Genomic DNA, 57,671 nt, shown 5'->3' with positions numbered 1-57,671 from the left:
GACGTCAGGTTCGACAAACCTGCAGTCGACTAGGCTTGCCGAATTGAGCCCATCCCAGAGTGGGTCTGCCCTTGAAATTACAGGAGCGCCCAGTGTCAGTTGTCCCGCCCACACCCGCCCAGTTGCGAGATGTCGCCTCACAATGCGGCCTTTCACTTACCGACAAGGACATTGTTTCCTTCCGCGGACTTATCAACGAATCTCTCGAGGCGTACAGATACATAGACGCCCTCCCGGACGAGTTGCCCCCGGTGAAATATGCACGCACTCCAGGGTATCAACCGCCAGCGGAAGAAAATCTGCACAACGCATGGTACCGCAAAGCGAGAGTCGAAGGAGCGCCGAGCGGAAAACTCAAGGGCAAGACCGTCGCGCTAAAAGATAACGTCATGTTGGCTGGGGTGCCAATGATGAACGGCTCGGCGACGCTCGAAGGCTTCGTACCAGATATCGACGCAACCATTGTCACTCGAATGCTTGATGCCGGTGCCGAAATCGCAGGTAAAGTGCATTGCGAATGCTTTTGCACATCCGGTGGTAGCCATACCGGTGCGCTCGGACCGGTGCATAATCCTTATAAAATGGGCTACTCCGCGGGCGGCTCGTCGTCGGGCTCGGCCGTTGTCGTAGCGCTTGGCGAAGTCGATATGGCGATCGGCGGCGACCAGGGCGGCTCAATACGCATGCCATCATCGTTTTGCGGTATCTACGGCATGAAGCCCACCTGGGGTCTTGTCCCCTATACCGGCATCATGCCCAATGAGCTGACGCTCGACCACACAGGCCCTATGACCGCAACGGTCGCCGACAACGCGTTGCTCTTGGAGGTAATCGCTGGAGACGATGGATACGATCCACGCATCAAAGCGCCGAAAGTTGAGCAATACACGAAAGCACTCGGTCAAAGCGTCAGCGGATTGAAGATCGGCGTTCTGAAGGAGGGCTTCGAACAGCCGGGGGCGGAAGCTGGCGTCAATGGAGCAGTTCGTGAAGCGGCCAAGCGCTTCAAGGATCTGGGGGCCTCGGTTGAAACGGTCTCTGTACCAATGCACCTCCAAGGTGCCGCAATCTGGACGCCAATCGGCACGGAGGGCGCAACACAGACCATGATGTTCGGTGACGGCTTTGGTACCAGCCGATCAGACCTCTTTTCACTGTCACTCATGGACTTCCATCGAGGGTGGCGCCAGAAGGCGAACTCCCTGTCCGAGCAGGCCAAGTTGTTTCTGTTGCTCGGCACTTACGTAAACAACACCTACGGGCCGCGATTCTACGGCAAGGCCGTCAACGTCTCTCGCCGCCTAGGCGCAGCTTACGACAGGGTCCTTAAGGAGTACGATCTCCTTCTTCTACCGACGACGCCGATGAAGGCGACGAAACTACCTCCACATGACGTCAGCCGAGAGGATTATATCACGCGCGCGACGGAGATGTTCACCAACACCGCTCCGTTCAACATCACGCACCATCCGGCGATGTCGCTGCCGTGCGGAATGGTGGATGGCCTTCCGGTGGGCCTGATGCTCGTTGCTCGCCACTTCGACGAAACAACCATCTACAGGGCGGCGCACGCGTTCGAGCGGATCGGAGACTGGAAGAAGATGTGACGAGAGCAATGTTGTCGACCACAACAGATCACCGTGGCGCCTGCGGCACGTTGTAAACTCTGCGCATCGCCGGGATGACTGTTCTGACGCTAGGCAAACACGCTGTGTGCTTCTAATTCGTCCATCGCCAATACGTGACGGCCTGCCGCCAGACGTGAAAGAAAGGCAAATCATCTACACAACCAAGTGCGAGGAGGGTCCATCAATGCGTAGACTATCGACTTACGTTTTTGCTACCGCTGCATTCCTGGGAGCTGCCGGTTGTGCGAGCGCTGAGGATGTCCTGTCTGAAGTTTCCACATTAGAAAACGAGTATTTCAATAACTGGTCGCAAGGTGCCGAACAGGCCGCAAAAGCTCTTGGTCTAAACTACCGCATCCTTTCAGGCAAAGGTGATGCCGCAAAGCAAATCGAAATCTATGAGGCCCAATTTGGTGCTGGTGTCAGGATCACGTTCGGCGAGAATCTGGTTGCGGCGAACATAAAGCCCATCGTCGAGATGGCGAAGAAGGTCGGTGCGGTGCATGTTGCTGTTTGGGAGTCATTGCCTGGCTTCCATCCTTTGGATGCGGGGGCCGAAAACTATGCTTTTGCAACGTTTTTCTCGCCTGATGATGTCGAAAACAGCTACAGAATTGCCAAATTGCTTTTTGACAAGATCGGCGGAAAAGGCAACGTCGCGCACATTACTGGTTTTCCCGGGGTAGATGCGGACATCTCCAGAACCGCGGGTTTCGATAAAGCTCTAGCCGAATACCCCAACATCAAGCTGGTCGCGCGCCAACCAGGAAAATGGAATCAGGTTGACTCTCGCAAAGTCATGGAAGACCTGTTAGTGGCGCACTCCAAGATTGATGCTGTCTTCGGGCAAAACGACTCGATTGCACTGGGTGCAATGCAAGCGGTCGAAGACGCTGGTATGCACATTCCGATCGTCGGCCTCGACGGCAATCGAGAAACCCTCAAGCTGGTGAAGGAAGGCCGCATTCTTGCGACAATGGGCTTTACCCCACAGTGGCAAGCCGGCTTTGCGCTCGTGCGGGCATACGATGTCGCTAAGGGATTTAAGCCGAGCCCATGCGAACGCATGATGTACACGGGAGCCACGCTGATAACCACGCAGAATGTCGACAAGTATCAAGCGTTTCTCGCCGGCGAGAAGCTTCCGTTTGATTGGAGGAAAATGTCGCGGGTTCTTCATCCCAGCGATTGGGATGCTCAAAACTATGTGTGGCCGATCGACGTGAAGACGTACTGGGGTGCTCGCACGCCGGCCGGATATAAATTTCCGAAGGCTTATCAAGATGCCGTTGACTCCGGTTGTGTGGATCAGCTCAAGGCGGAGTATAACGATCACTATAGACAGCGAATTCCCGAGTGATCGCTCCGGATGCCCCTCTCCCTGGAGAGGGGCATCGTGTTTACCTCACGTTGACGGGTCGCAAAAATGCTAGACGTGTCGCTGGTTGGGCGCAGAGATAGCGGGCTATGGCGGCGTGCCATAACTATCTTGGTCTTTACAATCGCGATTATATCTTTTGGTGTCGCGGCTCCATCGTTCTTTACCATCGCAAATATCAGGGCAATCGAACTATCGAGTTCGGTGCTCTTGATCGCATCCATCGGGGCGAGCTTCGTGATCCTGATGGGCTCTATCGACCTGTCGATCGGAGCGGTTGCTAGCTTTTGCGGCATGCTGGTCGCCCGGCTGGCACCAGACCTGGGTTTATGGTCAGTTCCTATCGCGTGTCTGGTCGGCTTGGTGTTTGGTGCGATCAATGGGCTCGTCTATGTCTACCTCAGAATTCCCTCGATCCTGGTGACGCTTGGAGCAGCAACGACCATTTCAGGAGCGGTACTCTTCATTTCAGACGGACGGTCTTTATCAGTAACGAACGCGGCCGTAATCGACATGGCCCAGGGCGCACTGGCCAATATGGTCCCCAATGCGGTACTCGTTTCGGCCGCGATCTACGGTGTTGCGATTCTCGTAGGTGATCGCACGCGTTTTGGACGAATGACGCTCGCAATTGGAAGCGACGAGCAAGTAGCCGCGCTCATCGGGGTTAAGGTCCATACGATCAAAATCCAGACGTTTGCATTGTCCGGCCTTCTTGCAGGAGTTGCCGGAGTGCTGTTGGCCGCTCGTCTGGGATCCGCCACAGTCACAATGGGCAGTTATATGACTCTCGACACGATCACAGCAGTGGTCGTTGGCGGAACTGCGATTACGGGTGGGTTTGGCAACGTGCGCTTGACGATAATCGGAGTTCTTTTCATAACGATCCTTTCAGACGGCATGAACATTCTCGCCCTGCCGCCCTATCTACAAACAATCATTCAAGGGACCGTCATTCTGCTCGCTGTTCTTCTGAACACCAATCGTGCGAGCGCGGAGGACGTGAAATGAGTGGCGTGCCGACGCCCATCTACACGATGCGCAACGGGTCGAAGCGCTTCAATGGCATTTACGTGGTCGAAGGGATTGATCTCGATGTATTTCCGAACGAAATAGTTGGGATTGCCGGCGAAAACGGGGCAGGCAAATCGACGACCCTCAAAATGATAGCCGGCATCCATCCGCCGGACACGGGAAGTATGAGACTTTTCGGCAAGAGCTTCAGGCCGACAAGCTATACGAGGGCCGTTGAGGCCGGGATTTCGATGGTCTTTCAGGAGCAGGCCCTTATTCCAAGCCTGACTGTCTACGAAAATATATTTCTCTCTTTAGAAGCCAACTTTGCCAATCCGATAGGCATCGTCGACAGAAGAGCGATGATAGCCGTGAGTGAAAGACACCTCAAAGCCCTCGGTCTTGACTACATCGACCCGTGCCGTCGCACAGGCGATTACGCTTTTCACGATCGGCAGATGATCGAGATCGCCAAGGCGTTCGTGTTGGCCGAGTATTTCCATATTGATCATCCGATCATCCTGCTCGACGAACCGACAGCGGCAATCGGCGAGCGAGAGATTAGAATTCTCTTTCAGTCGATTCGGCGGTATCGTCGTCGCGCGTCATTCGTCCTCATTACCCACCGCCTTGCGGAATACGTAGAGCTTTGCGACCGCATCTACGTGTTCAAGGACGGACGAAATGTTGGCGAGTTCGCAGGAGAACAGATCTCCGAACAGAGCCTTCATCGGGCGATGGTTGGCCGAACGCGAGACGACGAATACTTCATGGAGAAGCGCCAGCCGAAGCTCGTGGGGGCGCCCATCGCGGTCTGTGTCAACGGTCTAAGCGGCCACAACGTCCAGAATGTCAGTTTTGAGGTTCGCAAAGGTGAGATCCTTGGAATTGGTGGCCTCGTCGGATGCGGCAAGGAGGCTGTCGCCAAAGCCATTGTCGGATTTGAGCCCTTTCCCTCAAACGGCACCATCGAAGTGGGCGGCGAAGCATTGCCGCTTCGCGGACGTGGAAAAGCGGCGATCGAGCGCGGGATGGGTTTCGTCCCCAAAGAACGCAAGACCGAAGGCATCGTGCCTTACATGTCGGTTCAAGCAAATATGTCTTTGGCCTCGCTTCCGCTCGTCTCGCGCCTGTCTGGTTTCATTTCGCGCTCCCGAGAACGGCTTCTCGCCGAAAAGTACATCAATCGCTTGCGTGTGAGATGCAAAGGGCCAACACAGCTTTGCCAATTCCTTTCCGGGGGTAATCAGCAGAAGGTGGTGATAGCTAAATGGCTGGCCCGAAAGGTTCAGGTGCTGGTCCTCGACAATCCCACGCGCGGCGTCGATGTCGGCGCTAAACAGGAGATATATGGCGTCCTGAGGGACTTGGCTGAGCAGGGCGTAGCTATTCTTCTGGTCACAGACGATCTGCCTGAGCTTATTGGAATGTCAAACCGCATCCTCGTGATGCGCGAGGGAGAAATTCAGTTCGTGTGCAACGCGCCTGCCGATAACAAGCCAACGGAGCAGGAACTTGTCCAACACATGGTATGAGCCGCAGACTGGGTCGAGATCAGGTGTAGAAGTAAAAGTGCAGATCGCCCAGTTTTATAACCGTCACCGTCCCATCATAAATGCGATAGGACCATTGTTGCTGCTGATGGCAATGGTCGCGGTCTTCGCCCTGATCAATCCGCGCTTTTTAAGTTGGATAAATCTTTTCAATCTGATGCGACAGTCCTCGATCCTGCTGATCGTCTCAACGGGCATCACATTTGTGATTCTCATGGGAGCGCTCGACCTTTCCGTGGGAGCAATCGTGACACTTGTGGCAATTGCGTCTGCGGTCCTGATCCGTGACTTTGATGTAGGTGTGGCCGGAATAGCCGTCGCTGCCGCAGGCATTGGAGCGCTGTGTGGCCTCGTAAATGCTGCACTCGTCCTTCGACTACGGCTGCCTTCTTTCGTTGCCACACTAGGCACGATGACTATTCTTGGCGGCGTTTCCACGTGGATCAGCGGCGGTGGCAACGTGTTCTTTCAGAGCCCAAACCTCACATGGATTGCTTCCGGTTCTGTGATCGGTCGTATTCCGAACTCCGGAGTGTTGGCACTTCTCATTTTTGTGGTCGCTTCCTTTGTCGGTGCGAGAAGCCATTTTGGAAGAGCCCTTTTTGCGATCGGCGGTGGCGGCCTAACTGCTCGACTTTCGGGGATTGACGTTCTTCGCACGAAAGCCGTCGCTTTTGTTGTCTCCGGAATGCTTTGCGGAGTTGCGGGCTTGCTACTTGTCGCGCGGACATCAACGGGTACTTCGCGCATGGGAGACGATCTGCTGCTCCAGGCGATCGCCGCGGTCGTGATGGGCGGAACCGCGCTATCTGGAGGCTCAGGCGGAGTCCATCGGACGTTGACCGGTGTTCTGGTGATCGCCGTGCTGCAAAATGGTCTCAATATCGCAGGCGTGCATACATACCTTCAAATCATGGTGACGGGCCTCATCGTAGTTCTATCTGTCACAATAACTCTCGATCGATCGAGGCTAGCCTTTATTAAGTAGCGGAGCATGTAGTGGCGATATGGACCGATAATTGCTTCTTCCTTCTGACTCGCGCCATCTAAACGCGTGTTGTGCCGAAAACAGGCTCGTCGGCCGGATGACCCGAGCTGTCGGGGAAAACGGTGCGGTCGGTCGACATAGCCCATGTGGCTGCTGATGGCGGCTAGAAGCGAATGGCGCGCCGAGAGCTCCGTTTCTAGATGCATCAGTCGAATGCCTTTCCAACTTGTTGCCGGCCCGATGTTCTCAGAAAATGCCGATCTGTGAGAGGCAGTTCGCGCACATGTTGCATCGGCGAGCGCATGCGAGTCCGGGAGTGGCTTCGGAATCGAATTGAGTTGTCGGACCCGTTGCTACCTCTCTCCGAAACATCGCCCGTTCCTGTGGAAGCACGCATTTGCCGCGAGAAACCTTTTGATTAGGCAATAAGCTCGCCGGCGTATTGAGCTGACTAAGTATCGGTTGCTCTTTGACGACTCGCGAGCCGAGTGCCGGCGACCATCTGTTAAGTGAATCGTGCCTGAGCGGCTCCGCAAGCATCGCGTTTCTATGGAGCCGTGGGAAGGTAACTGTCGCGTCAGACCTGGAAGACAGCTGCGCCTAATGCGCTCGGTTTACCCAACGTTACCCGGATGCGGAGGTTGTGCGCCGTGACCAATCGGACATCATGTGAATAATGGCGCCCGCGGCCAGAATTCCTTCTGATCTCTTGGGTCCGCTGGCAGACCGGTTCGTCTGCTTCTCCCAAGACTTGAGCCGCTGCCGGAGAAATCCGGCAGCGGTGTTTTTTGGTGCTTCATGATGCCCACTTTGTAGTCGAGACATTGAGGTGATTGCAGCCAGTCCGACGGACGGCCAGCGTAACGATAGTCGTGCCTGACACAGCCCGCCCGTTGCGCCGTCGCATGTAACGAAAAAATCGGGCTACGAACCAAGATCAGGCGACGGGGCAGCACCGGATACGATGTGACTAGGGCATTCAGGCTCTTCCGGGGCTCTAGACGGAGTCGGATCCAACTTCTAGCTAATGTCTATTGCAACGCCAGCTGCGACTGATTCCGGCGATAGCGACGAGATCACCTGGCGAGGCAGTCCAGCGTTGCCGGTCGCGAGCAGGAAATGCACAAACTGCGCTGAAATCCCCCTTAAATCGTGAAACTGCTGTCGACGCTCCCAGATACGCCATATCAGGGCGTCCTGAGACCGCCGTTGAGCGCGTCCGCACCAGCTACGCGGAAAAATGCATTCTCTCGGGCAAGAACGATTTATCGAAGGCTTGAAACCAAACAGACTTCATCGCGGAAAGGCGACCAGTCTTCTGGGGGCGTCAAGACAAACCCCTGCTCAGGAAGCTGCGGATCTTAGAGAGCAGTCTCGCTGGTCACTTTGCTCAAGTTGGCCGCTTCGAAGTCGTCCCATCCAAAAGTGCGAACATTGGTAATGACGATCCGTGCTGGCCAAGGTTTACCAGCTCCATCTCCTCGCTCATCGTCCGTGTAAGTGCCTCTGCTGGTAGATGGATGAGTCCGTCCAGATGGGAGCCAAGTCGCTTCTCCGCTGCGGTAATTTCAGAATCGCTCGCGATGGCAAACAACGCCTTGAAGCCAAGGCTTGTGAACCATTCCATCCGCCGAAGTTCGAGCTCCTGTCCCGCATCAACAGGTACGCCCGCCGCCGACCGCTCGATCATAGATGCAGGCGGGAAATTGGTGACGCCGGTGATACCGGCATCCTTCAACGATTCGGCAATATCCTCCCAGCAAGCGAAGGGGTCGATCATGAGTATCGCCGCATAGACATGAGGAGCGGACGTTGCCTTGTCGAGGATTTGCAGGTCTCGCAAAAGACAGTCGTTCCAGTCGAGGATTGGCAGGGTCGCCATGACCAGCTGCGAGCCTTCTGGAAGGCTGCGCAAAGAGGGCGCGTAGACTTGCAATTGTGCGCCTTTAGCTAGGTCCGACATGTGTGTGGCAAGTCTGCCGGGAACTCTCGCTCTCACCGCTTCTACCCAATGTTACCCATTTGGACGCCTCACCGATCTTATACCCGGTCAGAGCCGGGTCTAGACCACCTGTTGTTAGGAATGGTTCTGGGAGGAAGATCGTGTCTCACCATTGTACGGACGACCACAGGTCGGCCCGGGATGGTAACCTGTCCGAACTGGCGACTGGATCCGCAACTACAGACGCGGTCGCGATCGTGGCCACGCTGGATACCAAGGGCCGTGAGGCGTCTTACCTTGCCAACATTATCGAGACGTGCGGCCGCAAGACCATCCTGATCGACGTCGGCACTAAGAGGGACGACGGCGACAAACAAGCCGATGCAAAGACCCCTACCGAACTCTTGGAGCGGATTGCTGAAAGGACGCGTAGTAAGGTTGGTGACCTCCTGCGATCAGGAACAATCAGCGCGATTGTCGGGGTGGCGGGTGGCAGGGGGAGCGCGGTTTTCGGCGAGGTTGTGTCCGAGCTGCCTTATGGCTTTCCGAAACTTTTGGTGAGCAGCGCAAGGCCTGCGCTACTCGCCGAATTGGCCACTCACAGCGACATCATCCTCTATCCGACGCTGGTCGATCTCTTCGGCATCAATGTCTTTACCACAAGGGTGCTCAAGAACGCGGGGCGGGCCATTGCGGCCACGCACTATGCTCCCGTCAAGCTTGGGCGAGACAAGAAGATCGTTGCGATCACTGCCTTCGGCGTGACCACGCCGGCAGCGAACCGGTGCGCAGCGCGGCTTGCCGACGCCGGCGTAGACGCGATCGTCTTTCCGGCTAACGGGGCGGGCGGCCGCAAAATGGAGCAGTTGATCGCGGCTGGTGAATTCGACGCGGTCATTGATTTGACCACCACGGAGCTCGCAGACGAAATCGTTGGAGGCACCGCAAGCGCCGGTCCGGATCGGCTCAAGGCCGCGTCGCGGCAAAAGATTCCGCAAGTGATCGCGCCCGGTGCGGTCGATATGGTCAATTTTGGCCTGCCATCGAGCGTTCCTGATCAGTTTCGCGGTCGCCAGTTCTACGCCCATACGCCTTACACGACGCTCATGCGCACAACTGCGTCTGAGAACGCGAGCATTGGCCGGCTCACCGCAGAACGGCTATCGCGAGCAAAAGGACCCACAATGGTCCTTTGGCCGGCAAAAGGCGTATCCGATTACGACCGCCAAGGCGGCATCTTCTACGATCCCGACGCCGACAAGGCTTGGCTGGATGCGGTCAAGGAACATCTCTCCGCGCACGTCATGGTCCGCGCCCTGAACTGTCACATTAACGATGGCGAGTTCGCCGACGCTGCCGCGGCATGGATCCTGGAACAACTCGCGCAAGAAGGTTCATCCCATGCGGATGTTTGAGCGAACCGAAATTCTTTCCAGGATCGAACGACAGGTGGCGGAGCGAAAGGCAATTCTCGCGGCAGGAAGTAGCTGCGGCCTGGTCGCTAAATGTGCCGTTCTTGGAGGTGCCGACATGCTGGTGGTCTACTCGACCGGCCTGTCGCGTCTGATGGGGCTTCCCACGAGCCGGATTGGCGATTCCAACGCACGCACGCTGGAGCTTGCGGCGGAAATTCGTAATGTGGTGTCTTCCGTGCCGGTGGTTGGCGGTATCGAGGCTTGGGATCCTCTCCGGCTCGACCTCGATGCTCTCTTGGACAAGTTCTGGGCTGCTGGGTTCTCCGGCGTCATCAACTATCCGACGATCTCCACCATGGGGGACAACTGGCGTGACCGCCGCGGCCGCGTCGGCCTCGGCTTTGAACGTGAGGTCGAGCTGATCACTCTCGCGCGCAAGAAGAATATCTTTTCGCTCGCCTATGTCGCAAGCCCTCAAGACGCCAAAGCGATGGCAAGTGCAGGGGCCGACTGCATCGTCCCACATGTCGGCGCCACGCGCGGCGGCCTGGTCGGTCATGAGGACGGGCAATCCATAAAGGAAGCGGTCCGGCGCATCAATGAGATCAACGCGGCGGCGCGAACCGTCCGGTCGGACGTCCTCTCGCTTTGCCACGGCGGGGCAATTGCCGAGCCTGAAGATACGATCGAGGTCTATCGGAGGACCGAGTGTGTCGGCTTTGTTGGCGCATCCTCAATCGAAAGAATTCCAATTGAGCGGGCAGTGAAAACAGCGGCGGCGGAATTCAAAGCTGTCCCGCTTCCGCAAACTCATTGATGTTCACTGCAACATGCAGCGAGGCCGCATGAACATACCAAATGACCGAGCTAGACCGGACACGATCGCTTTCGCCTCCCAAGGAGGGACGAGGCCGGATCAGGACTGGGAGACAGATGTCCTCGTGATCGGCAGCGGCGCGGCTGGACTGTCGGCGGCGCTCTATGCGGCAAGGGCCGGACTGCGCGTCATTGTATGCGAGAAATCTCCGCGACTTGGCGGAACGACGGCCCTGTCGAATGGCATGATCTGGGTTCCTTGTTCTGCTCAGGCGCGCGCGGCTAACATCGATGACAGCATCGCCAATGCGCGGACATACCTGCAGCAAGAACTCGGCGTTCATTATCGTGCGCAATTCATTGATGCTTATCTTGAAGACGGCCCGGCGGCGCTAACCGCGCTCGAGAACGGCACGAGTGTCAAGTTTGCCTTGGCCACTACGCCCGATTATCACTCGAGCCAACTCGGCGGCATTGATAGGGGACGGGCACTGAGCCCCGCCCCCTATGATGGGCGGCTTCTAGGCAAGGACTTTGATTTGATTGGTGATCCCATTCGGGTTGTGCTCGGGGGCATGATGATCTCATCGAGTGAGGTGAGAAGCTTTCTCAACCCGCTCCAATCTGTTGCATCGTTCAAGCACGTCTTATCTCGCTTGAGCCGCTATGCGCGGGATCGGCTCAGCTTCAGGCGTGGTACCGAGCTCAGCGGCGGGAATGCCTTGATCGCGCGGCTGCTGGTGAGCCTGCGCGAGTACGGCGTAGAAATCTGGCCATCTTCTCCAGCGCTCGAACTCACGAAGGAAGGCGGGCGCGTCACGGGTGCCGTTGTCAAGCTGATCAACGCTGACATCCGCGTGCGCGCATCACGTGGTGTTGTTCTCGCAACTGGCGGCTTTGCCCGGAACGCGCAGTTGAGAACGGACCTCAGCGGTGCATACCAGCATGATCTTACGTTGGCCCACGCCGATGTTAACGGTGACGGCATTGCGCTTGCAACCACGCTCGGGGCCGCCATCGACAAAGATGTCGCATCGGCCGGCTTCTGGACCCCGGTTTCGATCCTGAAACGCGGCAGCGGCTCGCAGGTTGTGCCATACGGCTGGCTCGACCGCGGCCGTCCTGGGGTCATTGCTGTCGGTCCAAATGCCAGACGCTTCGTCAACGAATCGAATTCGTACCACGATATTTGCCTGGCAATGTTTGAAAACGGCTATCCAGCAGATAAGCGTTTCTACTTCATCTGCGATCACCAGTTTGTGCGATCGAGGGGCATGGGACACCTGCTGCCATGGCCCTGGACGTTGAGCATCGGTAAATATGTCCGCCTTGGCTACATCAAGGCAGGTGAAACGATTTCGGAGCTCGCAAAGCAGCTGGGGCTAGATCCAGCTGTGCTTCAAAAGACGATCGAGGAACACAACGCGCACGCTGCCCAAGGACGGGACCCCCTCTTTAAGCGTGGGGAATCGGCTTTCAATCGAACGCTCGGCGATCCGAGTGTGGGAAAAAACCCAAATCTTGGACCAATCAAGGACGGGCCATTCGTCGCGTTGCCGATCGTTCCGGCCACGCTTGGCACGGCGACCGGATTGGCGACCGACAGTTACGGAAGCGTCCTGGATGCACAAGGCAACGCAATCCAGGGTCTTTACGCTTGCGGCAACGACATGACTTCGCCGATGCGCGGAATTTATCCCGGGGCAGGCATAACAATCGGTCCCGCCATCGTATTCGCATATCGCACCGTCAACGCAATAGTGCTTTCCGCTGATCAGGAGCAAAAAGCTATCGCTTCCGGAGCTTGACTGTCTACCACACTCGTGTGTGGCGACCGATATGTGTTCGGGTCCGGGCGCGCATCGATAGAACTGGGGTCATCGGCAGCTTTCAGTGGACGTGGGTCCCGGCCCGCGACATTCTCGAGATGGCGGCCGGGTTTGAGCGTGGTGAGCCCGGCGGAGGGGGAGATCGCCGCACCAACTGTCTTCGATGTATCGCAACGAGCTGAGCTCCCATAGGTGTTCCAAGGCACATGACAACGGGAGAAGTCGATCGTTCAACAGCTAGGCCGCTTACTGACGAATCGAAAATGTCAGGACAAGCCGCACAGGCGTCTGCTTCCCCGACGCGATCGCAATCCGCCGGTCGCGAGGCAGTGACGCAACTCGACAAGATCGATTTTCGTCTTCTTGATCTCGTCCAACGAGACAATCGCCTCTGTAGTGAACAACTTGGAGGGAAGGTAGGCCTATCCGCATCCGGAGTTCAACGTCGGCTGAAGCGCCTTCGATCCAAGGGGGTCATAGAGGCCGACGTTTCCATCATTTCTCCAAAAGCAATTGGGCGGAATGTGACGGCAGTGGTTCTCATTTCCTTAGAGCGCGCGCGTGCCGATACCATCGATCGCCTAAAGCGGCAAATTCGCAAGATGCCTGAAGTGATGAGCGCATTCTACGTTACAGGTCTGGCCGACGTCGTCTTGCTAGTTACCGTAAACGATATGGAAGATTACGAGCGGTTTGCCAGGCGTCTTACAGGCGAAAGTTCAGACATAAAGCGCATTGAAACAATGATTGTCATGGATCGGTTCAAAGCAGGATTCACTTTGCCAATAGCGTCCATCGCATGGTGTTAAGCGACTGCCGAGGAGGACATCGGCTTGCTCAACTGCCGTCGAACGCTGTCCGTAAGGGGCGGCTTTGGACTTTGCGCTAGATCGATCACATTCTTTCAGATGGGGGATACGTTGCGTCGCTCGCGTCACGCCAAGATCGTGGCAACCGTCGGTCCGGCAAGCGCCGAGTCTGAGAAGATACGTGCTCTCTACCTTTCCGGGGCAGATTCACTTCAGCCTCGCATCAGTTCTTCGGCGTGCCCCGCCGTTGGCGAAAGGACCTCTACCGTAGCGCTCTCGCTCTTGCGAAGACTTAGACTCTTGTCCTCGGCATAGCGTCCCCTGGACATTTCCTCCGTGCCCTTGCAAATCGTGCCTGAGCCGTCTGCGCACAGACAATACGCGCGCACAGTCATGGTGTTGACCTTGTCCATTCTTTCGATGAGCTGATTGCCAATGCCCGGCATGCCTCCGGGCTGCGCGTTTCTATTTGACTCGTGCTTTGGAGCGTCCAGTTTATTTTGGTTTCCAACTCCGCTTTGGGGATGCCTTTAGGGTCCACCGGGGGGGCCCAACGAAGTACAAGATCAAGAGGGTAGTCTGAAGCGAAGCCGCGAGGCCCCTTATTGGCCAACCGCCCTGATATTCTGCAATTGCTGGCGAATTTTCTGGAGAGAGACCTGTTGGTCTTCGAGAATCGAAATCGCGGTCGTTACGTGACGCGCCTGATTTCGTTTGAAGCCGTCCCCGCCTGCCGGCAATGTCACGAGATCGTACTTTGCCACGACGGCCGGCTTTTTCGTGAAGACGATGCTCAATGTCTCATCGAGCTGGTAATATCCTCCAAGGGTGACAAGGTCGGTCCCCGGCGGAAACGTGTAGGTGTAGCTGGTGGCGCCATTGAACTTAACCACGACTTGGGCTGTGAACTTTGGATTGTCTATGGTAGACCCCGCCACCGCAGTGGCCTGGACCGAACGATAAAGCCAATCTTTGATCGCAAGATTCTTCGTGAGTGCATGATACGAGATCGTTTCTCGCTCACAGGCCAGGGCGCTATCGAGAATGAGCTTTTCAGAATCGAAATTGAAATCGACGGTCCCTGTACGATTTCCCCTCATATCGAGGGTAACGCCGTTACCGCCCCCCCACGACCCAGTTCGAATAGCGCGTGGTCGCCGTTGCGGGTACCTTCCGCGTTAGACCGGCTCCGGGAACGATATCCGATTCCGATTTTGGATTCAGCGTGACCGCGATCTTCCAGTTTCGCGCGTTGAACAACTCATGAGGCACCTCGCGGTCTAGCGCGCTCAGCGCATCCTGGAGCTCGCAGGCCGAATGAAGCATGATCTCCCGCATCGGGAGTGCCCAATCCGGTCGCGTTGGCACCGCATTCCAAGGACTATCAATCACGCTTCCAGGCGGAGCCCGGCGCACCTTTCCAAAGTCTGCTTTCTGCCCCTGCGAGCGAGCGCCGACCAAGGCGCGACGAAAGGGATTATCACGCCGACTTCCGACTTTGCGCCCAAGGTGCTCACTGACAAAGGTCTTGCCCGTTCCGTTCCGTATCGCCTTGAATTGATGAACGGACAACAGCTTCAGAAATGGCTGACGTCGCTCGTCAAGTAACCGCGAAGCTTGGCGGCTTGGCGCGCGGAGAGCCACTTAAGGGCCAGGACACGATCGTGGGTTCTGTTTGCTGACGCCGAACATCGTGGTCTCCGGAACGACTCTCACAGTACGTCTTAGAACACCTCAATCCTTCTGTGCGGAGCCCTTTTCGCCCTGGCGCTTCGTACTGTGCCTTGAGCGCTGGGTCGCTTGTCTCGCCCGCGACCGCATCCGCGTTGCTGCCGTCAAGACCCGGCGCGGCCTTGATGGCGTCCCCGACCTCCTTCATCTCCGAGCCCTTTCGGATGAACGGCTTCAGGTAAGCGTTGAGCTTGCCTTTGCCCGGTCCTTCGAGCTCCTGCGTCAGGGCGACGAGGTATTGATCCTTATCCGTGGCGGCCCAATCGATACCGAAGCCCGCACGGCGCGCAAGCTCCGCATGGATCAGCATGAGCGTACGGCCGTTGCCGTCAAGGAACGGATGACCATAGGCGAGGTAGCCCATGACTTCGCCCAGCTTCTCCGCCATGAACGCCTTGTCCTGTCCCTTCTCAAGCGCGTAATCGATCGCTTTGCGAATATCGTTGGGATGGGCGAAGATAACGGAGCCCTTCTTCACAAAGATTTGGGACGCGTTTGTGTGGCGATCCTCTCCGGCCCACGGGAACACCGCCTCGAAGAGCATTTTGTGCGTTTGAAGAACGTCGGCGTAGCTTAGAGATTTCTGCGCCTTGAGATGCGCCAACGCTGCATCGATACCGGTCAGGAAAGAGTTATGCAGGAGGCGCTGAACGATTTCCGGATCTTTGGCCTTGGCGACGTTGCGCAAATAGCCGCGTGTCGCAAAATCCCCGAACGGTTCGAACGTCACGGGCGATTTTCGCGCAGATAGCGCGCCTGCAGGCGCACGGCCTGGACGCGGCTCAGGATGCCCGCCCGCTGCAACGCCACGATGGTATTTTCGACATCGTCAAACGTGACGTCATCGCCCGAGAGCCGGGTGACATGTTGAGCAAACATATCGTTTGATGACACAACAACTGCCACATTATTGGCGCTCGCCAGCCCCCGGATCACTCGGGCCGTGAAATGCGGGCGGTTGGAACGTGCGACAGACATCAGCTCACTCCTCACGCTCAATATAATATGCCAAGGGCTGAAAATCCATTAACTTGCGCCCTTGCAAGCAAAATAAGCCTTTGAAAAGACTTGGAATCAAGCCTCTTTGAGGAAATCTTGCAGCCGTCCTGGCCTGGTCTTCCCGGCCAGAATATCCAGGGACGTACGCACGCCTGGTTCCCCGATTTGATGCGCGCCGCACGAAGGGGATTCGCGCCGGCGCCAAGTTTCAGCCGCCCATACTTGGCCCCCCAGCTGGCAACAAGCTAGCTCGTGCACGTTTCCCGGGGCTTTGGGACGACAAGCGACTCTTATAGGTTCGCCCGCATGTCCATTCATATCGAACGAACCGGCGGTCCGCCCGATCTGCCCGCCGCTTTCGCGCATTTTGTCGTCCATCATCTTCACGGGCGGTCCTTGGACGATCGTAAGGACGAAGAGGCCAAGCTCGGAAAGTTTCCGGACTTTGCCTGCTATCGTGACCTGGTGCTGATCGAGATGAAGCATCTCGAAACCGACCAGAATGAAAGGATCAATGAGACCTACAAAAGTCGGGTGCCCGCGGATGAGGTGCCCTTCTACTACGGAAAGAGACGGCTCGACCTCAACCAATTCAGCAACGGCAGAGAAATCGCGTCGGCGATTATCAGCAAGCTTGCGCGAACGCTCGAGACACATCTCGGCAAGGCCAATGACCAGTTCGAGGATTATCGCAAGCGCACCCCCCGTAAGAACTCGGTCTCGATCTGCCTGCTTCTCAACTCCCAAATTGATGAATTCAGTCCGGACGTCGTCATCTACGCCGTTCAGCAGAAATTACGGCAGCCATCCCCCGGAGACGTGAGGTTTCCCGATATCGATGCGGTGCTCTACATCTCGGAAAAGCATGCCCAAAAACTCCCCGACGGCCGTATCGCCTTCGCGATCGCGCAGATTGTGTGCGCCCCTGCCATCGAGCAGCGCTGGAAGATGGGCGTGATTGAGTGCGTCATGCAACGCTGGTCGGAATTCAGAACCGGCAGTGCCGCCGTCTCAGGCCGTCCTGACGGATTTGAGAGCGTTGTCGATGTCCCGCCCCAGATGCCCCGCCATGAAGCCTGGAAGCTCGCGTATCGGCGCAATCCCTACCTGCGCCCGCTGACGGACCGACAGCTGATGGTTCACTTCCAACGTTGTGTCGGCTTCAATGCCTTACTCTCCAACGGCAGCTGGACGATGCCTTCGATGGAGGAGCATTTGGGCTATGTGAGAGATTTCGGCGATGCCATCGAGGAAATAAACCATCGTGGCATCGACTTGCGGCAGTTCGCTCCCGAGGGGCTAACGTCACAGGAACGCGCGCAAGCCTATGCCGGGCTGCCCCAAGAACTCATCGACCGGCTCTCGCGCCAAGCGACGTGATGATGCCTTCTCTTGCCATCTACCTATTCAAGAAAATCAGCCCTTTAGCAGCATTAAGCCATCCTTAGCGGCGCCAAGGCGAGAATAGGCGGAAGGGTTCGGCACTATCGCCGGCCTGCTGATTTCCATGACGTCTGACTTTTCCGATCTCGGCGAATATCGCGCACCGCTGCCCGATGCGGCCCGTTCCGCCGATGTCGCTGCGATGGTGCGGTACCTCGCCGGACTCAAGAACGTTTCGCTCAACGCCAAACAGGCGGCTCTTGGTCATAGATGGCACGGGCAGGAAAGAGTGAGAAACTGTCGGCGTACAAGTGCAACACATGCTCGATATCAAATTTCTTGTCTTCCAGCATCTCGTTAGTCTCCAATAGCGGCGATCACCTTATCTTCAACCAAAGATCGAGGCCATCAAAAGTACGCCTAACGACATTGAGGGGCGGCTGCTACAGGAGTCGTCGAGCGACAGTGCTGGAAATCCGCCATTTGTAGGCCTGTCAGGAAGCCCTTGAAAAATTATAGCAATAGTGCTATAAGATAGTGGCAAATGACCACACAGAAGCCCGTAGTTTGGATCGGATCGTCAAAAGACGATTTACGGGCTTTCCCGGACGAGGTTCGCCGCGTCATGGGATTCGCGATCAACGATGCTCAAAACGGTGACGAGCATCCTCGTGCCAAGGCTTTAAAGGGCTTTGGCGGCCGGAGTGTGCTGGAGGTCGTCGACGATGAAGATGGCGATACGTTCCGCGCCGTCTACACCGTACGCTTCGCGGGTGTCATCTATGTCCTTCATGCCTTCCAAAAGAAGTCAAAGAAGGGGATCGAAACTCCGAAGCACGACATCGCGGTAATTCAGACCCGGTTGAAAGCAGCCGAGGCCCATTACCAACAGAACTATGGAAAAGGAGGCAAGAAATGAGCAAGGCTACTAAAGCAACCGTAGGCAGCGATAACATTTTCGCTGACCTTGGCTTTACCAATCCCGAAGAGGAACTCCTCAAGGCCAAACTTATCCGTGAGCTTCGTGCGATCATCAAACGTCGCAAGCTTACTCAAATAAAGGCTGCAGAGCTGCTTGGTCTCAAGCAGCCCGATGTGTCTGCCTTGGTTACCGGTCGTGTAGGTAAGTTCTCAATCGACAGAATCGTTCGATGCCTAGACCGGCTTAACTATCGGGTGGACGTGGTTATCCGCCACAAGCCTGTTCGTCGTGCATCCTCACGAGCTGCTGCCTAAGAGCGGAAATGGATGGATATTGACGAACTTCGGGACGCTCAAATACGGTTAGGGCGTTCGGCGCTGGACATTTTTCGATCCTTTCTGTGCTTTCGGTATGGCGCGCCCGTACAGGTTGATGAATAAGGACTATAGTCCCTAGCTAGAGACTATATGCCCGATGGTGCTCGATCCTGCAATGCAGGACTGGCGCGCAGTGTTGGGGGCAAAATCCGTCAGCAGCGAACGGATGACGCAGGAGAAGTTAGCTTTCGAGGCCGAAATCGACTTGACCTATGTAGGTGGGATAGAGCGAGGCAAGCGAAACCCCAGCCTGTTAGTCATGGCTCGTATCGCCGAAGCGCTCTGCGTGCCGATTACCAAGCTTCTTTCTGACTAGCGTTGGTACGTCAACCCGACGGCTGCCTAGTATTCTTCAGCTAGCATCAGGGTAATCACTCGCTGGGTAACGGCCGGGTCGGATGGGTCGGGCGAGCTGAATTCGAAATTTGCATCGTAGTAGTCGATTTTGAAGAGGATTGATGCGCCTTCGAATTCGAATATCCAAAGTCGTGTTCTCCATGCGGGTCTTGCGATGCAGAAGTCGTCGAAGATCGCGAGTGTCTGCTCCAACCGTTGAACCGCTTCGGAACCGAGGGCTGCGATGCCTGGCGTCATAACCGCTTTGCACCCGTTAGATGCTTTCGAAGCTGGTCGTTGAGCATGCGAATGCGATCCGTGTCCGTAGACATGGTTGTGTCTCCTGTGAATGCTGGGATGTGAGTTTGAGCTTGATTGCCCGGCGAAGATGGCAGGGCGTCCAGAAAGAACGGCTCGGGCCTCGGTCCGAGCCGTTGTTGCGTTTTTAGGCGGGGCCGGGGTTCACAAGTGCAACAGTATTGATCTGCCGAATGAACGTCAGTTGCTTCGGATACCCGTCGAAGACCTCCTGACCTTGCCCCACGGGCTTAATCCAGTTTGAAGTTCGCTCTGGCCCACGACAAGGACCAGAGCCTGAAGCGCAGCCGCTTTTCGGAAGAACAGATCATCGGGATTTTGAAGGAGCATGAGGCCGGCGTGTCGGTCGCCGATCTGTGCCGCAAGCATGGCGTCAGCGACGCCAGCATCTACAAATGGAAAGCCAAGTTCGGTGGGATGGAGGTCTCGGAGGCCAAGCGGCTGAAGACGCTGGAGGACGAGAACACGCGGCTGAAACGGCTGCTGGCCGACGCCATGCTGGACAACGCGGCCTTGAAGGACCTCTTGGGAAAGAAGTGGTGACGTCCGCGGCCAAGCGGAAAGCTGTCGCGCATCTCGTGGATGCCCACGGGATGAGCGAACGGCGGGCGTGTAAAGCCATCGGCTGCTGCCGCATGACCATGAGATACCAGACGACCCGCGCGGATGATGCCGGCCTTCGCCAGCGCATGAGGGCGATCGCCCAGGAGCGCCGTCGCTTCGGCTATCGGCGCCTGCACGTTCTGCTCAAGCGGGAGGGCTACGTGATCAACCACAAGAAGCTGTTCCGGCTCTACCGGGAAGAGAGGCTTGCGGTGCGTCGCCGTGGCGGCCGCAAGCGGGCGATCGGGACCCGGGCGCCGATGACGGTGGCGATGGCGCCGAACGACCGCTGGTCGCTCGACTTCGTGTCGGATCAGCTCACCGATGGCCGCCGTTTCCGCATCCTCACCGTCGTCGATGATTGCACCCGCGAGTGCCTGGCGCTGGTGGCCGACACCTCGCTCTCCGGCACCCGCGTGGCGCGGGAGCTGGACCGGCTGGTGATGAAGCGCGGCAAGCCGAAGATGGTGGTCAGCGACAACGGCAGCGAGTTCACCAGCAACGCCATCCTCAGCTGGGCCGACCAGAGCCGTGTCGACTGGCACTACATCGCGCCGGGCAAGCCCATGCAGAATGCCTTCATCGAGAGCTTCAACGGCCGGCTGCGCGATGAATTGCTGAACGAGACGCTGTTCACGTCGCTGGCCCAGGCCCGCGTCGCGCTCGGATGCTGGCGCGCCGATTACAACGACGCACGACCACACTCGCGGCTCGGATGGAAGACGCCGTCCGAGTTCGCCTTCACCTGCCACCCGCGCCGGGATCTGGCGCTGCGCTATGCCGAAGGCTCCGCGCCAGCTCCCGTCGCTCCCACCGCCCAACCGGGCAAATCCAACGACCGGGGCGAACTCAGAACTGGATAAAACTTGGGGGCAAGGTCACTCCTGTTTGATGCAAGCACCTTAGCCAGCGGACGCGATTCTGGATCCGAGCCGACTAACCGGGTTCTGATATGAAGGCCAATGACGCCAGAAGGCCACGTCATCGGACGGTGTATCGCTTTTCGGATGTCGCAGTACATCCGACGGATGCCATAGTTGACGAAGCGCCCGAGTTTTCTGAGCCGCATATTGAGCAGTTGCGCTGTTGATAAGGTTCCAGTCATCTGTAGACAGATAGGAATAGCCCTTAGGGTGCCTGCTGGGCTCGGGAGCAGCTTGGCTTGCCTCTGCCAAGTGCTGCTCAAAGGCGTCTTGCCCGGTCTGGGGCTCTTCCGAGACGGCCTGCTGCACCTGCGATGAAGCTGGTACATTAAAGTCTTGCGGGTCCACGTTCGCCCCTCGTTCAAGATCACCTGAGCAGGTCTCCTACTGTGGACAAGCTTTCGAGAACCTGACGGGGCCATGACTCGCAGCGGTCGCACCGGCCAACCTCGGAACGGAAGTCGGTCCGGATCGGCTTCTCCTCACGATTTAGCTCTTCGCACCCGTCGCCGCCTTCGGACATCTCGAATAGTGTCCTACCGGGGGGCCCTTCCCACGCGGGTGAGCTAAATACGGCCGTCAGTGGGGAGGATTCGGACAATGCCTGCTAAGAGCGCGGCGACGGACTTGCTGACGACGGCTAGGCGGGCGTCCCCATTCATCAAATGATCTGATGCGAGATAAGTGGCGAACGCGTCTCGAAATTACGCAAATAGTTTTCTCGCGTAAAATTGTCACCCACAGAACTTATCATACGGCGTCTGATACGACTGCAACCGAGAAAATCAAAGGTATTCTAGAGCGCGGGCGTGCTCTCAGAGATAAGGAGTTGCTAGATTGGGTGAGGGGAATACCGTCTCAGGAGACTGAGGTCTTGTTTTTGGGCGGGAATCTGGGTGACTATCAGACGACCAGCGAAGCGAATCCGTACAGGTCAGACCCACCGCAAGATGTTCCGCCGATCAAGAAAGCAAGGGCCAGCTCCGAGCGCGACATGATCGCAGACTCTCGAACCCGCTGAGCGCCGCTACATCTTCCCCAACCTCTTCGCCGACGAAGATGAGGACTTCAGCCTGATCTGGTCCCGCCGCAACCATCGTAGCGCCGACTGACCGATCCACAACGCCTCGCCCGGCTGGTCCGGGCGGGACATTACGTTGCGCAGGAGCCGGCCGCGATCTTGCGGCAGCGTCGCACCACGACAATGCGAGCATCGCAGGACGAACGCACTGATTCCCTTAAGGAGCTTCAGTCGCAAGCAACCGAGGGCGCGTCGTCGTGCTTGAGGTGTCGCTTTCGGACATTGTAACTCACCAGCCAGATCACGCCGACTGCGATCGGCACGAAGGCTGCGGTCAGGAACGAGGGCTCTACTCGCAGTCCGACGTCATGCGCGCCCTTGGCAAGATAGCTAAACAAGCTGACCACATAATATCCTATCGCCCCGACCGATAATCCTTCGACCGTGCACTGCAGCCGAAGTTGCTGTTTCGCGCGCTCGTTGATAGCCTGCAACAGGTCACGATGTTGTCGTTCGATTTCGACGTCGACACGGGTTCGCAACAGATCGGCGGCACGCGCGAGCTTGACCGACAGAGCCGCCTGACGATCCTCTACGGTCGCGCAGGTTCGCATTGCGGGCGCCATGCGGCGCGCCAGAAACGACGACCAGGTTGGATAACCCGAGACATCGTTGCCTTCAATGATGGACAGTCGCGATTGGACCAGCTCGTTGTAGGCCCTGCTGGCGCCGAAGCGAAACAGGCTGCCGGTCGCGCCTTTTTCGAAGGAGGCAGCCAGCGCCGTCAGCTCGGCAAGCAGATGGTTGTTGAACTGCAGCCCCTCACCGCTTTGCATTTTTTCGAGCGCCTCAACAAGACGGCGGTCGATGCGATCAACGGAAGGTGCAAGCTCAAGGGCCGCCGACAGGCCAAGCAGCGCCAGTGGACGGTAGGTCTCGATCTCCAGGAGCCGTTGCACCAGCGCTCCGAGATCGTGCGACGTCAATCCGAGGTCGCAGACGAGGATTTTCGTAAAGCCTTTTTCGTCTACGCGGAAGTCTGAGGCGGCAACGCCTGCGCCGCTCTTTGTGGCAACCATGGCCAGGCTGTCCTTGTCAAAAACCTGTTCGGCGCGCCTGGTCGGCGAGGCGTCCTGCTCCACTTCTAGCCTAATCGCGACCAGCAACTGTCCGGTCTGACGCAACGCGCGGATCAGCGATCGGACGGTACCATCAACTTTGTCAAATCGGTCTGCGGCAGAACCATTTGTGTTACTCCAGATCCAGGTGAATGTTGTGAATTCCGAATGCTGCTCCCAGCGTAGCGTAGCGGGCCCGATGACAATTTGATGAAGTTTCGCCGATTGCTCAGGTGGCGGAAGATTGCGCTCGAGGCAAAAATCGATAAAACGGCAGCGATCGCTTGTGGCCGCCTCACCCTGCGCAAGAAAAGCCAAGTGGATCACGCTGAATGGCGAAACAAGGCGCGTGAAAGGGCGCGCGTGCACTTCGCCGAGCACGGCGTCGCGTTGCGGATGTGGCGTGAAGGTTCGCAGATCCAATTCATCGACCATGTATTGACGCCTCTCTTCAGGATGAGCAAGCAATCGTCAGCCGCGCGAGGCCGTGGCGAGCAGGAGCGTCTTCCGTTCCCCCAGCGGGGTGCAGACAGGCGACCTCCGGTGCGACAACCACATTGTCGATTGACAGATCGAGGCCCAAACACGACTCCCATCTTGCTGCCGCCGCCCTGACGCGGAGAGGCGCTGCAGGATTTGGGCCAGCACTGTAGAAGGGGCACGCTCGCGTCCTTTGGCGCAATGTGGCTTTCGAAGACAGTTGGAGGCGGGTTTCAGACATGAAGCGCGCTTGTATTCTGACAGGATGCATACGTGGCGCAGGCCACAGGAAATTGCCTGGTTCGCACGGTGATCGCTCGCCAGGCGGCTACATTATCTGAGACGCCATGCTGTGGACGGATTTGTCCATGCAGAGGCCGGCGACTGACCGCGCCTGGACCAGCCGGGCAAGGCTTGGCCGATGGCTGATAACGTCACGTCGCGTGAGGTTGACGTGATCACGCAGCCGGAGCGCACGCCGTCATCATCTTTTGAGGTGACATTCAGGGCAGTGCAAGCGCCGCGGCTCGACCTCAGTGAGGCAGAAACGTGGCGAATGTCGTGAGCGATCGACCGAATAGCGGCGGATCACAAGTACGGCCGACTCGACTTGGCGGGCGTATTGCTCGAGTGCGGTCGCGGAAGTTTTGATCCGTCGTAGCCTCGCGGCCGAGATCCGGTTTCCGTTGAATTCGCTCGCCGGTCTTTGCGGGACGCGAGGATCGCCACGTTCTCGTTGATGTCAGCTCTGTTTCGAATCGAGCGCACAAACGACCTCTTCGATGGATGGATCTGGCCGAAGGCCGGCTAAGAAACCTCGATCGCCTATGGCGCAACAGCGGCGTCACAACTTTCATCCCCTGCCGGCTGCGCCGTCATTCCTCGCGAAACAAGAAAGTTACTCCTTTGCTGTCGAGCCCATGCGGGGTGCGCCGTCGATCGCCTCCGGCCTGTCGATCATCATCGAGGCCGCAAGGTGCGGGCTCGGAAAACAGAGATCAAGGAGAACTACCATGGCCACCATCGGCACCTTCAAGACGACCGGCAACAACAAGTCCGGGCACTCTATCTGCCAAAGGAATGGACGGACGATCCCGCTCGCCTGCAAGCCGCATATGTCCCGAGCGATGTGGGCTTTGCGATGAAGCCCAAGATCGCGCGTCGAATGGTCGCTCGCGCGATCCCCGCAAAGGTGCCGTCCTCGTTCGTGGCGGCGGACAGCGTGTATGGCACAGGTGAGATCGAAACCCTGCTGCGCAAGGCGGGAAAAGGCTATGTTCTGGGGGGTGCTTCCAATCAGGTGTTCCGTTCCTGGGGCAAGCGACAGCCTGTCGCCGGCACCGCCTCCGCGATCGCGCAGGGCCTTCCCAAGAAGGCCTGGCACCGCTCGGCGTCCGGCGAAGGGACCAAAGGTCCGCGCTGGCACGACTGGCCTATCTTGAGTTGGCCGATCTCGACGCTGGTGAATACAACGACGACCTTGCCGGAGAATGGACGCGGGGTCTTCTTATCCGTCGCAACGTTACTGACGCCAGCTTGGCCTTCTCCACATGGTGCCCCAAGGGCACGTCCATGCAGAAGCTGGTGTCGGTGGAAGGCCATCGCTGGGCTATCGAGGACAGCTTCGAAACCGCCAAGAACGAGCTCGGCCTTGACCACAACGAAAGCCGCTCCTGGCATGGCTGGCATCGCCATGTCTCACTCGTCATGCTGGCCTTCGCCATGATGGCCGTCATCCGTCATCGAGCCAACACTGGACCATCGCTCAAAAAAACGCGACCGCGGTCTCGACCGAGCATCGTTCTTGATCCGCTTGTCGATCCAGGAAATCCGCCGCATCGCCATGAAGCTTGCCCAGCGGCGCATCTTGCACGCCTACGTCCTCGCATGGTCGTCCTGGCGCAGGGCTTATCAAGCCGACGCGCGCAAAGCCCATCTCAGGCAAAAATTGCAACTGTAATGCTAGTTAGGGCCCCGACGGAACACACCAAGACAGTATCGTCGTTCTTAGAGGCAAATACAGCGGTGCCGGTCGCCCACTACAAAAAAAACATAAGTCAGAACGCACAGACAATTACTCGTTCCGGTCAATCAACCGCCCCTAACGAAGAACATTGGGTTCCAAGCTAGCGCGCAGCTTCCAGACGCGGGAGTCGTTTGGATGATTGATCCGCTCAGCTTCTTGGTCATCCAGGGGCGACTATTCTAAGTTGACCCCACCGGCTCATATCATGCGGCAAAGCCGGGGGCCGACCTCCTCGAAGCCGTTCCGCAGATAGAAGTCGAGGGTGCGCTTCCATTTCGGCTGCCACGGTGCTCCGACCTCCAGCCGCTTCCATCCTCGCGCGCGTCCTTCGGACAGAGCGACCGCGATCAGATGAGGCGCAATGCCCTGCGATCTCATGTCGGGGCGAACATAGAGCTCCGAGATTTCTCCGAACTTGCCGCCCGCGTAGATCGCAGTGCATTCGTTTAGAACCATGACGCCAACCGGCTCGTTGTCTCCGCAGGCGATCACCGCGACGACGCTGACATCCGCAAGAACTGCCGCCGCGCTTTGCGTGACGATTTCGATCTCCGGGGCCATCCGGCCCAAGAGCTCGACTTGGAGAGCATAAACGAAGCGGGCGACGGTTCCGGCATCTGTGACTTCAGCGCGGCGTGTGGATATGACCGGCATCTTTCTTTCCTGTCTGCTCCGCATCGGAATTGAATCACTCTGCGCCATGAGCGTCAGCGTGACATTTGTGATCCGCTAGACAGAGACAAGGCTAGCTGAGATTCCCGAACACCTCGAACCAGAGCCAATTGGAGCACTTTCCAATCAGCTGATCTCTGCTGTGGGTCTTGGTTGTATGAAAACGCCCGATGACCCGCGATTTCGGCTGTCAATCAGCGTCCACAACTGAATTTCGATCCAACCGATGGCTTTCACGTCGCAGGGTTTCATCACGAAGCTAAAGCTCGCCTCTCCAAGATAGGATCATGATCATCGCGAACTTCATTGTTGAAACGGTCCTTCAAGCGGCCGCTGACCTTGAGCCGACAATCCGATGAGACAATCACGTATTCCAGGTCAAAAAGCCGATGGATGTCGGTACGTAGAAGGAAACCGTTCAGAGGTGTATGCACTCCACGCATTTTGACTCCCGAAAACCGAGCTCAATCGCTCTGTGACCGCAGTCTATAGATATTGGCCATCTCCTTGCTCGGTGCTGAATCCTTTACCAGTCACGATGTTTGGAGACCAGCTCTCTGAAATGGTAGCATGGATCCCCCGGCCAGAAGGACCGCTGGGTTAGGGTTAGGACAGCCAATGACAGGATCCTCTCGGTCGTCGAGAGCGATCGGGTCGAGACGATAACTCCCTATTCGCGCATTTCACGACGACTTGAGACGCGTTCTTTAGGCTAAAGGCGTCCTGGCCAGGGAGGCCGGCACAAGAAGTCGCGAGAGTCACTGCCACATGGCGCAACATCGCCAAGGCAGTCGGGGCGCGGTCGGACGAGATCAACCGTATGGTCAGCGCCTCTAAGCACGACGATTTCCGGCGATCGCTGGCGCTGTGACGAAGATTCATTTTGGCTCTTGTCGGCGTGTATGTCTGAATCCCGACAGAAGGCGCAAATGGTTGGCCGCACAGTGCATTGATTTTCTCTTCCTCAAGCAAGTCTCGCACAGATACTTTTGCGGCATGCTGATTGCAGGGAGACGATAAAGGACCGTTTCGGCAATAGTGGTCTCTCGGTCAACGATGCAGGAGAGATGAAAATGCTCGATCGTATGCAAATTGATACCAAACACTGCCTCGGGTAAGGCACCTCACCAATTGAAGCGTTGTCCATCGCGGGTCCCTCCGTCGTTCTTCACGACGACCGCAGATCGTGTCGTTCACGCAAACTGACAGCGAAGCTCCCGGCACAGGATTTCTGATGAGCTCTACGCAAGCAATTCGTGAACGCCTGCGCGACGCCGGCGCGTCGTTTGCGGCAAACGACAATATCGCAGAATATCTGCTGCCTGGTGACATTGATGTGATCCAAGCCGAGGTCGAGCAGCACGTGCAGGCTGTGCTTGAGGCCCTGGTTATCGACACCAGCCGCGACCACAACACCAAAGCGACCGCGAAGCGCGTTGCCAGGATGTACGTGCGCGAGGTTTTTGCCGGGCGCTTTGAGCCCGCGCCCGAGGTTACCGACTTCCCGAACGCGAGCGGCCTGAACGAACTCTACACGTTGGGTCCCATTGCCGTGCGCTCGACGTGCTCGCATCACCTCGTGCCCATGACTGGCCGCATGTGGGTTGGCGTTGTGCCCGGTGAAAAAGTGATCGGTATCAGCAAATTTGTGCGCCTTGCCAACTGGATCATGTCGCGCCCGCACATCCAGGAGGAGGCCGCAGTTATGCTGGCGGACGAACTGGAACGCCGTATCCTGCCGAAGGGATTGGCCGTCATCGTTAGGGCGCAGCACCAATGCATGATCTGGCGTGGTGTTCGTGAGACTGACACCATCATGATAACCAGCATCATGCGCGGTGCTTTCCGCGACGAAAGGACATTGCGCAGCGAATTTATGGCACTGATCAAGGATCAACCGTGACCTACCTATCGACGAAGACATACGGTCATGAAATCGGACTATCCGCTACATTTCGCCAGTGGCGCGCGCTGTCACACTGTCGTCTGCTGCACGGTTACTCGTTGTCATTTCGCTTCGAGTTCGAAGCCGACACCCTAGACGACAAGAATTGGGTCGTTGATTTTGGCGGCCTCAAAGAGCTGAAAGCGATCCTCGAAGACACGTTTGACCATAAGACCGTCGTAGCTGCGGACGATCCGGAGCTTGAATGGTTCCACGAAGCGGCGCGGCGCGGCGTGGCGGATATCGTTGTGCTACCTGCCGTCGGCTGCGAAAAGTTTGCCGAGCACGTCTACGGCATCGCGAGCAAGTGGCTGCTGACAGAGCGACTTGCTCCGCGTTGCCGGCTTGCATCTGTCGAAGTCAAAGAGCACGGTGCGAACAGCGCGATCTATCGCGCAACGAGCCGTGCTGCCGGTCAACGAGATCGTTGAAAGTATCCAGGGCGAAGCCTGCAAGAGCGGCACGCCGTCCGTGTTCCTGCGGCTACAGGCCTGTCCAGTTGGTTGCCCCCGGTGCGACAGCAAGCACACATGGATCGCAGATCCAGCACGCCAAGTGTCGATAGCCGAGATCACGGCCAAAGGTCGAGGACGCCAACACCTGCCCTGATGTAGCCCAGCGTTTGGCCTGTTAGGCCGAAGGACGTAACCCACTCGAGCAGTCCCTGTGACAAAGGCGTTTGGACCTGCGTCGCAAGTGGCGATAACAAAAGCGCCCGAGAAGGCAAGACAGCTGTTGGTGCCATCGGAGACAGCATGGCTCGCATCGGGGTCTTGAGAATGAGGCCCATGGCGCTGGTACCGAGCAGCGCGCCATTGTTCGCCTTGAGCCAGCGCTCCCTCTGGTCATCGCTGCCAAACAGACTGATCATAGTGCGATGGTCTTCGGGGCGGACACGGCGCCGGCCAGGCTGGAGCTTCAGTGTCTTGCATCATTCCAAGCGCGGATGGGCGTAAATCCGTTAACGAGGGAGGCGATGCAATTTGCAGGAAAGCCGGCAAGCAAGTCGGTCACGGCGCCACCATTGAAGGTCGGCAAGGATGCTGTTTTTGGCTTCAAGGAAGGGACGCGCTGATCTCGCCGTCAGATACCAAGATTGAGCGAACCCACTAAAGCTCCTTAGCCAAGCGGGCTACCGCGACGGATTATTGATTGCGGATTGCTTTAATGGAAGGCTGTACGGTCAAGCGATAAAGCACGAGGTAGGCCGCTCCGAGCTCCTCGATCAGTGTGCCGCAAGCAGGGCAGTGGTAGTTTTCTTGGATGCCACGTTCAGACGTAAGCTCAAGACGGCGAAAACCAGCACCGCATTCCGAGCACGTCACATCACTCTTTTTCATGCGTGGCCTCCTCGCGCTGGCAGTCGTCACATTTCTTCAACATGCGCTTAGTTATCGCGCATCTCCCTGGGACGGTGCTTCAAGCACAATTAACATTGAGGATTTGCTGGCGCCTGCGCCGTCGGCAAATGGTAGTCGTAAAAATCGGACATCCGACAAAAAATTTCGCGCCAACTGACGGGCGCTCCTTCGTAGAATACCTGACGGTCAAATCATTCGTTCGAAGATTCTCGCCGTCACAGTGGCGCTGGCAAACGCTTTTCGTCGAATTATGCACTACCGCCGCGGATTTTCTGCGTTATGAGTCTTGAAGACGGTCGCGCCTGATGTTTCGGGCAACGGCATCGATCAGCAGGGGCCGAACGCGACCGTCTCGTCTTTTAAGAGCGAATTAAGCAAAGCTGGATTTGATGCCGCCCGGGCAGGAAGCTTAGGTGAGTGGGGCGTGTGATGAGTGCTGCCAACGAGCAATCCGCGGAATCAGATACGAGGCTGTTCAATGATATGCCGGTCCTGCGGCGCAAGTGGCAGGCTGCGCTCAAGCCCGGCGAAACGCTTCCCCGCTACGAAAATGTGCTGCTGGGGAGCCTCGGGCGGCTTGCCGATCATCTTGTGCTGCTCAGGTGTGACAATGGCGCGTTTGCCGTTTCGCGCACTGGTCGCTATGCTCAGAACTGGTTGGACGACACCCGTTGGGACATTCCGCTGGATGCGTTGCGTCCAGATTGCGCGACAGCCCTCACCGGGGCGGCCTCGAATGCGATTGCAAACAACCATCCCTATCTGGCAACCGCTCATTGCGTGCATGCCGGCATGGTGCGGACCTACGACGTGCTGGCGCTGCCGACCTTATCGCGTTGGGGCGGTACGCTGGTCGGCGTCTATGTCAACGAGCGCGCTACAGAATACAATTTGATCGATGCAATCTTTTGCAAAACCGACGATGGCGTTATCTCGCTCTCAACCGTTCGCGATCCCGCAGGCAGACCATTTGATTTTCAAGTCGTGCACCACAATCAGGCAGCAGCAAGGCTCCTAGGTGTGGAAGAGGGCAGCCTGTTGTGGCAGCGCCTCGGCAATTCAGACCATCTGCTTTGTTCGAAAGAGGTGATGGAGCGGTTGGGCGCCGCGGTCGCGGATGATTTCGGTGACCAGTTCGAGATCGAATACGGTGATCAAAGCCTGCGCTTGCGCCTCAGTGCCTTCGGAGACATCGTGTCCGTGGTCATTTCCGACGTTACGTCGTTCAAGCGCCGGGATGCCTCGTTCAGGTTGCTGTTCGACAGTAATCCGATGCCGATGTGGGCGTTAGATGCCGAGACAATGGACTTCGTGAGGGTCAATGACGCGGCAGTGCAGCACTATGGCTATGCTCGCGAGACCTTCCTGCGAATGAAGGTTCAGGAGATCTGGCCAGACGACGAGCGGGTCAGCTATACGCGGGCGCTGCGAGAAGCGGGCGACATCTCTCAGTCCGAACATCCCTGGCGCCATGTCAGGGCTGATGGCACTGAGATTTCTGTGCTGACCTTTGGGCGGCGCCTCATGATCGAGGGACGCGAGGGCTATCTGGTTGTGGTGGTCGACATCACCGAACGGCGCAAGGCCGAGGCCCGCATCGCCCATATGGCACTTCACGACGGGTTGACCAACCTCGCAAACCGCGCGCTCCACCAGAGGTGGCTCGCAGACGCGCTCGAAAGGGCTAATGCAGCTGGCAACCGCGTCGCGGCGCTGTGTATCGACCTCGACCTCTTCAAGAACGTCAACGATTCGTTCGGCCACCTCATCGGCGATCACCTGCTCGAGCAAGTGGCCGACCGGCTGCGGTCCAAGGTGGCCGGCAACAATCTGGCGGCACGGCTCGGCGGCGACGAATTTTCGATCATTCTCACGGATGATACCTCGCCGACGCATGTGAGCCAATTCGCGGCTGACCTGATCAGGACGTTGAGTGCGCCTTATGAGATTGACGGCAACCAAGTCATTATCGGAGCCTCGGTCGGCATCGCGTTGTCACCAGGCGACGGCACCAGCAGCGCCGAGCTGATGCGTAATGCCGATATGGCGCTCTATCGCGCCAAAGAGGATGGCCGCGGAACGCATCGCTTTTTCGAGCGGGAGATGGATCAGCAGGTGCAGCGGCGGCGCGAGATGGAGCTTGATTTGCGCCGCGCCTTTGCCAGCAGCGAGTTCGAGCTGCACTATCAGCCGTTGATTGACATCGCGAGCGACAAGATCTCAGGTTTTGAGGCGCTTCTGCGCTGGCCGCACCCAGGCAAGGGCATGATCTCGCCGGCCGAGTTTATTCCCCTTGCGGAGGAAATCGGGCTGATCGTGCCCCTCGGAGAATGGGTGCTGCGCTATGCCTGTAACGAGGCAGCAAAGTGGCCTTCGCAGATCAGGGTCGCGGTCAACCTGTCGCCGGTGCAATTCCGTAGCCGCAATCTGGTTCAATTGGTGATTTCAGCGCTGGCGAATTCCGGCTTGGCCCCGAAGCGGCTCGAGCTTGAAATCACCGAATCGGTGTTTCTGGCGGAGACGGAGGCAAATCTTGCGATCCTACACCAGCTCCGCGAGCTCGGCGTCTCCATATCGCTAGATGACTTTGGAACGGGCTATTCGAGCCTCAGCTACTTGCGCAGCTTTCCCTTCGATAAGATCAAGATTGATCGCTCCTTTGTGAAGGATCTGGCGAAACGCTCCGATTGCGGGGCCATCGTGCGGGCGATCTCGGGCCTCGGCCGGAGCCTCAACATCACGACGACAGCGGAAGGGGTGGAGACCACGGAGCAGCTCGATTGGCTTCGTGCCGAGGGTTGTAACGAGGTGCAAGGATTCTTGTTCAGCGGCGCCAGGCCAGCCGCCGAAGTGGGGCAGCTCTTGTTTCGCTTTGGCGCAAGGGCGTCCAGGGCGGCATGATCGCCGTGGCGCATGAACAGCCTCGTCACGTTGAGGCTTCGCAAATCGAACCCGATCAGGCCACGCGGTCGTCCGTAGCCCCAGGAGTTGATCTCCGACACTTCTCGCGCGCCTTCACTGCGGGAAGGCGTGGTGCCAAGACGTCAATGGGGCTTCAGCGCTCTTGGCGGCAGCCGGCACCAGATGCACGATCCGATACCCGTTCTGATGCAGGTAGCGCAGGAACGCGGGCAGCATGGCCGCCGTCCGCGTCTGCGCATCATGCAGCAGAATGATGCCCTTACGAGCGGCCTCGAGCCGCTCGATCAGGATTGTGAGCTCTTGCTCTGGAGTTATGTTCTCCCAATCGCTCGCCCAAAGGTCAGCTCCGAACACGACAATTCCGCGCGCCAGCAAGAGATCGAGCGTCGCAGGTGTCGCGTCGAAGTAGGGGAACCGGAAGAACGGTGTCGAGGGCATTTTGGTGGACACACCGTTGAGCGCCATTTCGACGGCGGCGATACCGCGCTCGATGTCCTCTTTCGCCTGCTCGAACGAGATTTTCGACATCATCGGATGCGACCAGCTGTGGTGCGCTACGGTGTGGCCCTGGGCGGCCATACGCCGCACGAGCTCGGGAAATTCCGCCGAGGATCGGCCGACCAGAAAGAACGTGGCTCGCGCGCATTCCTGTGCGAGCGCAGCCAGCACCTTATCCGTGTTGGGCGTCCGCGGTCCGTCATCGAAGGTGAGGACGACTTCATGGTCCGCCAGAGGAAGCGTCTCGGGAAAGTTCTTCAGCCCCACCCGCGGGAAGAGTGCGGCATCTACAGTGAGCACCCGCGCCGTGCCGAGCGCATCCCGCCGATTGCAGCTAGAGGCGTCTGTCACGGCAGTACCGGCGAGCAACGCCAGCACAGCGCAGCCGATGCCAAAAGCTATTCTGGGCAGGCGCAACTCTGTCATTGCGCTTTAGTGCGACCTTGATTGTTGGTGAGACCCGTGGTGCCCAGCAGACTATCTGATCGGCATCGCGGGATTTCGGCGCATCGAGGCTATGTCGTGCGTAAAAAGGTCGTCGAACGTCCGTTATCCGTTCGAACCGCGCCGCTCGGCAGGAACCGCCGCCAGAAAACCCACTTTCACCGGCTACTCGCAGGCATAAAAGTGTCGCGGTTGATGCGGGTGAGGGTCCCAATTCTCGCTCGGGCAGGTTCCTACGAAACGCAATCGACGCGGCGGCCGCATCCAGCGAGGTTAGCATCCGCTTCGATAACGTGATACCTCGCGCTCTTCGACAAGGAGGGCCGGGAGCGCTACCCAAGTTGCGGCGAGCTTGTAGAGGAACTGGAAGGGCACGCCTTGTGGAAGCTGGACACGTCGGACAAGACTGGCTCCAGTTGCTCGCCAGGCCAAATAAAGAAACGCCGGGAGAGCGCGATTGCACTCAATCCCGACCGTCCCGGATCGTCTGCAAAAGGACGTCCCGTCCTTCTCTTTGGCTAGGCCCAAGGTGCGAGCAGTGCCGCTATGGCAGATGTCTACACTATTACTATCAGGGGAGCCGAGTTGCCGGACCATGAGAGCTTTCATCAGGTCGACAAACTCATGGAAGGCATGGGCAGGCTGGGGCCCAAACGTTTGCAGAAGCTCTTGGTGGACTGCAATAGCGTGGAGGTTAAAAGGCTCTTCTTCTTTGCTGGTCGGCATCAGCATGCTCAAGTACCTGGAGAAAGACAAGATGGATCTTGGCAGAGTAAGCGCATGCTTGCCATAGGCGGCAAGTTCGATTCCGCCTATCAGATAACTGTGCCGGAGGATCTCGATGGCGTTCTCTGAGGCCTTCCTCGCTACCCTTGCTGGTCGTGTTCTTCACCGGAAGCGAAGAGCCGCCGGATTGTGTTTCGATGCTTCGCGTTCCGATGCTGAGTGGAGGCTTTGTCTTTGGCGAGGACTTTGGCAGCCGGGTTCGGCAAGCGATGGCGGATAACGAGAGCGCCCACGATGGAGCGGTTGCGTTCGGCCGATCGAGGAAGTCCAGCTCCTATAAGTGCGCGGGCTGGTCTTACCGCATTGTCGCGACAACAGCATCTAGTGCGGCAGAGGCAAACAGGGGCGCGGCTTACAACAGCGCAATTTCGTTGTCGCTGAGCCGCGGTGTCGATCTCGTCTGCTTGTTTTCCCGGGATCTGGAGATCTTCGTGGGTGGGAGGCGGGCAACCCTCGTTGAAGGTCGGTAGTTCCTATCATATGGGAAGCGATTGCGGTTGCTCCGCCGATAACCAGGCCGTCTGAATACCGATCCGGCCCAGCACGTTGGACGGGGAGGGCAGGAACCGCTTTTTGCCCTCTAAAAAAAGGTCCGAATCGGTCACAATAGGGTAAACGCTTGATTTGACATCGAAACCTTTTTGAAATCTAGCTCTTGCAGGGTGTCAGAAGTTCTCCTATGTTTCTGACACTGGAGTGAGAGCCATGACCGCCCTTAGCACCCGGATTTTGGAAGTCACCAAAGAACTGCCCGAAGGCGCACCGATTGCTGCCAAGGCGCTTTTGCACCTTGGAAAGCGTGCTGCTGTCGATCAGGCCCTTTCGCGTCTTGCCGAGCGAGGAAAGCTCCTGCGCGCGAGGCGAGGGGTGTATCTGCGTCCGGTCGAAAGCCGTTTCGGGGTTAGAGCTCCGTCGGTCGAAAAAGTCGTTGAGGAAACCAAGGCTCGCAGCGGTGAGACCATTGTTTCCAGCGGCGCGGCGGCGGCCAACCATCTTGGTTTGACAACGCAGGTACCTGTCCGTCAGGTTTACCTGACCTCTGGTCCTTCTCGCGAGCTCCACCTTGGCAAGCAAGTTGTCCAGCTCAAGCATGCGCCGCTTTGGCAGCTTACGCTGGCGAACCGTCGTGCTGGTGAGGTGGTGCGTGCGCTTGCCTGGGTTGGTCCCAAGACGGCAGAACGAGCATTGCGGTCGGTCAGTCAGAAACTGACCCCAACCGAAGTGAGGGAACTTAAGTCCGCGGCGTCTTCATTGCCGACTTGGCTTGCCAGGCCGATAAGCGAACTGCATGTCTGACAGGTTCCTAAATCTGTCTGACGCCGAGCGCCGAGAGGCGCTCGGCGTTGCTGCTTCCAATTCAGGACGTCCGGCACATCTCCTTGAGAAAGATGTCTGGGTCGTTTGGTGCTTGAACGCACTCTTTTCCTCTCCACTGGGAGAGCACCTCGTTTTCAAGGGCGGAACGTCCCTTTCCAAGGCGTACGGCGCAATCCGCCGCTTCTCAGAGGACGTCGACCTTACCTACGATATTCGGGCAATAGCCCCTGATCTCGTGAAAACACGCCAGAGCAATCCCGTCCCTCAGACCCGAAGCCAGGGCAAAAAATGGAGCGACCAGGTCCGAGAGCGACTTCCAATTTGGGTGAAAGAAAAGGCGCTTCCCGTTATCAGTCAGTGTCTGGAAAACGACAAGCTGAGTGCAAAGGCGGAAGCCGATGATGACAAAATCTTCGTCCGATACGCTCCCTTGGAGACAGGCAATGGCTATGTGAGCTCCGCCGTCATGCTCGAATTCGGCGCAAGATCCACCGGCGAGCCGAGCGAGCTTCACGACGTGGTTTGCGACGCCGCCCAGTATCTTGAAACTCTCGAGTTTCCCACTGCCCGGCCGAAAACCATGAAAGCGGAGCGCACCTTCTGGGAGAAGGCGACCGCAATCCATGTTTTTTGTGTCCAGGGCAAACTGCGAGGCGAGCGCTTTGCTCGCCACTGGTACGATCTCGTGAGGCTGGATGACGCGGGGATCGCGGACGCCGCATTAAAAGACCGAGAACTGGCTAACACGGTGGCAGAGCATAAAACATGGTTCTTCTCTGAAAAGGACCGTGCCGGTACGATGATTGACTATCACAGGGTAGTCAATGGTGCATTGAAGCTCGTCCCTGAAGGCGAAGCGCGAGCCGTTTTGGAATGGGACTATCAACACATGGTCGACGACGGCCTCTTGCTGGATGAGCCAGAGACCTTTGAGACGCTAATGCAACGGTGTGCGGACATCGAAAGCCGAGCGAACAGACCAGCCTTGAAAATCTAGAGATGGTCGGAGTTCATGCGCTGAGCTCGATCAGTTATCGTGCAGATCACCTAATTGGCTCCGCCGAGTGCGAATGTGATCGATGTCAATCAAATGCGCCTGCCGAATAGTCTCCGATGAGACGACGCCACGATCGGTGCCCTATCGGATCGGCGCCGGTTAGTTGGGAAAGATGTGGAGCATGCTCGGCAGGTTACCGACTCAGCCGTGCCTCGACCAGGCCGAGGATCGCCTCAACGTTCGTTGTCATCGAATGATGGTTCGCGGCTTCTCGTGGACGGCTGACCGTTGCCGCTTTCTTTCCGCGGCGACATCGAAGCGCCATCCCCGAGGTGCCGCCGCCAGCGAGGCTGTTTCTTTCTCGCGGTCCAGGCGCAAGCTTAAGAACTGAGACAATCATAAATTGTAACGATTGTTGCGTTCCGGTCACAGACTCTGCCCGTCTTCGGGCTCTAAGTTGGTGCCAACGGGCTCGCAAAACCCATGGTGACCACCACATTAGAGCGCTGGCGCAGGGGGATGGGAGCGTCGCAGGAAGATTTTAGGCTGGTTTGAGCTTGGCTTGCCGTGATGAACCGGTGCGCCGGCAAAAGGCGATGTTTGCATGAGATTGCTGCACCTCATTTTCGGGGCCGTTTGTCTGTCGCTTACCGGCTGCGGCACCTACATTCCAAGCCAGCGGGATTGGCCAAGATCCAGCTCCCGTGAAGTCGAAGACATGAATTCGACGCTCATTCGCAGCATCGTTTGCGAGTTGAGCTACGCCGTGACTTTGACGGTCAAGGAGGATCTGGCCCAAGCCCGCGAACGAGCCAATCATCGCGCGTACAGCAGCTTCCTCGCCGGTTGGGGTGTCGAGGTTGCGACCGACTTGACGGTCTCGGAAAACTCGACTGTCAATCCGACCGGTCTTTGGGAGCCAGTGTCTCCACTCTCGCCGATATTCAGTCTCGCAGGCGGCATCAGCGGCGGAGCCGTTGCGACGAACGAAAACGACTTCAACGTCTTCTATCCGATCGCAGCTCTCTACAAGCCAAATCTCTTTCAACGCAACAGCACGGAGCGTCCGTGCCGCGATCCTTCCGGAAACAAGGAAGGCTCGCCGCTGGTCGACATCGATCTGAAGATCCTGCCGCTGCTGGAGTCCCGCATTCAGATCGTCAAGCTCGGCCTGGCCAGCGATCCGGACAACGTCGAACTGATCAAGGACGAGAAGAATGTCCTGACGCAAACCGTCTCGATCAAGGAGACGGTTTCAGGAGACATCACACCGACGTGGAAGTTTACGACCGGCACGGTGAATCCGTCTGGAAACCTGTTCAGCGCGGGGCGCGAACGAACGCATCAGGTCGTCTTCACCTTCGGACCCCTGGCCAAGGGCGGCAAGTCGTTGTCACCGCTGGCGCAGGCGTTTCACATCAATCAACAGCTCAGAGCCGGTCTTCGTGGTACCCGCATAATTCCTTAAGAGGAGGAACACAGTGAACGCCTCGCGTAAAAGGACTGGTCGAGCCACAAAGCCGAAGAAGGACAAGACGAAAAAGCCTCAAGCGATGGCAGCGGTGCAACCGCCTGCCGGTAATCCCCCTGCTGCCAATCCGGACGTGGATAGCGGTCATGAACGCGTGCGCACAATTATCACAAACCTGGACGTGCCGTCTCTGCACAGCGACGACATCACCGATATCCTGCTGCACTGCGCATCGGTGCTCAATTTGCGAAACGCTATCGACAATCCAAACGCCTCATTGGCGCAGTCCTCCGCGCGCTACTGCTACACGAAATCGGGAGATGATCCGACGGTCAGTATCTGGAGCGGCGGCTTCAAGGTGGGAGAGACTTCGGAGGCGAATGCCAAGGCCAGCGGTATCCCGCCCTGCGGGTGATCGCACATTGCTCGCAGGCAGCGTTCTGAGCCCTGAAAATCTCCGCATCGGGTATGCTTCATTCCAGCAGGGCGTCGCATACTGCTAACATTATCGCCTCAATCGCTTCACTGTTGGGCCGAAATCGCCGGGCGACCGCCAAGGCTGCCATAGATGACCGGCTTCCTCGATGGAGTACCAGTCCTTGGGCGAAGGAGCTTAATCCAAAGGCGGAGTCATAGATCGAGATGGCTCTTCCATCGACACCAAGCTTGAGGATTGAGAACTCCAGTAATTCATCGCCGCCGTCGCCCCAGCGCTTGGTCGCGACTTCCGGTGCCGCAGCGCCCAGCCGTCTTACGCCAATCGGTCGCTGACGCTTGACTGCGAAGAGGATTTCGTCGGTCGAGGTCGCGACCGCCTGAATGTTGGAGGGAAACGCATCATCATCTTTCCAGACTGTTGAGGATCTAAGCCCCGGGGTCACCCGAAGAAGAATTCCTTTGCCGCTATCTTCGCACGATCCGCGCGTCTGCCCGCCGATCTTGAGTTCTTGATCCCCGCCGTCCGCCGCAATAACCTGCAGATCCGAAATTTTGAGCGTCTTCCTCACTTCGAAAGTCGTCGCGTCGAGCAGATAGACCGTTGCTTCGAGAGGTCCCGGGCAGAGGGTCGGCAAGCCGAACAAGGCCTCGCTGGAGCCGAAATTGCCAAACTGCCGCGAATTAACAATCAGCGCGAGATCGGGGCCGAGCCGGGAAAGAAGTGCCCATTGCCCGATGATGAATTCGGACATCCCGACCTTAACTTCCTTTCGCGCAACCTCGTTCCCATCGCGGTCAAATCGGACGAAACGCGCTATGCGCTCGTCCTTCGATGAGTAAGTCGATCCCGACAGCATAACGACATCGTTGCCGACTTTCAGGGAACCGTACGGCATATCGTCCACAAGGTCCGGCCAAGCCTTCTGCCAGATCTGGCTGCCATCCGGCGCAAATCGCCTCACGATCGGATAGGGTTGCACCGACACTTTATATCCGAACGCATAGAGCTGTGATTGATCAATGAGAAGTTTGCCGGCGCCGATCTCACGCGACTTGGAGAAGGGCGCTGAACTGCTCGATACCGAATCCCTGATGATGCTCGCCATCGTCTTTCCGTCCCAGTCGCCCATGGGGGCGCAGGCATGGCTGGCGATGCGCTCGCCCTTGTGAAAGAGTTCGACCGTCCGATCGTCGATGCGGGCATCGACCAGCTCGCCGATCAGACGGTACGGCGCGGAGTACCAGTGGCCGTTGACCTCGACATGATAGTCGGGAGCGACCCGGCAGCGCTTCCAGCGTGCGAAGGCATAGATGAGGAAATTCGGTCGATTGCAGCGAGGTCGGCCGCCGGGCGAGAAGTGCACCACTGAAGGCAGCAGGCGGAGCGCGGGGTGTCGCTCGCTCCTGGACTACGGCGCGCGCACCTCATCCTGCCTGAGCTCGATCAGGAATTCGCGCCAATATTGGTGCGAGTATGCGAGCATGTCCATTCGGCTCGCATAGGCGGACCGCTGCGCTGAGTAGTGGTTCGGCTGGCTGAAGCCGGCGAATCTCGCGCGATTTCCGAGTGATCGGCATCCCGTGAGAATACGCACCTTGGGCCGATTTGACGAATCGAATTGACGATGCACAATAAGGTAGCCTGTCCGTTTGCTATCCTCGGATATGGCCACGACCGTCCCAGCGTCGGCCTCCATGGCCCCCAGAAGGTGCTGGGACCTGTTCGTTCTTCACCCTCAATCGGGTAAACAGTTCGCTTCTCGCTTGCCGGAGTTTCACGTAGGCCGCGCTCTCGTTTGTTCTTTGTCGCGCTGGCCGGGCTATCCCGTTCATTCTGGTTGGCAACCCGAGCCGAGCGTAGGCTCGAGGTGTAAGGCAGAACGACTGGTCGCGGGCTGAGATCCAGATGCGCATATGCGGTGCAAGACTGTGCCCGGCGTCCGCCCGCATCGCCTAGACCTCCGAACCAGCTCCCACCGGTGGAACGCGATGCGCCACTCAGACCCGCGCACCGATTGCGAAGGTCAGGCGGAATGAGACCTCGGAGATGGTCGCGTCAGACGTGGCAGATGCGGCCGCGGTTTTATCTCCGTTCTTCGAACTTCGTCAGCTTCTCGAAAGCCAGGTTTTCTAGCTTCCGAACTTGGCCTCTCGATGACGAAGCCGCACATGTCTGAATTCGTGCTGAACTCCAGCACACTCGCCGGCAAGATTCTTCAAGAGGCCGTTGTTGTTCCCATAACAGATAGGAGAGCTGAATGGATCCGAATCCGATCGATAATGCCCGCTCACCAGGATCACCGACGTCGCACGTCTGGACACAGGAAGATCATGATTTGTTCAGTCAGATCATGAATGAAGCTGGACCATCATCATCTGCCGCACCTGAGGAAGCGGTAGATGTCTCATTCGCCGCTCCCCAGAGATTTTCACACGGTTCGCAAATCGCCCCTGACTTTATGGTCGAGAGGCTGTTCCACCGGGGTCTATTGCCGGACTCGGACCAGCCGACGATGACCTATGAAATCCGAGGTCACCGCTACACGGCCGGCTTGGATGAGTCCAATCGCGTTCGTCTTGTTCATAACCCTGCGGAGGACCAAGTGGTTGGGGCCGGTCGGGCGGGGGTACCGGACTTCGGAGCTTTCTTCACGGAGAACCGGCGCTTCGGAACGCCGCTACCACAGCAATGGGCCACACCTGCCCTCATGGATAAGTTGCGCGAGGAGGATCTCATGCCGACCGCCAATAACCCCACAACAATCCAGCTTAACGGACGGACCTACGAGGCCGAATTAGCCGAAGGAGGGTTCGTTAAGCTTACGCGGGTCTGAGGCGCAACCCGACTGTGACCGATCGCGCCCGGCCGGAACCCCGCGATCGCTTCGGTTGTTGCTACCGACACAGGCAATTCATCGCTCAGTAGTGAATTGTTCGCGCCGCCAGTGGGTACGCATCGTTGGACCCACTGGCAGGCACCGGGAGTCTCGGTCTTGTGGCGCCGTCATACATCCGTGATGCGGGCTTGGGGCCGATCTACGCCTTCGTTGCTGAGGCCGCCGCTCAACCCGTCGCCACCAAGACGCAGATGGCCGATACAGTCATGTCCTCAATGCGCGGACGACCCGTTGGAATGGTATCGTTGCGGATCCGGCGATCCCATTCAATTAGCTCTGTCAGATAAGACGAGGACAAGCGGCCGAGCCGGCGCGTGGCTATCGCGCTCGTGAGGGCAGGCAGCACATTTTCCGCTACATTGGAGATGGATCATGAGGCGCATTGACGAGCGCGGCAAGTCGCCCATTTCAGAATTTGGTGCCAACGAAAGTCGAAGCGCTGAAGGTTCTAGCGCCGGATCGGCTTATGCTCCGGCTGAAGAGGGCCGATCATTCAATTCTGTTGTGGAGCGGATGCGTTCTGAGCCTCAGGATTCAGATGCATCATACTCTCGCATTGCGCCGCGCGCCAGCGGCGCGGGACGGCTTGCCGGTCCTCCCGCCGGCCCACATCGACTCCTCGGGGCTGCGCTGCAGGGCGCAATCGGCGGGAGCCGTCGTCGTTTACGCTCCTTGCCGGAATCCGGCTCGTCGCGATCTGATGCGGAACTGCGGCGCGACGATGCAGAGGCTGAAAGCTCGCCAGGACGCTCGCTACCGTCGCACCCAGCTAGTGGACCAGAAGGGGGACACGTCCATGATGTGCCCACCCAGACGGTCCAAGGCCGAGGCCTGAAGCGACCTTCTAATCCTTACAGTGGGGGACCAAGTCGAGATGCCGCCTTGCCTGCGCGTGGCGAAGAGTCCTGGCGCCCCGATCGAGACGCTGAAAGCTCACACGCGGACAGACGCGCCCCAGATACGCAAACCGTGTCTGAGAGGAGTGGCAGACCAGGAAGGTGGCGCGCCTCCAATGCGCCGACGCAGTCAATCCAGCGTGAAGGTTCGGAATGTACTTATGATGGCGCAGCAAATCGGGAAGCACGCCTGGCGCGTTCTGATCGCGGTCGGTGGCGTGCCCACCAGCTGGCTGAAAGCTCGCAAAGAGGCGAGCTTTCAGCGAATACGCAACCAGTGTCCGAGCGGGGTGGCAGGCCAGGAGGCTGGCGCATCGGCGGTGTTCCTGTGCAGCCAATCCAGTCTGAGAGCTCGGAGCGATCCCACCGAACTCACGGTGACGCAGCCAATCTGGAAATTGACCCGTCGCATTCGGATGGCGGCCGGCGCCGCGCCGATCGAGCGGTCGAACGTTCGCAAGCAGGCGGGCTGGTGCCGCATAGCCAATCCGTCTCTGACTTAAGTGGCGGACCAGGAAGGCCGCACGTCGACAATTCAGCCGTGCAGAAAGTCCAAGCTGGAATGCCGGAAAGGCCTTCTAGACGATCGGATGAACTAAATGCTGCGCTAAGAGAAATCGCCAGCGCTCGCGACATCGGCCCATTCTCACGTGCAGTGGTACGTTACAGCAAGCAGCTGCGGAAGCAGGATGATCTTTCAGAGTTTCTGCAAACCGCGGCTGCCCGTTTCGATGCTCGATTTGTTGCGCAGTTGGAAGAAAATATCCGCTCCTCGTGGGGGTACGCCACGACATGCAACGCGGTGAGCCGGGAAGCTGGAGGTGAGGCCGGCATACAAGCTTGCCGGTCCTTAGCGGTGCGGGTGTCGCGTCTTGACAAGACGCTTATGAAGCAAATGAATCCCAGCGCCCTTTCTCTCTTCGCATCATCGTTCGGTCGGCACCCCACGGCGGCGGAATGCCGCGAGGGAGTCGTCAACATCGCCGAATTCTGTTGCGACGAGAGCTTTGCTTTTCAGGAACTGCAAAGTCAAAGTGTGGCATTGCTGGTCAACGGCTTCGGTAAATGGCCAGCCGAGGAGAGCTGTGGCCAAGCCACTGCGGCGATTGCCCGAGAGGTTTGTAGCGCCCGCCTGTCTGAATACACTCCGCAGAACCTGGGGAATCTGGTGAACGGCTTCAGCAAGTGGCCGGATCGGCCACACTGCGCCCAAGCCGCAGGCCTGCTTGCTGGCGAAATCTGCCGCCGCGCCGCTTGCAACAACGGTCTATGCGATTTCAATCAGCAGGGACTATCCAACCTGGTGAACGGATTCGGCAAGTGGCCGGACGATCGCTGCGGCCGGGCTATTGTCGCGATCGCCAAGGAGATCGTCGCACGCGCCGACCAACTCCCTGATTTTACTTCACAGGCACTGGCTAACCTGGTGAATGGTTTTACAAAGTGGCCGGAAGACGACGACTGCCGCCGAGCCACAGCCGCGATCGCCGACGAGGTGATTCGCCGCGCCCAAAACAACGAGCTCGGTGGTTTGGTTGCGCAGGACCTGGCGAACCTGGTGAACGGGTTCAGCAAGTGGCCAAACGAGGCGGGATGCCGCAAGGCTACAGTCGAAATCGGAATCGAACTCTGCCGCCGCGCCGCACTCGATGCTTCGCTCTCTGATTTTTGGCCGCAACACTTGTCGAACCTGGTCAACGGCTTCAGCAAGTGGCCGGAAGAGTCCATTCTCGCTCGAGCCGCCGGCGTCATCGGCGCCGTACTCTGTCGCCGCGCCAGCCGCGCCGACGGGCTTTCTGATTTTACTCCGCGGCACTTGGCGAACCTCGTGAACGGGTTCGTCAAATGGCCGGAAGAGACGCGTTGCAACGAAGCTATCCTTGCGATTGCCGATGAGGTTGTTCGCGCCGATGCAAACCGGCTCTCGAGTCTTGCTCCACAGCTACTGGAGCACCTGGTAAGCGGTTTCAGTAGCAGGCCCGAAGAAACCTGTCGCCGAGCTACCGTCAAAATGGCGGATGAGATCCTGTCCCGCGCGGACCGTGAGGGCAAGTTCCCTGCTTTTGGTCCGCGAAGCCGGGCAAACTTGGTGAATGGTTTCGGCAAATGGCCGGAACAATGTCGCGACGTTGCGGTCGCGATCGCAAACGAGGTCCTCGCGCGCAAAGAAGAGCTGTCTGCCTGTGATCCGCAGGCACTTGCGCTTCTGGTGAGCGGTTTCGGCAACTGGCCGAAAGAGACGATCTGTCGCGACGTCACTGTCGCGATTGCCAATGAGATCGCCGCGCGCGAAGAAGGGCTTTCTGATTTCGATCCGCAGGGCCTGGCAACCCTGGCCAACGGGTTGATCAAGTGGGCAGACGAGATCGGTTCTAGTTCGGCAAAAATCGCGATCGCCAGGGAGGTCATTGCACGCGCCGACCTACTCCCAACTTTTACTGCATCGGAAGTGACGAGCCTGTTCCACGCGTTCTGTGATTGGCCAGAGACGGAGGACTGCCTTAAAGCGGCAGGCTTGATCGCAACCGAACTCTGCCGGCACGCCCGCGACAACAAACTGGTCGGTTTTGCTCCACGGCACCTGGCACTCCTGGCCTATGCTTTCGGCAAGCGGCCAGTGGGAGAGCTGAATTCCCGCCAAGCTGTAGTCGCAATTGCCGAGGCGTTCTATAGCCGCGCGGACGACCTTTCGATACTTACTTACCGGCACGTGACGGCGGCGCTGAATGGTTTTAGCAAATGGCCCGAGGAGAATGCCTGTCTGCGAGCCACGGGCTTGATCGCTGCTGAGCTGCGCCGCCGCGCCGTCAGCGATGGCGGACTCCCTGATCTTACCCCGCCGCAATTAGCCAGCCTGGTAAACGGTTTCAGCAAGTGGCCCGAAGATGAGGACACAGGCCAAGCCATATTTGCCGTCGCAAGCGAGCTCGTCCGTCACGGCGCCGCAGGGCTCTCCCATTTCAATGACTGGCAGTTGGCAGTCCTGATCAATGGCTTGAGCAAATGGCCAACAGCAGAGGTCTATCTGCAAGCTGCACGCCTGATCGCCAACGAACTCTGCCACCGCGCCGCACGGCTCGCGGATTTCACGGAACAGTGTCTGGGAATGCTGATGAACGGATTCAGCAAGTGGCCGGAAGAGGCGGCGTGCCACCGGGCGGTAGTGGACATCGCGCGTGGACTCGGCCGGGGAGGCCGATGGTTCGGTGCCTTCACGACGCCTCAGTTGCGCATGATCGCAGATGCCCTAGGGCGAAGTATCACGAGAGGGGAAGACGCGGGGGAGATCATCGAGACCGCTTTGCTGAAGGATCGCTTACGTCAGCTGGCCCATCACCTGCACTATGCCAATGATCGGCTAGAGCACAGCGATGTGCTGACCATCGCCGCCATTTTCAAGGCCTTGGCGAAGGCCCGTCTGATGGAGGATCTTGGTTTGCTCGCACCGATCGGGTTAGATCGGCTCAACCAATTGCTTCGTGCCCCTGAATTTGCCGCTGAGAATAACCTCGAAACCATGGGCAATCTCTGTGCCGCTCTGGTGCCGCTGGCGCGCAGCCCGCACCTGCGGTGGCACAGGAGACAGGCTCTCTACTTGCTGAACGACGTCCAACCCATCTTGGAGCAAAAGATCGAGGCACATTTCAACGCAAGCAAGGCCGAGCGAATCCGTGGGCCGCTCGCCAGTCGCGGTCCCGCCCTTTCGGTTTATCAGGTGCTCAAGGCTCGCGCGGTCTTGGCGACAATGTTCAAGCGACCCGATGTCGAGGGCAAGAGCTCCGATTTGCGGATGAGGCAGCAAGAGCTGCAGCGCGGGACCAGAAAGATCCTGGCCAGCACGCGTGACCTCATCCAAGGCGATCTTTCCAATATGAGCTGGAACATGATCGCGCAGATCGAGGCGGATAGTCCGATCGATGCGCTGGACACATTCGTCGAGCAGAACGCGGCAACGATCCGGGACAAATATCCTGCGGCCATATTCGATGTCCACGAGGTCTTGCGAGCCATGGACCACGACCCCAGGCCCCCACAGGGCGAAGCGGGCCTGATGCGCTTGCCGGTGGTGGACATGCAGGGGCGGCCACTGCCCACGGAGCCCGAGACACGATATTCGATTTTTCATCGGCTGACGTCGGGAGCGATAGAGGTGGTCGCGGTGCAGCTGCCAGCAAAGCCGAGCGCCTTCATGTTGGCGCGTACATTCACGTACAAAGGTGTGCCATACCGTATGGACCTGTTCGGCGGCAGCAAGTTGAAGGCAGCAAAACGGACCTTGTCGGAAATCGCCGCCCATGCTCCAGCCGCACCGGCAGCACCGTCTTCGGGGGGGAAGTTGCTCGCCGTTCCCTATGCCGAAACCGCTCCGGGCACGTCATTCGAGAAGCTATTGCGTGCCTGGGCGCCGTTCAAAGAGGCCTATTGGTACACTCAGCGCAGGGGGTTTGCGGCGCCACCAGCGATCAAGGATCTAGGCCCTCATGACAACGTGCTGGAGGGCGCCTTCAGGCTGTTGCTGACGCCGGATCGCCCGACCAGCGAGGCGCATCCCTTCAAACTGACTGGACCGGAAGGCCCGATTGCTTTGCGGCCGCATGACGGCTGTGGCTTCATCAAGGCCTCGCTCGCCGAGCGTATGCTAGCTGTTCGCCGGGCCGGCCCCCAGGAGGGCCCCGATCGGATGCCGGCCTATGGTGAGGGAAGGAGATCGTCCGTGCCAGCCGCGGCGCTGCAACATTATCCACGCAGTGAGCGTGTGGCGGAAGAGGCGCGCGAGATGGCCAAGACCTGGCTTGAGAGCAGAGGAGGGGAAAGCCTGATAGGCGAGCAGCTGTTTCGCATGGTGACGACAGGCCACATCGATGGTCCCGGTGCGGTTGCGGTCCCGTCCAGTGATAATGACCTCCATGTGCCGAAGCGCAAGAGCGAGACGTTGACGCAAACGGGGGGCGTGCTGATCGGGCGATCTCCCTATGACAAGCCCAACCTGCGCCCGCTCGCTGCCGAACGAGTCAAGTTGGCCGCTGAGGGGGATCCGACTGCGGCGTTCCTCGATCGATGCGTGGCCATGCAATACAGTTTCAGTGTCGCCCAAAAGTCGCGGGAGGAGCTGGCGTCCGACGATCCGAGCTTCTTCGCCAAAGGTATTCTGATCGTGGTGCCGGATGAGATGTGGCCGGCCAACTACGCCGATCGAGGGCTCGTGATGTCGGCGGAGGACGTCAAATGCCATTCGAGCTGGACCGAGCGCAAGGACCGCGCAAAGGTAGACACGGCGGTCGACTGCGTCGGTATCCTGCAGGCGACTGAGGTGTTCGCTCCGGGCTCGTTGGTCGCCGTGCCGACTGGCGAGCAGAAAAAGCTCGACGGCGACTTCGACGGGGATACCGTCGTTATCATCGGCGACCGACCGCAGCTGTATGAGCATGTTCGCCAGTTCGATGAGAAGGAGCAAGCTCGCGGAGTTCGCTCCCTCAAGCCGCCAAAGTCGTATACCCCCGCGATCGAGGGCAATAATTACCAATTCAGTCGTGCCAGCCAGATCCTCGCGGCGACGCGGGATGCCTTGGAAATTTATACCGGCCTGCAGCGGAGCTTTCTGGCGCAGTCCCATGAGGCACGACGCTGGTTTGCCGAGCGTGCCATCTTTGGAACTTACGAGGGCGTTCACCACGAGCTTCGGCGCGACATCAGTCGGCTACTGAACCAGGAACAGGTGACTGGCCAGGATATAGAGGAAAAGCTCGACAGAGCGAGGCGCGAGATCAAGGCTGCATATCATCCGGTCGCCCACGAGCTTGCCGAGTTGCTCGCCACCGACCTCGAGGCGTGGGCAGAAAGCGCGGAGGAGCAGGTGCTGCCCGAAACAGCCGAAAGCGTGAGCGACACCAAAATGACGGTGAGCCCAGCAATTGCGGAGCTTTTCCCAAACCTGCCGGAGGCCTATCAGGCAGCCACTCACCCACGCGACCGTATCCGGGTTTTGCTCGACAACTATCCCGCGCGCATCGATCCGCGTCCGGATGGGTACGTTGCGGATGACTTCGTGCAAAGCGCAAGCAACCTCCTGAGCCTCGGTATCAAGGTCGGAACGGACGCCTTTAAATCCGACACGAGCGTCGAACTCTTTATAAAAAAAAGCCAAGGGCTCCAGCGGCTCCTACAACAGACGCCGGGCGTGAAGCCTGTGCCCTATGTTAAGAGCATGGCGGCCACTCTCAACCACGGAAGGTTCAATGTCGATACGACCTTGGAGGACCTGAAGGACAACCCCACATTGGCGGCTTCAATCATGGAGGCCTCGATCAATCTTGCTGCGGAGAAACGGATCCTGCCTGTCCTCTTTGGCAGCCAGCCTGCCGAGGAATCCGCCATCACGTTGACGCTAACCCGTGAGCACGCTTCAGAGCGCGCCCAAATTGAGGCTGCCCGCGCCGCAGCCGAAGAGAAGGAGATCACTGCAGCGGCGCTGCTGATTGCTGGAAATCTCCGGCAAAGGGGCATCCAGGTGAATATGCCCTATCTCGACCATCGGTTGAGAACGGAGAACTCCCTCAGAGACCAGCTCATGGAGATGAATGATGCCTTCGTGGGTGACGGACAGCCGATCAGCAATGCCGTTCGCCATGTCTTCGAAGTGCCCGACAAACATTTTGCATGTGCCTTCCGCCAAACCGTACTGGCGTTTGAAGAGCAAGGCTATGCCGAAATCAGCACAACCAACTGGTTCAAAATGAGCGCTCCGACGTTTGTTGGCATGAAGACTGTGCTCGCCACGCCGGATGGCTACCGCTTCGAGGCAGAGTTCCATACGCCGGGCAGCTACAAGGCCAAAATTACCAATCACGACACTTACAAGGAGCTCCAGGAGCTGCAGCGACTGCGCAGAGGCGATGCGCCGGATTCCCGTAAGATGGAGCAACTCGCGCAGCGCGCGCGAGAGATCTGCAAAGAAGTTGCGATACCCGAAGGTGTCAAAAACATTTCCCATTGGTCAATCGAAGGGGCGCCTACCGATGGCCTTCGCGCGGCCTTCGGCTTGCGATCTGCCCAACAGTCAAGGACGCTTGAGCCTAGTGCAAAGGAGGTCGTCGCGGCTCTTAACGGACGGCCGATCGTCCTCGTCGGCATGCCCGGTTCCGGAAAATCCACCATCGGCTCCTATGTTGCGCGACGACTGGGGCTGCCCTTCATTGATTCCGACAAGAAAATCGAGACGGCCGCTCGCATGTCGATAACGGAGATTTTTGAGACAAAAGGAGAGCAGCATTTCAGGGACCTCGAGGCGAGGTCGATTGCACGCGTTCTTGAGTCCGGGCCGGTGGTGCTGGCAACCGGTGGTGGCGCGTTCATGCGTGAGGAGACGCGGCGCCACGTTGCGGATAAGGCGGTCTCGATTTGGCTAAATACCGACATAGCCGAGATCAGGAAACGCCTTAGCCGTGACAAAGTGCGCCCGCTGTTGCAGGCCGCGAGCCGCGAGGACAAGATCGCGCAGCTGATCTACGAGCGCGAGCCATTTTATCAACTTGCCGATCTCACGGTTGTCCCCGGCCAAAAACGTGACAACAAGAACGCAGATCAATGTGTGGCCGCGCTGCATGCCCACCTTTGTGGTGAGCGACTTGGACCGGAAACCGGCTAATGTCATGGAAGCGACACCGTGATGTCGCCGCTCACAAGGCTTCCATGATCGTCAATGTCGCGCTGGGGAGGACGAGGCATGAGATATCCCGCCTCCGAGAAGGCCGAGATCATCCATTTGGCCGAGCCATCGCACTTTCCGGCCAAGCGCACACTGGACAAGCTCGGGATCCCGCGCGCCACATCCTATCGCTGGTATGATCGCTACCGCGAGGGAGGCGTTGAAGCGCTGGTCGATCGTCGGTCTCGACCAGATCGGGTTTGGAATCGCATCCCCGACGATGTGCTGGGCCAGATCTTCGACCTGGCGCTGGAGATTCCCGAGCTTCGCCACGCGAGCTGGCCGTGCGGTTCACCGACGAACGGAAGTACTTTGTATCCGAGGCGTCGGTCTATCGGCTGCTGAAGGCGCATGACCTCATCACCAGCCCGGCCTATGTGGTGATCAAGGCCGCGAACGATTTCAAGAACAAGACGACCGCCGTCAGCCAGCTCTGGCAGACCGACTTCACCTGCCGTGCGCCTCGCCCCACATTTGGGGAAACGCGCATGACTGGAATGCAAAACAGAAAGGAGGACCAAGAGAAAAAATGTCTTGTCCCCTGCTGTGAGGGGACATGAGCCCAAGCGGCGGCGACCTGGCAGGATGACGTGTAGCCCGCGGGTAAAGGGGATCGAGGCGAAGCCGTTAAGCCGAGACGGTCCCCGAGGCTGAAGTATTGGAAGGTTGGGGAACACGAACCGGTTCACCCGCATCTGAGGGCTGAAATATCGCCTCCGCCTGCACGGTTTAACAGGTGCAATGCTGATGATCTCGCCGGATGGATATGACGGCCGGCATCCGAACGAGAGCCCAGATGTAAGGACGCTCGCGAGGGATCATGGGGAGAACGCAGCCAGACCATGGCATCGGTATCGACTTGCGGAAAGCAAGGGAAAGACTGCGACCGGCAGCCTCACCAATACGATGACGTCCAGCATATGAACGAGGGAAGGCATGATGGGCGGACTCAAACGGTCGTCGCAACACCAATTGTTTTCACTCATATCCGTAATTCGTCAAGCGCTTCTGCCGGCGTTTTCCAGCCCAGTGTCTTTCTCGGTCGGGCGTTGAGGGCCGCTGCTACAGCGGATATCTCGTCGGCGGCGTGGATGCTCAGGTCTGTGCCTTTCGGAAAGTACTGCCGCAGCAACCCGTTGGTGTTCTCGTTAGTGCCGCGCTGCCAAGGGCTTTGCGGGTCGCTGTGCTCGAGGCGCTCATGGTGCCAACTCCAACCCGCCGCCGATCGGCGCGTCAAGCGCGGGCGATCTCGACCGCCTCGCTCAGGTTGTTTTCGGCGTCGTAGATCTTGACCTGAAGCCGAGGGAATCGGTTCTTCAGCTGTGTGCCAGCTTCCAGGGCGCTCGCTTTCGCCGCGAAGGTCGCCTTGATATGACCGTCGACGATTAAGGCATAACCGGTCCTCAGGGGTTCAATCGATGCCTTGGTGGTGCGGGCGGACGCTGCTGGCGCTGCCAGCCTGCGCTTCTCGCGCATGGGAAAAACTCCGCTTGTCGGGGACTGCTGATCAACTGCCGGCGGTCCCCAAGGTTCCCGTCACTGGATGCGCGCCAACGCACAGACGGCGCGCATCCGGTCCTGGAATGCGAAACGGTCCGCCCGAAGGCTGCCGGCGAGGCAAAGCGCCGCCCAGTGTCGCAAAGCGAACCGAAGGGAGATGGTGGAATCGATTAGCCTGCCGACGCACTTCGCGCCCATACAAGGGAACGGCTGTGGAGACGTACACGCTTCTCGTCGACGCAATTGGAATCATTGCCTTCGCGGCGTTGACCTATGGACAGCGAACACCTCGGCGCAGGCGCGCGCGAGGCCGAAGGCTGTACGGCTAAGCCGGAGCTTTAGGCAAATCGGCGCGGCGCAGAGAGCAAGCCGTGCAATTCGGGGCATGCCACCGCCGCGCGCCTGACGACTCAACGAGCAAGCTACAGCGGGGGCGGTGCGCACGGGTGATGTATGATGCGCAATTGGTTTAGTCGATACTCAGTTGCAATCTTGAACGGACTGACGGTTGCGATGCTCCTGCTGGTGCTCGGCGCGATCCTTGCTCGAAATGTCGGACCTGCCGAGAACGCTGGTCGAGCCACCTCGGATTTTGGTGTCGCAGGCCTGAGAGGGTCGCTGCCGTAACAAAGTGATCACCGGCTTGCCCTGCCGATAGGCCGTCCCGCTGGCGCTCTGTCTGCCGCCGGCGGTGCAAAGGCCAAGTCAGGGGGTATTGAGCACGTTGGACGTCGTGCGACACGCCACATTTCTGTCATGGTTCTGGTTTTCCCAACTCGTCTGAGAGGCGCTCAACGTCCTGTTCGTGCAAAAATTGGATGTGGCGCAACGTGGCGAGCACCTTTCGGGCCTCCGTTGTGTCATGGCCGTCTCGGTCTAGCTGAGCTACCAGCTCCTCTTGCCCGCCAAGAAGCTGCCTGGCTTGCGCAGCGTGACGCTCAGCGATGTGAAGGCGATGCCCCGGCGCGGTCCATGCCGTATTATACAGGTTCCTGCCCCGACAATGTGGGATCGTTTGGTTAGGAACGAGGGTTCCCGCAGGCAGTTCAACGATCAGTCTTGCGGCCCATCCTTTCGCAAGACCTGTCGCCCACTAGGCCCCAGTCCCCCGGCTGGGGCCGATTTGTCTACTCCGTGAGCAAATCTTGGCCCGGCGCCAGCAGCCACACGTAGGTCCCCTCTCGTGCATCTCGAGCCAGCCTCTTTCGAGGGCGTACTTGATGCCGGCGCCGAACCGGCCGCAGCCTTGAGTGTGTACCGGAATGGCGCATTGATTTTCTCGATGTGGATGCGGCCATGCTGGACCGGCTCGATGGTGGCCGCGAGCTCGAGCAGCTTGCGAGCCGCGGCTTCCTGGTTGGCGTTAGGACATTCGTTTGTCAGTCTGCGCTCAGCGTAACACTGTGGCCGCAGCGATAGTCGGCGCAATAGACCAACACGCCGCGCACGCCCATCTCGCGCATGGCGCCGAAGGTGATTTTGACCGGGCGGTGACGGGCCGGCGCAGGCTGCCATCATAATCCCCCGAGTCAAGGCCGGCGAGATCGGAAGGTGGGGCCGCAACCGAGCGCCAGTCTGAGGCGGACTTACCGTCGCGGCGATTCTGTCTGCGGTGAGGGCTCCGTCACCCTGGCAGGCGTGGCCGTACGCAACGGCTCCGGTACTCGGCTCGGCTCCGGCGGATTGTCGCTGAGCGCCGGTGTCGATGTCAGTTTTCCCGAGAGCTGGAGATCTTCTCTGGCGGGCAAACGAAACGTCGGCAGAGCTTCATTCTGCGTGGATGGGGGGATTCTCGGTTTTACCCGGCTAGAGAGAACCTCTAACACAGAGCAGGGATTCCGAATCGCTGTAGCTGTGGCTTTTCCACGTGTTCCGCGGCGCTGCTCAGCCAGTCGCGACCTGAAGATGGACGCCCTTCATTCGCGGAATCTCGGATCGGCCTTCAACGAATTCGACGACGGATAGTGGCGGTCGGCGACTTGAAAATCCACCCGGCACGTGTCGTAGGAAGCGGGACGCTCCTTCGAGGAGATCCATTCGCTGATCCGATGGCTTGCAACACTCCGCATATGGCCGACTTTCCGAGCCGCATCCGCAGAGTTCGTCGTCCTTGCACTCGCGCAGCCGATAGTAGGCCTGCACCAGGGGATCGGAGCCAGTCAGTCCATATTGTTTTCCCGGCCAACGGTCGAAAACTTCGAGGTACAGATGGCGCGCTGCCCAGACGCTGTAGAGATCGAGCAGTGTTCTCAGATCGCCGCCGTCGAACCAAGCTCCATCATTTGGGGAGAAGGCGCAGATCGATCCGTCTTGGAAGTTGGTGTGTCGCGGTCCGATCCAACTACACGAACCAGCAGCCGCCCAAAATCCCCATGCTCGGGGACCTACTTCTGATCGGTATGGAAGAGCGACCAGAAACGTGGCTTCCCGCTCCAAGCCCGGGATGATCAAGCTTCTCGCAAGGAGCCACATTCCGTCGTCGTCCGGAAAGGTCCGAAGCGAGGGGTACGCTTCGGTAACGCATTTTAACTGGCCCTCGTACGCGGCGCGGAGCACGTCGCGGCTGACCCGTGGTGGGGGACTGGCCGACCGTGGTCCACTGGCTGTCCCTTTCCGTCGGGTGGGCCTTTCCCGTGATCGGGCTGCGGATCTTGTCTTTCCTTGTAGTTCATTGCCGAACTCCTTCGCTGAGGCTGCTAGGGGGCCTTCCAGGGCGATTAGCCCGTGATTACGCACTCGAAGCGAGCGGTGCTCGTCCAGGGCGGCCCCGATTTGCTGCAACACGGATCGAGCCTCCGGAGCCAAGGTGGCTTCACTTGGTAGCGGAAATGTGCGAATCTGTGTCACGCGCACATGCTGGGCCTAGCGTCCCGACGTGTCAAGGCGTGTCATTCGCACGGAACAAGATGCCCACAACTGACGAAAAACTGGTCCATGCTATAAAAAAGAAGCGCGAGGCCGAAGGGCTAAGCATCCGCGCCCTGTCAGCAGCGATTGGGGTCAGTTTCTCTACGTTAGCCCGCATCGAACGTGGCGAAGGACAGCCGGACAACAACTCAAAAATCCGGCTTCTGCAGTGGCTCGGTGCAGAAGCAGAAGCGGCGGGACTCAGCTTCGATAATGTAGCTTTCGTGCACTTCCGTGCAGGCAAGAACATTCAGTCTTCGACCGTGCACACGTTGCTGACGGCTGCCGAGCGTTTGGTTCAATCAATTGGACGCCCCAGTAATTTGAGAGCACAGGAAGCTCCCGAGGACAACTCCCCTACCAATAGTGATTGGCTATCAAAAGAGGAGCTTGAGCAAGCTGCAGCGAAGTTCAGAGCGGACTTGGGTTTATCGCACAATGAAGCGCTAGACAGCCTTCGCGTCGAAGTGGACGGCGTCCGGGTTATTCCCGTCGGGAAGGCAGACTGTTTGGAAGCCCGCACCATAAATCTATTGAGGGGAAAAGTTAGCGGCGAATGGTCCGCAATGAGCGTGCCCCTCGATCCTGATAACGAGGGTTGGGCTGTTCTCTTGAACGATACGCACTCTGTGGAGCGTCAGCGGGTCACGTTGCTGGAGGAATTCTGGCACATCTTGCTTGGGCACAAGCTCACTAAGATTGCCAGGATTGCTGACGCATACGGACGCACCTATGACAAGGCCGAGGAACACGACGCTTACTATCTCGCCTCGGCGACGCTCCTACCGAAAGCCGCCGTCGTTGCTGCCGTGACTAAGAAGCGCTCTTCGGAACAGATCGCAGCAGCATTCGGCACCTCGTCGGAGTTGGTCGACTACAGAATCAAGCGGCTCGGCCTCTGGCGGGAGCATATGGGCAAGCAGATCAGGCTGGCGTCAGACTGAAATTTGCGTTGTCCTGCATCCAGTCGTGTTCCTCACATTCGCGGCCCGGTTTGCTGCGCCAAACCACGCAGACTGCGGATTTTAACCCGGAAACACGGAAAGAAGAACGATTTCTGCCCCAAGAAATTCTACTTGGCCGATCGCAACGCCGACGGCGACGATCTTAAAAGCCGTGAGCTTTCTGAGTAAGGAGTAGGAGCGGTCCGTCAGCTGACCCCAAGTTTTGATAATCGCTGCTGCAAGTAGGTCTTCTGCAGTATCCGAGATCATGTAGAGCATCGGCAATATCCACCATATCCATACAGGGATGCCCGACAGAAACGGAAGGCGATCAACCATGTGGACGGAAGTAAGTCCGAGCAAAAGTCCAGTGCTCAGAAGGAAAATGACGTCAAATGGTAACAAAACAGGGAAGACATAGCCGTGCCTTGCTGCTGCTTGTTCAGGGTTAGCGAGCCAGGCTGCGAGCGTCTCGCGAGTAAGCAGCTTAGGTCTCTGTGAGGGTATGTGATTAAGGCGCTCAAGAAAGCGAGCCTGTACGTCCTCACCGTATTTTGGCGTGACCTAAACTAAACTTGAGAATTAGCATTAGCGGAATGTTTAGTCCGAAAAAGAAGAGTATCGCTGGCATTGGGGGATGTCCCGATCGCTGTTGAACTAGGTCGGGCCGACGTCGCCGGAATAAATGTTACGCGGCCCTCGTGACGTGGGCAACGGGGTTGATCGTCATGCGATTGTGGCGAGCTTGAAGGGCCGCACGCAAAACCGACAATTGCTTATGCGCCTTCAATCGTCGGAAGCCCTTGTTGGCCTCGATCATGCCGGCCGCGACCCATCGCAAGGCCATGCCGGCATCCCGCCAGCGTTTGACGTTGCGCGTGACGCGGCGAATGGTGCCCATCATGTTCTCGGCGATGTTGGTACAAGCGAGCGATCGACGAAGCTCTTTCGGCAGCTTCAACCGGACGACAGTCAGGATTTCGTCGAGGCCTTCGAGGATGCTGGCCGCTACGCCGGGCCATTGCTGGTCGAGTCGACGCGCGAGATTGCGGATCAATTTTTCAGCCTTGTCGGCGTCATCGAGCTCCCAGGCCTGGCGCAGCACCCGACGGGTGGCCGCATGATGCTCTTTCGGCAGGCGTTCCATGATGTTGCGCGCCTTGTGGATCTGGCAGCGCTGGATCGCAGCGGCCGAACCGAAGGTGCGGCGGATCGCCTTCGACAACGCCTTCGCGCCGTCGGCGATGAACAGTCTTGGCACCGTCGGGTCGAGCCCGCGCGAGATCAGGTTGTCCAGCAGGGCCTGCACCGTTGCGGCATTCTCGGTCGCCCCTTCCACCAGCGCCAGCGGATGCTTGTTGCCTTCGCCGTCAACCCCGATCGCGGCGACCAGCACGAGATCGTCGCCGAGATGCAGCCCGCCGATTTGGACCACCAGAAGGTCGAGCGCGGACAGATCGGCAGCCATGAAGTCGGCCAGCCGCGCCGCCGACAGCGCTACGAACCTCCGCGAGGCCGCCGACTTCGAAACCCCCGATCCGGGCGGTGCCGGCACGTCACCCTCGGGCAGCCGGACAGCGCGGCCGAACCGGCGCGTCGACACATTGATCAGCATCAGGTTCATCGCCCAGCGACCGAGCCAATCCTCCGCCGCCGCCGTTTCCCAGCTCGGGATCGTGACCTCGCGGCCGTCCACGCCCCGGACCCGCGGGCGCTCGACCTCGATCTTGCCGCCGTGGAAGCCGATCCGTCCCCGCGTTCGGCCCCAACGGTGCGCCCGCCGCGCCGCGTCGCGACCGTGGCGCGGCCCGCAGGCCGCCGTGACATCCGCCTCCATCATCGTGCCGAGCGCCTCGATCCCTGCCGCAAGGCAGAACCGATCGAAGCTCGCCCGCACTTCTGCAAACGCTTCGTCCACAGCCCCGGTCGCCGGCCAACCAGCCGGTGTGATATCTCTCGTCATGGCGTTGCTCTCCTTTGTGGAATCAGCACCCCGAGCCTACCGGCTCAAGGTGGGCAACGCCGACCTCTTCAGAAATTCAACAGAACCCGGGACATCCCCTGGCATTGCTATCACCACAGAAGGGGTGACCTGCCACTGCATTTTCATCCAGCGGCAGTTAGAGTCTCGGGGTTTTGTACGCCAAGTGGCGCGGGTGGAGCAACGGACGATCGGCGGAGCTGGTCGGGGTTGCGCAGCCGATCGTCCGTTGCGGTGAGGTGGGCGGCGTAGGCCGCGGGGGTTAGGTATTTCAGCGACGAGTGGGGACGCTGGAGATTGTAGTCGGCGACCCAATTGGCGATCTTGGCGCGGGCGTCATCGAGATCAAAGAACAGGGTCTCGTTGAGTAGCTCATCGCGC

At 58.5% G+C, this 57,671-nt stretch carries 41 protein-coding genes and 5 pseudogenes; 29 read left to right on the top strand and 17 right to left on the bottom strand.

Annotated elements, in window-relative coordinates:
* The first annotated feature begins 92 nt into the window (after positions 1-92).
* From XH87_RS09400 to XH87_RS09380, 5 genes are all read left to right on the top strand, one after another.
* Positions 93-1,607 (top strand): amidase, encoded by a 1,515-nt coding sequence (locus XH87_RS09400; protein WP_271587042.1) that lies wholly within the window; start codon positions 93-95, stop codon positions 1,605-1,607.
* 205 nt (positions 1,608-1,812) lie between these two features.
* Positions 1,813-2,988, top strand: coding sequence for a sugar ABC transporter substrate-binding protein (locus XH87_RS09395; protein ID WP_271587041.1), 1,176 nt, complete (start codon positions 1,813-1,815; stop codon positions 2,986-2,988).
* Positions 2,989-3,054: 66 nt separating this feature from the next.
* Positions 3,055-4,017 (top strand): ABC transporter permease, encoded by a 963-nt coding sequence (locus XH87_RS09390; RefSeq protein ID WP_271587040.1) that lies wholly within the window; start codon positions 3,055-3,057, stop codon positions 4,015-4,017.
* Positions 4,014-5,555 (top strand): sugar ABC transporter ATP-binding protein, encoded by a 1,542-nt coding sequence (locus XH87_RS09385; RefSeq protein WP_271587039.1) that lies wholly within the window; start codon positions 4,014-4,016, stop codon positions 5,553-5,555. Before XH87_RS09390 ends, XH87_RS09385 begins: the two co-directional genes overlap by 4 nt.
* A 37-nt stretch (positions 5,556-5,592) precedes the next feature.
* A complete protein-coding gene (locus tag XH87_RS09380; RefSeq protein ID WP_271587038.1) occupies positions 5,593-6,561 on the top strand; it encodes an ABC transporter permease in 969 nt (322 codons plus the stop codon).
* A 1,390-nt stretch (positions 6,562-7,951) separates the two neighbouring features.
* On the opposite strand, the gene XH87_RS09375 is transcribed toward XH87_RS09380, so the two are convergent.
* Positions 7,952-8,443: a hypothetical protein gene (locus XH87_RS09375; RefSeq protein ID WP_271587037.1), complete on the bottom strand. Its 492-nt coding sequence runs from the start codon at positions 8,441-8,443 to the stop codon at positions 7,952-7,954.
* A 221-nt stretch (positions 8,444-8,664) separates the two neighbouring features.
* Between XH87_RS09375 and XH87_RS09370 the strand changes: the two genes are divergently transcribed.
* The 4 genes from XH87_RS09370 to XH87_RS09355 all read left to right on the top strand — a co-directional run bounded on the left by XH87_RS09370 (position 8,665) and on the right by XH87_RS09355 (position 13,372).
* Positions 8,665-9,918 (top strand): Tm-1-like ATP-binding domain-containing protein, encoded by a 1,254-nt coding sequence (locus XH87_RS09370; RefSeq protein ID WP_271587036.1) that lies wholly within the window; start codon positions 8,665-8,667, stop codon positions 9,916-9,918.
* Positions 9,905-10,735: a phosphoenolpyruvate hydrolase family protein gene (locus XH87_RS09365; protein WP_271587035.1), complete on the top strand. Its 831-nt coding sequence runs from the start codon at positions 9,905-9,907 to the stop codon at positions 10,733-10,735. Before XH87_RS09370 ends, XH87_RS09365 begins: the two co-directional genes overlap by 14 nt.
* A 28-nt stretch (positions 10,736-10,763) precedes the next feature.
* Positions 10,764-12,542: an FAD-dependent oxidoreductase gene (locus tag XH87_RS09360; protein ID WP_271587034.1), complete on the top strand. Its 1,779-nt coding sequence runs from the start codon at positions 10,764-10,766 to the stop codon at positions 12,540-12,542.
* Positions 12,543-12,892: 350 nt separating this feature from the next.
* Complete coding sequence (locus XH87_RS09355) at positions 12,893-13,372, top strand: Lrp/AsnC family transcriptional regulator (protein WP_271587103.1); 480 nt, start codon at positions 12,893-12,895, stop codon at positions 13,370-13,372.
* Positions 13,373-13,974: 602 nt separating this feature from the next.
* On the opposite strand, the gene XH87_RS09350 is transcribed toward XH87_RS09355, so the two are convergent.
* The 3 genes from XH87_RS09350 to XH87_RS09340 all read right to left on the bottom strand — a co-directional run bounded on the left by XH87_RS09350 (position 13,975) and on the right by XH87_RS09340 (position 16,081).
* Positions 13,975-14,472: a hypothetical protein gene (locus tag XH87_RS09350; protein ID WP_271587033.1), complete on the bottom strand. Its 498-nt coding sequence runs from the start codon at positions 14,470-14,472 to the stop codon at positions 13,975-13,977.
* A 500-nt stretch (positions 14,473-14,972) separates the two neighbouring features.
* Positions 14,973-15,833: a Fic/DOC family protein gene (locus XH87_RS09345; protein ID WP_271587032.1), complete on the bottom strand. Its 861-nt coding sequence runs from the start codon at positions 15,831-15,833 to the stop codon at positions 14,973-14,975.
* A complete protein-coding gene (locus XH87_RS09340) occupies positions 15,830-16,081 on the bottom strand; it encodes a hypothetical protein (RefSeq protein WP_271587031.1) in 252 nt (83 codons plus the stop codon). The genes XH87_RS09345 and XH87_RS09340 overlap by 4 nt, the downstream gene beginning before the upstream one ends.
* 327 nt (positions 16,082-16,408) lie before the next feature.
* Here XH87_RS09340 and XH87_RS09335 point away from each other — a divergent pair, with 327 nt between their 5' ends.
* The 4 genes from XH87_RS09335 to XH87_RS09320 all read left to right on the top strand — a co-directional run bounded on the left by XH87_RS09335 (position 16,409) and on the right by XH87_RS09320 (position 19,100).
* Positions 16,409-17,482 (top strand): hypothetical protein, encoded by a 1,074-nt coding sequence (locus tag XH87_RS09335; RefSeq protein WP_271587030.1) that lies wholly within the window; start codon positions 16,409-16,411, stop codon positions 17,480-17,482.
* Positions 17,483-18,029: 547 nt separating this feature from the next.
* Positions 18,030-18,404 carry a type II toxin-antitoxin system RelE/ParE family toxin gene (locus XH87_RS09330; RefSeq protein ID WP_271587029.1) on the top strand — a complete coding sequence of 125 codons (375 nt, stop codon included), beginning with the start codon at positions 18,030-18,032 and terminating at the stop codon, positions 18,402-18,404.
* Entirely contained in the window at positions 18,401-18,721 is a 321-nt protein-coding gene (locus tag XH87_RS09325) for a helix-turn-helix domain-containing protein (protein ID WP_271587028.1), read from the top strand. Before XH87_RS09330 ends, XH87_RS09325 begins: the two co-directional genes overlap by 4 nt.
* 160 nt (positions 18,722-18,881) lie before the next feature.
* Complete coding sequence (locus tag XH87_RS09320; RefSeq protein ID WP_271587027.1) at positions 18,882-19,100, top strand: helix-turn-helix domain-containing protein; 219 nt, start codon at positions 18,882-18,884, stop codon at positions 19,098-19,100.
* Between the two features lie 26 nt (positions 19,101-19,126).
* Here the strand turns inward: XH87_RS09320 and XH87_RS09315 are convergent, their stop codons facing one another.
* On the bottom strand, positions 19,127-19,378 hold the full coding sequence (locus XH87_RS09315; RefSeq protein ID WP_271587026.1) for a DUF3768 domain-containing protein: 252 nt from the start codon (positions 19,376-19,378) through the stop codon (positions 19,127-19,129).
* 399 nt (positions 19,379-19,777) lie between these two features.
* Here XH87_RS09315 and XH87_RS09310 point away from each other — a divergent pair.
* Positions 19,778-19,867: pseudogene (locus tag XH87_RS09310) on the top strand (transposase); the annotation flags it as partial.
* The gene (locus XH87_RS09305) at positions 19,834-20,904 is read left to right on the top strand and encodes an IS3 family transposase (protein ID WP_271587025.1); all 1,071 of its coding nucleotides are present in this window, start codon (positions 19,834-19,836) and stop codon (positions 20,902-20,904) included. The pseudogene XH87_RS09310 and the gene XH87_RS09305, both read left to right, overlap by 34 nt.
* 1,308 nt (positions 20,905-22,212) lie before the next feature.
* On the opposite strand, the gene XH87_RS09300 is transcribed toward XH87_RS09305, so the two are convergent.
* Positions 22,213-23,538, bottom strand: a complete 1,326-nt coding sequence (locus XH87_RS09300; protein WP_271587024.1) for a DUF3422 family protein — start codon at positions 23,536-23,538, stop codon at positions 22,213-22,215.
* A gap of 1,102 nt (positions 23,539-24,640) precedes the next feature.
* On the opposite strand from XH87_RS09300, the pseudogene XH87_RS09295 reads away from it, so the two are divergent.
* Positions 24,641-25,362 (top strand): annotated as a pseudogene (locus XH87_RS09295) (IS701 family transposase); the annotation flags it as partial.
* A gap of 445 nt (positions 25,363-25,807) precedes the next feature.
* On the opposite strand, the gene XH87_RS09290 reads toward XH87_RS09295, so the two are convergent.
* Both XH87_RS09290 and XH87_RS09285 read right to left on the bottom strand, forming a co-directional pair.
* The gene (locus XH87_RS09290) at positions 25,808-26,263 is read right to left on the bottom strand and encodes a GNAT family N-acetyltransferase (RefSeq protein ID WP_442868253.1); all 456 of its coding nucleotides are present in this window, start codon (positions 26,261-26,263) and stop codon (positions 25,808-25,810) included.
* A gap of 269 nt (positions 26,264-26,532) precedes the next feature.
* On the bottom strand, positions 26,533-26,724 hold the full coding sequence (locus XH87_RS09285) for an HNH endonuclease (protein ID WP_271587022.1): 192 nt from the start codon (positions 26,722-26,724) through the stop codon (positions 26,533-26,535).
* A gap of 743 nt (positions 26,725-27,467) precedes the next feature.
* On the opposite strand from XH87_RS09285, the gene folE reads away from it, so the two are divergent.
* On the top strand, positions 27,468-28,184 hold the full coding sequence (folE, locus tag XH87_RS09280; RefSeq protein WP_271587021.1) for a GTP cyclohydrolase I: 717 nt from the start codon (positions 27,468-27,470) through the stop codon (positions 28,182-28,184).
* On the top strand, positions 28,181-28,657 hold the full coding sequence (locus XH87_RS09275; protein ID WP_271587020.1) for a 6-pyruvoyl trahydropterin synthase family protein: 477 nt from the start codon (positions 28,181-28,183) through the stop codon (positions 28,655-28,657). Before folE ends, XH87_RS09275 begins: the two co-directional genes overlap by 4 nt.
* A 140-nt stretch (positions 28,658-28,797) precedes the next feature.
* Here XH87_RS09275 and XH87_RS09270 read toward each other — a convergent pair whose 3' ends face one another.
* Together XH87_RS09270 and XH87_RS09265 are read right to left on the bottom strand one after the other, a co-directional pair.
* The gene (locus tag XH87_RS09270) at positions 28,798-29,097 is read right to left on the bottom strand and encodes a hypothetical protein (RefSeq protein WP_271587019.1); all 300 of its coding nucleotides are present in this window, start codon (positions 29,095-29,097) and stop codon (positions 28,798-28,800) included.
* Positions 29,098-29,371: 274 nt separating this feature from the next.
* The gene (locus tag XH87_RS09265; RefSeq protein ID WP_271587018.1) at positions 29,372-29,566 is read right to left on the bottom strand and encodes a hypothetical protein; all 195 of its coding nucleotides are present in this window, start codon (positions 29,564-29,566) and stop codon (positions 29,372-29,374) included.
* A 450-nt stretch (positions 29,567-30,016) separates the two neighbouring features.
* Between XH87_RS09265 and XH87_RS09260 the strand changes: the two genes are divergently transcribed.
* Complete coding sequence (locus tag XH87_RS09260) at positions 30,017-32,488, top strand: putative bifunctional diguanylate cyclase/phosphodiesterase (protein ID WP_271587017.1); 2,472 nt, start codon at positions 30,017-30,019, stop codon at positions 32,486-32,488.
* Positions 32,489-32,602: 114 nt separating this feature from the next.
* On the opposite strand, the gene XH87_RS09255 is transcribed toward XH87_RS09260, so the two are convergent.
* Positions 32,603-33,433, bottom strand: a complete 831-nt coding sequence (locus XH87_RS09255) for a polysaccharide deacetylase family protein (RefSeq protein WP_271587016.1) — start codon at positions 33,431-33,433, stop codon at positions 32,603-32,605.
* A 564-nt stretch (positions 33,434-33,997) separates the two neighbouring features.
* On the opposite strand from XH87_RS09255, the gene XH87_RS09250 reads away from it, so the two are divergent.
* The 5 genes from XH87_RS09250 to XH87_RS09230 all read left to right on the top strand — a co-directional run bounded on the left by XH87_RS09250 (position 33,998) and on the right by XH87_RS09230 (position 38,437).
* Positions 33,998-34,306, top strand: a complete 309-nt coding sequence (locus tag XH87_RS09250; protein WP_271587015.1) for a type IV toxin-antitoxin system AbiEi family antitoxin domain-containing protein — start codon at positions 33,998-34,000, stop codon at positions 34,304-34,306.
* A 636-nt stretch (positions 34,307-34,942) separates the two neighbouring features.
* Complete coding sequence (locus XH87_RS09245; protein WP_271587014.1) at positions 34,943-35,533, top strand: DUF6088 family protein; 591 nt, start codon at positions 34,943-34,945, stop codon at positions 35,531-35,533.
* Complete coding sequence (locus XH87_RS09240) at positions 35,526-36,551, top strand: nucleotidyl transferase AbiEii/AbiGii toxin family protein (protein ID WP_271587013.1); 1,026 nt, start codon at positions 35,526-35,528, stop codon at positions 36,549-36,551. The genes XH87_RS09245 and XH87_RS09240 overlap by 8 nt, the downstream gene beginning before the upstream one ends.
* A gap of 604 nt (positions 36,552-37,155) precedes the next feature.
* A complete protein-coding gene (locus XH87_RS09235) occupies positions 37,156-38,019 on the top strand; it encodes a hypothetical protein (protein WP_271587012.1) in 864 nt (287 codons plus the stop codon).
* Positions 38,020-38,032: 13 nt separating this feature from the next.
* A complete protein-coding gene (locus XH87_RS09230) occupies positions 38,033-38,437 on the top strand; it encodes a hypothetical protein (protein WP_271587011.1) in 405 nt (134 codons plus the stop codon).
* A gap of 1,153 nt (positions 38,438-39,590) precedes the next feature.
* Here XH87_RS09230 and XH87_RS09225 read toward each other — a convergent pair.
* Positions 39,591-39,770 (bottom strand): annotated as a pseudogene (locus tag XH87_RS09225) (Mu transposase domain-containing protein); the annotation flags it as partial.
* 948 nt (positions 39,771-40,718) lie between these two features.
* Here XH87_RS09225 and XH87_RS09220 point away from each other — a divergent pair.
* The 4 genes and pseudogenes from XH87_RS09220 to XH87_RS09205 all read left to right on the top strand — a co-directional run.
* On the top strand, positions 40,719-41,294 hold the full coding sequence (locus XH87_RS09220) for a hypothetical protein (protein ID WP_271587010.1): 576 nt from the start codon (positions 40,719-40,721) through the stop codon (positions 41,292-41,294).
* Positions 41,295-42,414: 1,120 nt separating this feature from the next.
* Entirely contained in the window at positions 42,415-42,756 is a 342-nt protein-coding gene (locus XH87_RS09215; protein WP_271587009.1) for a hypothetical protein, read from the top strand.
* A 38-nt stretch (positions 42,757-42,794) separates the two neighbouring features.
* A complete protein-coding gene (locus tag XH87_RS09210) occupies positions 42,795-49,898 on the top strand; it encodes a shikimate kinase (RefSeq protein ID WP_271587008.1) in 7,104 nt (2,367 codons plus the stop codon).
* Positions 49,899-49,961: 63 nt separating this feature from the next.
* Positions 49,962-50,410 (top strand): annotated as a pseudogene (locus XH87_RS09205) (helix-turn-helix domain-containing protein); the annotation flags it as partial.
* A 530-nt stretch (positions 50,411-50,940) separates the two neighbouring features.
* Here the strand turns inward: XH87_RS09205 and XH87_RS09200 are convergent.
* Both XH87_RS09200 and XH87_RS09195 read right to left on the bottom strand, forming a co-directional pair.
* A pseudogene (locus XH87_RS09200) lies at positions 50,941-51,138 on the bottom strand (transposase); the annotation flags it as partial.
* A 53-nt stretch (positions 51,139-51,191) separates the two neighbouring features.
* On the bottom strand, positions 51,192-51,434 hold the full coding sequence (locus tag XH87_RS09195; protein WP_271587007.1) for a hypothetical protein: 243 nt from the start codon (positions 51,432-51,434) through the stop codon (positions 51,192-51,194).
* A 2,930-nt stretch (positions 51,435-54,364) separates the two neighbouring features.
* Between XH87_RS09195 and XH87_RS09190 the strand changes: the two genes are divergently transcribed.
* Positions 54,365-55,309, top strand: a complete 945-nt coding sequence (locus XH87_RS09190; protein ID WP_271587006.1) for a helix-turn-helix domain-containing protein — start codon at positions 54,365-54,367, stop codon at positions 55,307-55,309.
* 81 nt (positions 55,310-55,390) lie between these two features.
* Here XH87_RS09190 and XH87_RS09185 read toward each other — a convergent pair whose 3' ends face one another.
* The 3 genes from XH87_RS09185 to XH87_RS09175 form a co-directional block, all read right to left on the bottom strand.
* A complete protein-coding gene (locus tag XH87_RS09185; RefSeq protein ID WP_271587005.1) occupies positions 55,391-55,588 on the bottom strand; it encodes a hypothetical protein in 198 nt (65 codons plus the stop codon).
* Between the two features lie 409 nt (positions 55,589-55,997).
* On the bottom strand, positions 55,998-57,272 hold the full coding sequence (locus tag XH87_RS09180; protein WP_271587004.1) for an IS256 family transposase: 1,275 nt from the start codon (positions 57,270-57,272) through the stop codon (positions 55,998-56,000).
* A 143-nt stretch (positions 57,273-57,415) separates the two neighbouring features.
* The coding region (locus XH87_RS09175) for an integrase core domain-containing protein (RefSeq protein WP_271587003.1) at positions 57,416-57,671 on the bottom strand (256 nt) is incomplete at its 5' end.

Origin of the sequence: Bradyrhizobium sp. CCBAU 53415 (genome assembly GCF_028128735.1) — a bacterium.
In the GTDB taxonomy this organism is placed as follows: domain Bacteria; phylum Pseudomonadota; class Alphaproteobacteria; order Rhizobiales; family Xanthobacteraceae; genus Bradyrhizobium.
The sequence above is the reverse complement of the archived record's forward strand: the minus strand, read 5'-3'. Positions and strand labels throughout refer to the sequence as shown.

Coding starts and splice junctions, on each gene's coding strand:
- XH87_RS09395 (WP_271587041.1), top strand. CDS start 1,813: ATGCGTAGACTATCGACTTACGTTTTTGCTACCGCTGCATTCCTGGGA.
- XH87_RS09390 (WP_271587040.1), top strand. CDS start 3,055: ATGCTAGACGTGTCGCTGGTTGGGCGCAGAGATAGCGGGCTATGGCGG.
- XH87_RS09385 (WP_271587039.1), top strand. CDS start 4,014: ATGAGTGGCGTGCCGACGCCCATCTACACGATGCGCAACGGGTCGAAG.
- XH87_RS09375 (WP_271587037.1), bottom strand. CDS start 8,443: ATGGCGACCCTGCCAATCCTCGACTGGAACGACTGTCTTTTGCGAGAC.
- XH87_RS09365 (WP_271587035.1), top strand. CDS start 9,905: ATGCGGATGTTTGAGCGAACCGAAATTCTTTCCAGGATCGAACGACAG.
- XH87_RS09360 (WP_271587034.1), top strand. CDS start 10,764: ATGAACATACCAAATGACCGAGCTAGACCGGACACGATCGCTTTCGCC.
- XH87_RS09350 (WP_271587033.1), bottom strand. CDS start 14,472: ATGAGGGGAAATCGTACAGGGACCGTCGATTTCAATTTCGATTCTGAA.
- XH87_RS09340 (WP_271587031.1), bottom strand. CDS start 16,081: ATGTCTGTCGCACGTTCCAACCGCCCGCATTTCACGGCCCGAGTGATC.
- XH87_RS09335 (WP_271587030.1), top strand. CDS start 16,409: ATGTCCATTCATATCGAACGAACCGGCGGTCCGCCCGATCTGCCCGCC.
- XH87_RS09330 (WP_271587029.1), top strand. CDS start 18,030: ATGACCACACAGAAGCCCGTAGTTTGGATCGGATCGTCAAAAGACGAT.
- XH87_RS09325 (WP_271587028.1), top strand. CDS start 18,401: ATGAGCAAGGCTACTAAAGCAACCGTAGGCAGCGATAACATTTTCGCT.
- XH87_RS09320 (WP_271587027.1), top strand. CDS start 18,882: ATGGTGCTCGATCCTGCAATGCAGGACTGGCGCGCAGTGTTGGGGGCA.
- XH87_RS09315 (WP_271587026.1), bottom strand. CDS start 19,378: ATGACGCCAGGCATCGCAGCCCTCGGTTCCGAAGCGGTTCAACGGTTG.
- XH87_RS09305 (WP_271587025.1), top strand. CDS start 19,834: ATGGAAAGCCAAGTTCGGTGGGATGGAGGTCTCGGAGGCCAAGCGGCT.
- XH87_RS09300 (WP_271587024.1), bottom strand. CDS start 23,538: ATGGTCGATGAATTGGATCTGCGAACCTTCACGCCACATCCGCAACGC.
- XH87_RS09290 (WP_442868253.1), bottom strand. CDS start 26,263: ATGCCGGTCATATCCACACGCCGCGCTGAAGTCACAGATGCCGGAACC.
- XH87_RS09285 (WP_271587022.1), bottom strand. CDS start 26,724: ATGCGTGGAGTGCATACACCTCTGAACGGTTTCCTTCTACGTACCGAC.
- XH87_RS09270 (WP_271587019.1), bottom strand. CDS start 29,097: ATGATCAGTCTGTTTGGCAGCGATGACCAGAGGGAGCGCTGGCTCAAG.
- XH87_RS09265 (WP_271587018.1), bottom strand. CDS start 29,566: ATGAAAAAGAGTGATGTGACGTGCTCGGAATGCGGTGCTGGTTTTCGC.
- XH87_RS09260 (WP_271587017.1), top strand. CDS start 30,017: ATGAGTGCTGCCAACGAGCAATCCGCGGAATCAGATACGAGGCTGTTC.
- XH87_RS09255 (WP_271587016.1), bottom strand. CDS start 33,433: ATGACAGAGTTGCGCCTGCCCAGAATAGCTTTTGGCATCGGCTGCGCT.
- XH87_RS09250 (WP_271587015.1), top strand. CDS start 33,998: ATGGCAGATGTCTACACTATTACTATCAGGGGAGCCGAGTTGCCGGAC.
- XH87_RS09245 (WP_271587014.1), top strand. CDS start 34,943: ATGACCGCCCTTAGCACCCGGATTTTGGAAGTCACCAAAGAACTGCCC.
- XH87_RS09240 (WP_271587013.1), top strand. CDS start 35,526: ATGTCTGACAGGTTCCTAAATCTGTCTGACGCCGAGCGCCGAGAGGCG.
- XH87_RS09235 (WP_271587012.1), top strand. CDS start 37,156: ATGAGATTGCTGCACCTCATTTTCGGGGCCGTTTGTCTGTCGCTTACC.
- XH87_RS09220 (WP_271587010.1), top strand. CDS start 40,719: ATGGATCCGAATCCGATCGATAATGCCCGCTCACCAGGATCACCGACG.
- XH87_RS09215 (WP_271587009.1), top strand. CDS start 42,415: ATGATGGCGCAGCAAATCGGGAAGCACGCCTGGCGCGTTCTGATCGCG.
- XH87_RS09195 (WP_271587007.1), bottom strand. CDS start 51,434: ATGCGCGAGAAGCGCAGGCTGGCAGCGCCAGCAGCGTCCGCCCGCACC.
- XH87_RS09190 (WP_271587006.1), top strand. CDS start 54,365: ATGCCCACAACTGACGAAAAACTGGTCCATGCTATAAAAAAGAAGCGC.
- XH87_RS09185 (WP_271587005.1), bottom strand. CDS start 55,588: ATGCTCTACATGATCTCGGATACTGCAGAAGACCTACTTGCAGCAGCG.
- XH87_RS09180 (WP_271587004.1), bottom strand. CDS start 57,272: ATGACGAGAGATATCACACCGGCTGGTTGGCCGGCGACCGGGGCTGTG.